We start from the raw sequence: 57,671 nt of genomic DNA, 5'->3' as shown, positions 1-57,671 counted from the left end.
GACATCAGCTTATCAAATTTCTGAGGCTCAATAAATCCTTCCGAGAAGATCATTGCTGGAATTCTGTATTTGTCCATTGGAAGTTCTGTTTTCCCTGCGCTGGATGCGCAATGATCAGCAATGATTACGAAGACTGTATTTTTGTACCAATCCTGTTTTTTAGCCATTTCAAAGAACAGTTTCAGTGAATAATCGGTGTATTTTACACCTCCATCACGGGATTTTGCGGTTCCAGGGATATCAATCCTTCCATCAGGATACGTAAAAGGTCTGTGGTTGGAAACTGTCATCCAATGATTGAAAAACGGTTTCCCGGATTTGGCTTCAGCATTCATCGTCTGAATTGCCTTTTTAGCCATATCTTCGTCAGCAACACCCCAAACATTGGCGAATGTGATTTCTTCAGGCTTGAAATTATTTCTGTCGACAATTCCGTAGCCGTTTCCAGCAAAAAAGTCCTGCATATTATCGAAATAGCTGTAGCCTCCGTACAGGAATTTTACATCGTATCCTTTAGATTTGAATACGCTTCCGGTTGTGAATTTATTTTTATTGTCATCTCTTTTAATGATACTTTCTCCGGCAGTAGGGGGAATACAAAGGGTTAATGCCTCAAGTCCTCTTACGGTTCTGTTTCCGGTTGCATAAAGATTGGTGAACATCATGGAGCGCTCAGCAAGGCTGTCTAAGAAAGGAGTGATCTTTAAAGTACCGCCATAATGTGCCATGAAGTCTGCTGATAAACTTTCAATAGAGATCAGGACTACATTTTTCTTCAGTTCAGGCTGTTCTGAAACAACATTTCTTGATAGTGAAGGTTCAGAATACTGGCTTAAAAAGTTCTTTTCAGCGTCCTGCTGACCAATCTGCGGGTAAAACTGGAAATAATCCAGTTCGTTGTGGGTGAAAGCCCAGTAGAATTTAGGAAGTCCGTTGTTTTCAATCTCGTCAGCAAAGACATTGTCCGATCTGAGCTGCATTAATGAAGATAACCCGAAAAGACTGATGCCGGCAAGAACCACGAAAGATCCCAGAAGTATCATTTTCTGTTTGAAATTCGGAAGTTCTAAAAGCTCGTCTTTTGTTTTTTTATAGATAAACCATGTCACGGCTAAAGTAACGATGAGAATCGCTGAAAATAATGGAACAACAGGGTAACTTTCCATGATGTTTCCGATAACCTCATTGGTATAGATCAGATAATCTACAGCGATGAAGTTGTAGCGTACCCCAAATTCGTTATAAAAGAAATACTCACTTACCGCATTGAAAATGATCAGAAGAACATATAATAATAACGTAATGAAATAGAGTACATTCCTGATTTTTATCCTTTTTGAAGGGAGGAAAAGCATTAACCCAAAGAAAATAGTCTTGATTCCTACGAACGCAAGGGCCACTTCAGAAATGGATCCTCCGTACTGATTGAAAATATTATTGGGAATGAGCAGAATGTACAGGAAAAACAGCACTAATGCGCCAAAAATAATATATCCGTATGGCTTTTTGTATTTTGAATTCGATAGGAATAAAAAGTAGACCGCCAAAAGGGTACTGGCTAGCGTAAAAGCAAAAATATCATTCAAAAGACCAATAGACAGAACTTTGATGACTTCAAAAAATCCAAAGCTGGCCGTAGTGATCGGATGAAAAAAGAATACAATCCGTATGATCAGTGAGATAATCAGATAAAAAATCCCTAGATACAAGAATGGTTTTATTTTACTTGGAAACATGCACGTAATGTATAAGTTAATTTCCGCAAAGATAGTTTTTGTATATAACTTTCAGTGAAAAAAAACGGAAACATGACATTTCTTATCATTTTTTTGAATTATTGATGAAGGATTAACTTATTATATAGTTAAACGAATGCATAAAATGAATAGCAGGAAAAGAGTGTCCATAAAAAAAGGGCTATTAAAAAATAGCCCTGTATACTGTTAAGTTGAATTAAAATTAAGAGTGTCCGAAACCGATGTTTCCTTTTTTGTCAGAAAGATTCTTTTTAAAATCAATCATTCTCAAAGCGGTTACGGCAGCTTCTACACCTTTGTTTCCTAAATCTCCACCGCTTCTGGCGATAGACTGTTCCTTGGTGTCGTCTGTCAGAACGCAGAAAATAGTAGGGGTGTCCGTTAAAATATTACAGTCTTTGATTCCCTGTGCTACTGCTGAGCATACAAAGTCGAAGTGAGGAGTTTCGCCGCGGATGACACATCCGATAGCAATCACTGCATCATATTTTCTTTCTTTGCAAAGCTGCATGCTTGCGTAGTTCAGCTCAAAGGCACCCGGAACCGGGAATAGTCTGATGTTTTCTGCTTTTACCCCTTCTTTTTCAAGAATTTCCAGAGCTGCATCACGAAGATTGTAAGTTACAAAATCATTCCACTCAGAAAAAACAATGCCGATAGAAAAATCTTCGGCATTTGTTATATGAAGTGGCTTGTAATCGGATAGATTAACTGTTGCCATTTTTTAAAAATATTTAGTCATTTCAATATAAGAATCAGACATTCCGTTATCGTAGTCCTGATATTTCTCGTCAATTGCTGAGAAGTATTTCTTAGCTTCTGCATTTTTCTTTAATCCTAATGCTACAATACCTGCTTTTCTTGTGAAATAGTAAGTGGTATAAGCATCGTTGGAAGCAGTTGACGCTTTGTCTAATAAAGATAGCGCTTCGTCGTTTTTGTTAAGACCTGATTTTGCATCTGCCATAGCACCGAATTTCAATGCCATTAATGTTTTGTTGTCAGATGAAAATTTATCTAAAAGATCGTAAGCTTCCTGAAATTTTCCAGCTTTGAATTTCAGTAAACCAGCATTGTAAGCAGCCAATTCACCAATTTTTGTACCTGAATAGTCGTTATATGTTCCTACAAAACCTGGGTTAGCTGCAGAATTTCCACCTAGGGCTTCTTTATCTTTCCCAGAAGTTTGGTTTTTCTGAGCAGCAAGGAAACCTTTTACAGCTTCAACGTTCTTAGGAGCCACTACAAACTGTTTGTAAGCAAAGAATCCTAAAACACCCAAAACCAATACCCCGAATACAATACCCAATTGCTTTGAATATTTCTCAAGGAATCTCTCTGTGTTTAGAGCCTCTCTGTCAAGGTCTTTAAAGAACTCAACTGTTTCTTTACCTTCTTGCTCGTTCTGAGCATTCTTTCCCAATTTTGCCATAAATTCTTAAAAATTGAACTGCAAATTTAATTGTTTCTGAATGATTTACAAAATACTTTGAAGTATTATTGTGAAAATGTTGTGAATTGTCAGATGTTAATGGTCAAAACGCTTCGACTCCGCTCAGCGTGACATCTTTACAACCCATATTTTTGTTTTTATATGAATAGCTTAATATTCCAGGATGCTGTAGACTTCAGCCCCGAATTTACTAAGTTTTTCGGTTCCATTAAGATCTTTTAATCCGATCAGGAAACTGAACTGGGAAACGGTGGCACCTTGTTTTTCTACCAATTTAGCGGCTGCTTCTGTAGTTCCTCCTGTTGCCAGAAGATCGTCATGGATCAGAATTCTCTGTCCTTTTTTGATCTGTCCGTCACGGGTTTCTATGATGGCACTTCCGTATTCAAGATCATATTTTTCTGAAATGACAGGTGGAGGAAGTTTTCCTGCTTTTCTGATTAAAATAAACGGAACTTCCAAAGCAACCGCTATGGCAATACCGAAGAGATAGCCACGGCTTTCTATTCCGCATACAGCGTCTATTTTTCCTTTGCTGAAAGCAGCCAGCTCTGTGATGACATCTTCATAAAGCTTCGGGTCCAGGAAAATAGGTGAAATATCCTTGAATTGGATTCCCGGAATGGGAAAATCAGGAATATTTTCAATGGTTTGTTCCAGTCTTTTGATCAGTTCTTGTGAAGCCATTATGGGTTTATTTTATAGCTGGAAATTTTCCAGTCTCCATTTACATTTTTAAGTCCGAAAGTTACTTTTAAAGAAGTTGTTTTTCCGTTCTTATCCGTTACATCATAAGTCGCGTTCACGCTGGCACCGCTGGCGTTGGTCGCATTGGTAGTAATGTTTTTTACACTTACATTCTTCACTGAACCAAAACCTGAAGTAGGGTTAGAGAATGATTCATAACTTCCCCAGCTTGGGTTGCTAGAATTATCATATGCCGCTTTAAGGTTTTGAGAGCTTACACTGTTTAAAAACTTACTTACTGTATTTTTTGGATCTGCTGCCGGTTGCTTAGGTGCAGACGGAGTAGTTGTGGTTACGCCTGGATCTGTAGATGTAGTAGGTGCTACTGTAGGATTATTTGGATCGATGACAGCATTGGGGTCCTGAGTTACAGCCGTTGAATCATTTTTTGGCGGAGCAGGAACTTTCAGCGCTGATGGGTTTACATCGAGTCCGATTTTTGACATTTTGAATGTCTTAGCCGTCGTTTTTACTGAAACGGTAATGTCGATTTTGTTGTCTACTACTTTTGCCGCAGGAATAGAAGAGAATTTTAAATTGAATCCTTTAAAGTTATTATCCTGCATCAGGTTTTTTGCTGTAGAAAGCTTTACTCCGTTGCTGAAAACTTCCAAAGTAGCTTCTAAACCTGCACCGGTAAATGCAACAGGATTTCCTGCAGCATCTACAAGTCTCGGAACGATCTGAATAGAAGTAGGGGCTCCGTTTCCGTCATCTCCAGTAGGTCTGGTGATGATGCTTAATGAATTAGCTTTTACATCATTGTTATCGGTTTCCTTGGCTTTGTCATCTCCGAAGATATTCATTTCTCCAAGAGAAGGAGGAGATGTGCTGGCCCATTCGATTCCGTTTTTCTGCGCCACTTCATCAGCCATTGTAAGAATCTCCGGAACTTTTTTTCCGTTGATAAGCTTTCCAAGAGCTTTCAGTTCTTCTACATCACCTTCTGCATCCACACCGAAAGTCTTCAGGATATAAAGAGCTTCACTGAATTTGATCTGTTTAATGGTTGAAAGGCTGGAAGTCATATCATTGATACTGGACTGCAGCGTTTTAGTATTCGTAGCATCTACATGATCCTTCCTGCATGCCGTAAAAAGCAACAGACTGAGAACAAGTAGAAAAGAAAACTTTTTCATTTTATTTTGTTTACTGCAAATTTAGTAAAACCTATATAAATAGTGAGTTTTTATTTTTCATTTGTTCATTTCGGGGTGTTACTTGTTTTTCCTGAGTCTTTTTATACCTTAAAAAAAAAGCAAGTCCGGTAATATATCTATTCATGATGTTTTGTCATCAGAATTATATTATGGGACTCACTTTAATCGTGTTGTAAACAAGAAACGTAAACTATTGGATTTGAGAACCCAACTTATTTTTCATTGATTGCATCTTGAATTTTCTTTGTAGAACCGTCACTAATAAACTTGTGAGTAAACATTCCATTTTTAACTACATAGTGAGTAGGAAAGGCTGCAATGCCATATTGCCTCGAAATTTTGGATGCATCCGGTACAATGGCATAAGTGAATGGATGTTTAGTTAGAAATTTTTTTGTGATATTTGATTTATCTTCTGCAAAAGCGATAAAAATGACATCAGGATTAGCTTTAACTAACTCATTGAGCTCGGGAATTTCCTTTATGCACGGGCCACAGTTGGTATACCAAAAATTTAATACTACAGTTTTGTTTTTAAGTTTTGACAGCTGATATTTTTTTCCTTTCATATCGGTGACTGTAAAATCGATAGCTGGTTTTGGTTTGAAATCAAGAGTTTTAATCAGTTGTTTTATTGCTTCAGGAACTTTTTTTGCGATTAGTTCTGGGCCGATCAGTTTGAGTTTAGCCTCTGTCATTTTTGTTCCTTCCAGAATTGGATCAAAAATATATTTTGCCGTATATAATGAGTCTGAAAACTGAGCGTTGGTAAGGATATTACCTTTTTGATCTTTTTTTATGCTTTCCAGTGGTATGCCAAAGGCTTCCATGATAGTTTGTTGGGAAAAAAGAACTGAGTTCCCCATTAACAGCATGCAAAGTGCAATAAATTTGGATTTAAAGTTTGTTGATTTCATAAATGTGTTTTTAGATTAATATTATTTTATAAATTGATCTTAATGGGGAAGGGAAGAGTGATTTAAATATATACAAAAGTTCTACGTAATAGCCTTTTAAGCTTAAATTGCTATTATTAAAACACGATGATAAAAATGATTAGTTTAAATTATTGCAATTGGTGAATAATTTATTTTTTTATGTTGTGGATGGTTTATTTTTTATTTTCCTGCTCCTTCAGATCATCTTTAAAAAATGAACTGAAAATGGTCTGCATATTCGGAAATGAGGGATCCTGCCAGTATTTTGTGGTGTAGTTGCTGTTGTCTTTGTTGAATCTCACTTTTTCAAGATCATTGTCGTTGCTGAAATTAAATTCGGTAGCAATGAAGTTACTGTATGAAATAATCTGATTATAATCTGGTTCACTTTTATGTTTAAGCTTAGCATAAACCACCTCGTTGTATTCTAAGAAATCTTTAAGTCCTTTTTCCGAATCTTTTTCAAATGACATATTGAGAATAGTTCTGATATCAAAAAATCTGTATCCAAACATGGCAAATTCTTTTTCTTGTAGTGCTGCCCCTATGACTTCAATCTGGTCTTTCCGGTCTCCCTTTAATTCTTTGATCACATTCCACTTCTTTTTGTATTCTTCAGGATTACCCACATGTTTAAGTTTTGGAAGGTCCAGTGAACTGCTGGTATCCCATGAAGAGACTACTTTTTTTTCATTTTTGGCATCTACTAATTTAAACACACGATACTGTTCAATATTAGCACTTTTCAACTTTTTGGTTTTATTATCAAAAATGTAAGTGATTATTCCATCTGTGTAGCTGTTCAGTTTGTTGTTCAATGTTACATAAGCATTGAAGTTTCCTTTAATGAAAATATATTTTGCAGGCTTTGAGTTTTTTATGACCACCGTTTCTATTTCCTTTACCTGATCATTTATTTTAATCACGTTCTGGTCGAAGTCGGAGTAGGAGAGTGTAGCCACAGAAAAGTTATTGTAAATCAATTGAAATTTTTCCTGTGAAGGGTTGAGTGCCTGTTTATCTATTTTGCCATCAATATCAGAAAAGGCGAGGATACTTCCATCTTTTCCGAAAACGGAGACTTTAGGAAGGGGCTTGTTCGTGCGTTCAGAAATGAAAGTTACAGTTTGTGCCTGAATAAAGCTGAACAGAAAGATGAAGAGTGTGAAGAGCAGATAATTTCGTTTCATAATGATATTGGATTTGTTGGTTTATTTAAATGATACATCAATCTCACTATAAAGACGCGCAAAGTTCAAAATGGTTGCCTGAACAAAAAATGTTCAGTTGTCTGCATAAAAAAAGACTGATCATTACAATCAGTCTTTTTTATTTTATTTCTGTTACAAGTCCTTAGAAAGGATACTCATAAATTTCAGATTCGTGAAGGTAAGGGTTACCTGTAGGGATCAGTTTCAGTTTAGACAATGCTGTCAGTACTGTGAACATGAACAATCCAACTACAAAAAGAAGCGCACCTAATATCAAGATGAATACTTCAGGAGTTTTCCAGTATGGACCTACCGTTCCCGGCATTACCATATTGAAGTAGTCTAAGATGTGTCCTAAAATAACCACAACAGCCATAACGGTTACTACTTTGTAATTTCTCTTGATGCTGCTGCTCACTAATACCAATAGTGGTAATAAGAAGTTCACGATCAGCATTGGTAAGAAAGTAATTCCGTAGTGCTGGAATCTTCCGAAGAAGTAGTTCACCTCTTCCGGAACGTTCGCATACCAGTAAAGCATGAACTGAGCAAACCATGTATATGTCCAAAGCATACTTGTCGCGAAAAGGAATACTCCTAAATCGTGTAAGTGGTTGTCATTGAACTGAGGTAAGAATCCGTTTTTCTTCAGGTAAACACTTAGAAGGATAATCACAGCGATTCCACTTGAAAGGCAGCTTACCATTGAATACCAGATATACATTGTAGAATACCAGTGAGGGTCAATAGACATCAACCAGTCCCAAGCCCAAGCTGCAGAAGCAAATCCGAAGAATGCGATATATCCTACTGCCCATCTGTAAAGGAACTGATACTCAACCAAAGATTTTGTATCGTCCACTTTTTTAGACTGTGCTTTCAGTTTCCATGCAAAGAATGAAGCTCCGATTACATAGATTAGTGTTCTGATCGCATAGAAAGGGATGTTTAAGAATCTTTTCTTTTCGAATAGGATCACGTCGAAATGTGCAGAATTAGGATCTGTCAAATCCGGATCCATCCAGTGGAAAATATGACCCTGGTGGAAGATATTCAGTAACATTAAGATTACTAAAATAGCACCTCCATAAGGAATATAAGAAGCAATAGCTTCCATTACTCTTGTAATAATGATTGGCCATCCTGCATGAGCTGCATGCTGAATACAGTAGAAAAATAATACTGCACAACTTACTCCGAAGAAAAATACAGCTACGAAATGTATGGATGCTAAAGGCGAATTATGAATCTGCATTGTCGCATGCTCTAAATGAGAAGCTTCATCCTGAGGTCCTACCATTTCACTGGAGTGAGTAGGTGCTGTGTGACCTGCAGAGTGAACTGCCTCCATCATTTCTTTAATTCTCTCTGTACTGATTCCATGATTCATGAAATAACCAATACCAAACAGAACTAAACCTACAACAAGAAGTATTAGAGAAGTTGATTTTAATTTTGGTGAAAAACTATACATTTCTTTTCTTATTTTTTAGTTTCGGTAGTAGTCTCTGTTGCAGCTGCAGCTGGTGTAGCTGTAGCCGTTGTAGCTGCTGCGGGTGCTGCTGCTCCTTTTTTGAAGGCGCTCATCACGTACATGGCCACTCTCCATCTGTCTCCAGCGTTAAGCTGACCAGCATAAGATCCCATTGCATTTCTACCGTTAGTTAATACATAATGAACAGATCCTACAGTAAGCTCTCTGTCAGCATAGTTTGGTACACCAGAGAAAGCTCCGCTTTGTACAATTGGACCTTGTCCATCACCACCAGTTCCGTGACATGCAGCACAAGTATGATCGAACAGCATTTTTCCTCTTTCAATATCCTTAGCTGCGTTAGCCGGGTTAAGAGGAGATCCTGTCATCTTTTTGGATGCATCGTAACCTGCGTTATATTCATCTACATTTTTAGGAAGAAGACTTTCTTCGAAAATTCCGTCTTTATTCTGAGCAACTGAACCTTCTACAGGAGCAAGACCTGTTGCAAAGCTATTTTTAACGAAAGCAGGGATTTCATTTTCATGATCTGAATAGGCATCCTGAGCTTTCATCAATGGATCGTAAGCTACCGGAAAATACATATCCGGGAAATATACCAATGGTGTATTTTCTTTTGGTCCGCAAGAATTAAGTAAAACCGTTGCTAAACCTAAAATAGCTGTAATTTTTAATACATTCTTTTTCATTTTAAGCGTCTTTAACAGTTATTTCTTCAACTCCAGTTTCAATAAGTAACTGCTTTACAGACTCTACGTCTTCAGTTACAAACTCCATAAGGAATTTATCATCAGTAGTTCTTGGATCTGGGTTCTGAGCCGGAGCTCCCGGATACATTTTGTTTCTAACCAGGAAAGTTAAAGACATCATGTGAGCGGCACAGAATACCATTAATTCAAACATAGGTACCACGAATGCAGGCATGTTGTGTGCCCAGTCAAAAGCTGGTTTACCACCAATATTTTGAGGCCAGTCATGATTCATCACATACCACGTTACCGTAGCACCGATGGTCACTCCATAAAGAGCATAGAAGAATGCAGCATCAGAAATTCTGGTTTTCTTTAAACCTAGAGCTTTGTCAAGTCCGTGAACCGGAAACGGAGTATACACTTCGTTGATCGCAATTCCTTTATCGTTGAATGCCTTAACGCCGTTCATTAAATCGTCGTCATCGGCATAAAGTCCGTATACAATTTTAGTGGTGCTCATCTCCTTCTTTTGCTTTATAAGTTTCACCTGAAATTTTCAGAATCGATTTTAATTCAGCCTGTGCAATTACAGGGAACGTTCTTGCGTATAGTAAGAATAATACAGAGAAGAATCCGATTGTTCCTAAATATACACCCACATCAATGATCGTTGGCTTAAACATAGTCCAAGATCCTGGTAAGTAATCTCTCGAAAGGTTGATAACGATAATATCAAAACGCTCAAACCACATACCGATGTTAATAATTAACGCGATAATAAATGTAGCGATAATGTTTGTTCTTACTCTCTTGAACCAGAATAATGCAGGAACAATCAAGTTACAAGTAATCAGCGCCCAGAATGCCCACCAGTAAGGTCCTACTGCAGCACCAGGTGAAAGGTATGTAAAGTCTTCAAATCTTGATCCGGAATACCATCCGATAAAATATTCAGTAGCATAAGCCACCGTTACCATACCACCTGTAAGAACGATTACGATGTTCATAATTTCAATATGATACATTGTGATGTATTCTTCTAAGTGACATACTTTTCTGGCAATCAACAATAGCGTCTGTACCATCGCGAATCCTGAGAAGATCGCACCGGCTACGAAGTAAGGAGGGTAGATTGTAGAGTGCCATCCTTTAATAACCGACGTTGCGAAGTCAAATGATACCGTGGTGTGTACCGAGAATACAAGTGGAGTTGCTAAACCTGCAAGAACCAAAGAAAGTTCTTCGAATCTCTGCCAGTGTTTTGCTTTACCACCCCATCCAAACGCCAGGAATGTATAAATTTTCTTAGTCCAAGGAGTTTTAGCTCTATCTCTGATCATTGCAAAGTCAGGGATTAGTCCCATGAACCAGAATACAGTTGATACTGAGAAATACGTTGAGATTGCAAATACGTCCCAAAGTAGAGGAGAGTTAAAGTTCCCCCAAAGAGAACCGAACTGGTTAGGCAATGGGAATACCCAGTATCCTACCCAAACTCTACCCATGTGGATCACAGGGAAGATCGCTGCCTGTACAACCGCAAAGATCGTCATCGCCTCTGCAGATCTGTTTACAGACATTCTCCAACGCTGTCTAAATAATAATAATACTGCGGAGATAAGTGTTCCGGCGTGACCGATACCTACCCACCATACGAAGTTGGTAATATCCCAACCCCAGTTAATAGTTCTGTTAAGCCCCCATGCTCCAATACCTGTCCCGATAGTGTACGCGATACAGCCGAATCCGTATAGAAATAGAACTAAGGCTGCGTATAGTGAGATCCACCATAATTTACCTGCTCTTTCTTCGATAGGTCGTGCGATATCTTCCGTAATATCGTGATAAGTTTTGTGACCAATAATTAGAGGTTCCCTTATCGGAGCTTCGTAATGTCCTGACATTTTTTACCTATTTATTATTTAAACTTTATTTTTCTACTCTGTTTCTTACTTTAGTGTGATAGAACACGTTTGGTTTTGTGCCGATCTCCTCTAGTAAATAATATCTTCTGTTGCTAGAATACAATTCTCTCACTTCAGATTCTTTGTCATTCATGTCTCCGAACGTCATTGCTCCGGTAGAACAAGCAGCAGCACAAGCACAAGAATTCTTGAATTCGTGGTCTGTTACTTTTCTGTTCTCTCTCTTAGCTGCTAAAATAGTAGCCTGAGTTTCCTGGATACACATTGAACATTTCTCCATAACCCCTCTGGTTCTTACGACTACGTCAGGGTTTAGTACCATTCTTCCAAGGTCGTTGTTCATGTTGAAGTCGAACTTGTCGTTTAGGTTATATGTGAACCAGTTGAAACGTCTTACTTTGTACGGACAGTTGTTTGCACAATATCTGGTACCGATACATCTGTTGTAAGCCATATGGTTCTGACCTTGCTTACCGTGTGAAGTAGCCGCTACCGGACATACAGTTTCACAAGGAGCGTGGTTACAGTGCTGACACATAACCGGCTGGAAGATCACATCTGGATTGTCTGCAGGGTGGTTTAATGCACCTCCGTCTCCGAACGCTGTACCGTACAATTCAGGCACTGCCATTCCTTCTTTCAATCCTTCGTATACTTCTACTTTCTGTCTTGAAGAATAGTAACGGTCAATTCTTAACCAATACATATCTCTAGACATTCTGATCTCTTCTTTACCTACTACAGGAACGTTGTTTTCTGCCTGACAAGCAATGATACATGCTCCACAACCAGTACAAGAGTTCAAGTCGATTGATAAGTTGAAGTGAGGTCCGTCCGTATCATCGAAAGCATCCCAAAGGTCAATCTTTCTTGCCGGAAGAGCTCCACTGATCGTGTGATATTCCAAAGGCTTGTTCCATCCTTTATGTTCGTCATCGAAAGCTACGTTGATGAATTCAGCTAAAGGAACTTCCTTAGCGATTTCGTAACGTCCCATTAGTGTATTCTGAAGCTGGATACCTGCGAATTCGTGATCTTCTCCTGTTTTTTCGATCTTAACTCCTGAAACAGTCAGGTTAGTACCGTCAAATAATGGATAAGCGTTTACACCAGTATCAGCAGTCGTTCCGGAATCTTTTTTACCGTATCCAAGCGCAAGACCTACTGATCCTTCTGCCTGTCCCGGTTGAACGAATACAGGAACGTCTTTTATTGTTACTCCGTTTACAGTAAGGTTTACGATAGAACCATCCAGCTGCATTCTTGCATTAAGATCGTTGTCAATCGCAAATTTTTCTGCGTCTTTCGGAGAAATAGTCAGATAGTTATCCCAAGACATTCTTGTGATAGGATCCGGTAATTCCTGAAGCCAAGGGTTGTTGGCCTGAGTACCGTCACCCATTGAAGGCTTGGTGTATAATACTAGTTCTAATTCAGAAGCTTTGAAGTTTCCTAATTCAGCAATAGCCTGAGCAGCATTTCCTCCTGAATAAGATAATGCAGTTGCATTATTGGAAGTAGTGATACCGTTATATAAAGCTTTGTTGAATGAAGTTGCGCCTAAGATAGATGCTGCACTTCCTTTCAGATAGTCGTAGTAATTGTTTGCAGCGTTGTTTTTACCGTTTTTCCAAACCAATAGAGATTCTTCAATCTGTCTTGATTTGTAGATCTTTTGGATCGTAGGCTGCATTAATGAGTATACGCCGGTCTGAGGTTCGATATCACCCCAAGACTCCAGCCAGTTAGCTACCGGGATTACAGCTTTCGCTGCTTTGTACATTTCATTTTTCTTATCTGCTACTGCTACTACACAAGCAACTTTAGCTAAAGATTTTTTGAAATCTTCTCCTTTTGGATGAGAGTAGATAGGGTCTACATTGTTTGCGATCAATACGCCAACCTGACCTGCATTTACCCATCCTAAGAATTCCTGGTATCTTGCTTTATCAAATTCTTTCAGGAAGTTTGCTTTACCTGTGAAAGCTACTGAACCTAATTTTTGGTTGATTAAGTGTGCTAAAACCTGTGCTCCTTTAGAACCATCAGCTAAAACAACAGCTTTGCTGCCTTTCGCTTTAAGTTCAGTTGCAATTTCAGTAGCAGTCTTATCTGAAGTACCACCACCTACGATTGCATTGTAAACTTCAACTAAAGTTTTGTTTACTGCACTTGGCTTTAATCTGTATCTTGAGTCAGCATTAGCACCAGTTAATGACATGTTTGATTCCACCTGAATGTGTCTCAACATGTTTGGTCCTGGCTTTCTTGCTGCTGCGAAAGATGTTTCTAAACTTGCTCCGTTGTAATCTCCTAAGAAATCAGCCTGGAAAGAAACTACCAATTCTGAACCTTTAAGGTCATAAACAGGTAATGCTCTCTGTCCGAATACTTCCTGAGCTGCATCTAAAGCTGCAGAGTGAGGATACGCATCATACGTTACCAGTTCAGCAGTTGGATATTTAGCTTTGAATTCAGCAAATAGCTTTTTGAAAGTAGGAGAAGGGAAAGAGTGTGACAAAAGCACGATCTTTTTACCTGCTGCACTTGCATCTGCCAGACCTTTAAGGATAAAACTGTCTACTTTATCGAAAGTTTCATCTTTACCGTCTAGTTTAGGCTGCTTTACTTTATCGTTATCATAAAGAGAAAGTACACTTGCCTGAGCTCTTGCATTAGTTGTTCCTAAATCACCTGCTGCCGGGTTTGGATCTATTTTGATAGGTCTTCCTTCACGGGTCTTTACTAAAACACTGGCGAAGTCGAATCCGTCAAAATATGTTGAAGCGTAATAATTCGGAACCCCTGGAATAATGTCATGTGGCTTTACCACATAAGGAATCGTTTTGATCACCGGTGCTTCACAGGCAGCCAATGTTACGGCTGCTGTAGAGAATCCTAAGATTTTTAAGAAATCTCTTCTTGAAGTACTGGATCCGTTCTGTTCAGCATCTCCAAGGAAATCTTCTACCGGAATTTCTTCCTGAAACTCTTTCTGAGCCAGCTTATTATTCAAAGCTGGGTCTTTAAGTTCATGAATACTTCTAAATTGTATTTTGTTTGAAGCCATTTATACTTCTAATTTTTTAGTTATTAATAATGACATTTACCACACTCAAGACCTCCAATTGCATCTACAGTGATCTTACCGCCATCCTGAGGATATTGTTTTTTCAACTTGTCATGTAGATTCTTGAAGTACTCTTTATTATAACCGTTGTTCATATCAACCTCAGTCGTTCTGTGGCACTCGATACACCATCCCATAGTGAAGTCGTTAGCCATTTGAACAACATTCATTGTATCAATTTTTCCGTGACAAGCTTTACATACAACATCAATTTTGTTGTTAGGATTCTTTTTGTTGAAAGAATTGATGATCGCTTGTTCACCTGCTACTACGTGTTGAGAGTGGTTGAAGTACACGAAGTCTGGCATGTTGTGGATTCTGGTCCATTCAACCGGCTGTGTTTTTCCAGTGTATACCTGTTTTGCAGGATCCCAGCCTGTAGCGGCATAGATCTTCTGGATTTCACCGTCGTAGAATGCTTTATCTTTTCCTGGCTCCATGTAGTGGTCTGCGTTGTACTCAGAGATTGTTCTGTGACAGTTCATACAAACGTTCATAGATGGAATCTCAGATACTTTACCATACTTGGCACTGGAGTGACATAACTGACAGTCGATTTTTTGCTCTCCCGCGTGAATTTTGTGAGAGAAGTAGATAGGCTGTTCAGGCTTGTACCCTTTGTAAACACCGATCCACATGATCCAGTTCCAAACTCCGTAAGCGGCAAGAAGGGCAAGGATACCCAATACTGCTTTTCCTACGTAGTGGTACTTCTCATAAATTTCGCTGAAAGATTTAACTCTTGTTGCGTTAAGTCCTGCTAAGTCTTCGGATTGACCTAATTTAACCAATTGTCTCAGTTTAATTAAGATCCAAACCAATAAAGCTGCAATGGCAAGAAGCGAGATAATAACAACACTTGAAGTGGTCTTATCTGCTGGTGCAGCTGCTGCTCCGTCTGTAGCGGTAGTCTTATCTGCTTTTGGCGGTTCTGGCGCCGGCGGATTAGTTGTGTACGCTAAAATGTCATCAATGTCCTTCTCTGTAAGATTAGGAAACTGCAACATTTCAGTCTTATTAAATTTTTCGAAAATCTCATTGGCGTATTTATCCCCAGAAGCTCTCAGAGCTTTGTTGTCTTTGATCCACTTGTGAAGCCAATCTTTGTCTACACCACCCTCTGTCTTTACACGTTCTACGACACCCTTTAGAGGTGGCCCTATTACCTGTTTGTCCAGTGCGTGACATGCAGTACAATTTGCTTTGAAAAGTTTCTCTCCGTTTTTAGGATCGCCGTCTTGCCCGTAAATTGAAGCACTTGTCGATAGCAATAAGCCTATTGCGATCAACGTTTGTTTATAATGCTTTCTCCAACTAATCATTTAAATTATCTTATGTTAGTAAAATATTGAACCAATCAATTCCGCAAAAATAATATTTTTAACAGGAATTTAACGGTATATGGAAAAGGGAAAATATCATTTACGTTTAATTTGTATTGATTCTAAATAGTGTTGTTTGGTATAATTTTTTAATTTTAATAGATTTGCAGAAACAAGTTTAAATGAGAAATTTAATCAAAATATTTTCAATAATATCTTTATTTGGGTTTTATAGTATTGAAGCCCAACAGGTTGTTCAAAAAGACACACTGTCCGGAACAGAGCTAATTATGACCATGGATTCCAAAGTAAGTGCTGCTTTGGGAGGAATTGAAGATAAATGTTCCAGGACTGCCGGAGGTCCTTCGGGTTCTTCCGTTAGAGAAAATAATACCGATAGTGGAATGGTGAATACCACAAAACCACCCAAAATCTATATTCCGAGCAGAGAATTGAGCAATGCAGAGATTTGTAGAAAAAATCCGAGGATTCTAGGATTCAAAATTCAGATCACTACGGTTAAGAGTAATGAAGAGGCCAACGAGGTGAAATCGTATTTCAGAAAAAGGTTCCCGAACCTGAAAGTGGAAACGGATGCTTCTTTGAGACCTAACTATAAAATTTTAGCAGGAAGTTATTTCACAAAACAAAGTGCAGCATCTGATCTGTCGAAGATAAGAGAATACTTTAAATCGGCGATTGCAGTACAGTACAGAATTTTCTGTTCAGAAGCGAGATAAGTCGTCAAAAAATATAAAAGTAAAGCCGGGAATTGTCCCGGCTTTTTTATTGATAGTAAGTTTCTAAAAAGAGAAAAAAATCTGACATTCTGTACAGGTTATTGGCCAGCAGGAAAACGAATAGAATGACCAGAGTTATCATCAGAAAGGATAAGATCTTCGGTTGTGATTTATAAGCGTAAAACAGCCAGCCTAAAAGCAATGGATACACGAAAACAAAGTGTCCTCCGTAGATGTAAGACGTGTGGAGACCAAACCGCATGATGCAGTGAATGACAATGTCAACTAAAAAAGAAATGATGATCATCTGGACCAGTTTATTTCTGAAGTTTTTAATATAACTCCACAAAATAAGCCCTAATAATATGATGATAAAAGCATAGCAAAATGAAGACGAATAGGGCTCCATTAAAAGACCTTTAAAATCGAAACCTTTCATATTATGTTTGTCCGTCGTCATGAAACTCGGGAACAGAATACTGCCGCCAAAAAAGTAGGAAAGCATCATATCCCAATCCGGAATAGATTCTACATTGGAGAATTTTTCATACTGCTGGTTGGTTTTTGAGAAGATGTTTTCATATTTAAAATCAATCCTTAATAGATAAAGAAATACAAAACTTGCTATGGTAAGAATCACTCGAAAAGCTGCATTTCCAAATTTTTTCCAGCTTCGAAATAGATTTTTTTCAAAGAGTACCGGAATAAAAACCTTAACAAGGTTGGTAATGGTAAGGCCGCCGATGGTAATTCCGGCAAGCGTAAGTGCTGATCCGGGTATTTTCTCCTCTTTTCTGAGTTTTACAGCTGCATAATAATTGTAAATACTTAGCAGCAGTAGAGTATAGGTGAAATTTTCAGGGGTAAAAGATAGAATGATGCTGGTAGAAAATAAGCCGAAGAACAGGATGATAAGTAAGCTGATCATTAATGGTAGTCTGATGATATTCTTCAGGTATTTGAAAATCTGTACCATGCACAGGCTGATGGCCGTATTGCTGAGCCAGGCAAGGGTAAGTCTGAAGGTAGCATCCATTTTTCCTCCTGAGATCAATAGGGAGAACTCTCTGACCCAGTTGAAAAAGTAATAGGCCAGTGGGTGTCTTTCAAAACTTCCACCGGTCATCACGATTGCTTTATTGTCAAAACTGAAATAAGCATCCCACGGAATTCTGCTGTCAAAAATGATCCGGTAATGAAGCGCAATATAAGTGCCCAACGCTCCGTAACAGGTCAGGAAGAATATAAATACCGCCAATTCTGTATAAGAAGAAGGGAAGACCTGTTTTAAGAGGTGGATGAGTTTTGTTTTAATAAAAGACACGTGTCAGTTTTTTGCAAAAATAAAATAAAAAAACTCACCATGGTTGGTGAGTTTTAATCTTTATGATGATGTTGATTAGTGCTTGATCACTTTTCTTGTAGAAGTACTTCCGTCAGCAAAACTGATTTTAACTAAATAAGTTCCTTTTGGAAGTGAAGAGATATCTGCTTTTTCAGTATCGTTCTGAAGAAGTGACTTACCTGTCATATCGAAAACTGTAGTAGATTTGATTTTTTGCTCAGCTTTGATATTGATTTCTCCTTTTGTAGGATTAGGATAAAGGGCTACCGCGTCTTTAGCCTTAGAAGAAGCTTCCTGAGTGCCTAAAGTAGCGTTTCCTAAAACCAGAATGTCGTCTATAGAAATGGCATCTGCATCATTAGCGATGTACTGAAATCTGATTTTAACGTTAGCCTGCCCAGCATAAGCGGTAAGCGCTTTCTGTACGGATACAGTGTTGTAAAGGTCTGTCGCCGGATTGTTGTCGCCGTCATCTGTAAATCCTGCTTCTGTATCTTCATCCCAAAGAGTAGTCCATGCTGTACCTCCATCGGTTGAAATTTGAGCGGTAAGATTTCCAAGATTTTGGCCGATCATATAATTCCAGCCTACCTTTACCTTGAATCTTAAAACGGGTGTTGTTGTACCTGCAAGTGAAAACGCAGGACTTACCAATGTAGCATTATTACTTTGATTGATGTAATCTACACCAGCAGATTTTGTTCCTGAAATAAGGAATCCGGAGGTACTTGTAGGAAATGCGCTGGTAAGCTGCCAGGGTCTGCCGGCTACTGTTTGGGTTCTGGTCCATCCTGCAGAAGGAAACGTTGCACCTTCAAAGTCTTCCGATAGAATTGTCTGTGCATTAGAGGTTGTTATTGCAAGCAATAAACCTAGAGAAAAGAGAGCTTTCTTCATGATAATATTTTTTTCTAAAATTAGTGAAAAATAATAATATAATATATAAAATTTAACAAAAATGATAAATTGTTGCAATTTATAAAGAAATAATTGCAAGCAGATGTAAAACGTACAGGCTGTATTGAAAAGCGAGCATCTTTTTCAAGAATAGGAGTGTTCGGAATGCGAAATTGGTCAAGAATTTCTTAATTTCTATTTTTAGAATAAAAAAACTCACCGGAAGAGGTGAGTTTTAAATATGCTTTAAAGTAAGATCATTATTGTTTGATCACTTTTTCAGTTATCGATGTACCGTTGCTCAGTTCTGCTTTCACCATATAGGTCCCTTTTGGCAGTGAAGATAGATCGGTTTTGCCGGAATCGGTCTTGATGACTGTTTTTCCGGACATATCTACGACAGAAATCATTTTTATTTTTTCTTCCGTTTTAATATTGATTTCCCCTTTTGTAGGATTAGGGTAAACTGATATTTGTTTTGCCTTGCTCACTGCTTCAGATGTAGCAAGTACCTGTGTAGACTTAAACATTCCTCCAACAGTGGCAGATGTGTTGAATCCTCCAGAATAACAAGTGCTTGCGTTGAAGCATTTTACACTTAAATGCTGTACTGCGTCTATAGCAGTCCATGTAGTTCCGTTGTTGCTTTTCCAGGAACCTCCGCTGGTGCTTGCTGAACTTGTTGCTACCAAAATACTAGTGCCTGGTACATAGGTGATATCGCTGATGTTATTGGCTGCGGTAATTCCAGTGAAAGTAACTTGTGACCACGTGGCGCCTCCATCTGTTGTTCTGTGGAGCTGTAGTCCGGTAGGGGTTTGACCTGTGAACGTTTTTCTTACGATTATTCCCGTGTTTGCATCACTCCATGCCATATCTCCGCTTACAGTAGCGCCTCCAAAATCACTTATGATAGAGTTGGTGGCTAATACGGTCCAGGTTAAACCTTTATCTGTTGATTTGTAAATTCTTCCTTTTCCTGTATAGAAGAATATATTGTTGCCTACAGAATAATATCCGCCATTATAGCCGTATTCATCTGTCAGAGGATCTGGAATGTTTGCCCCAGGAACTCTGGTCCATGTTGTTCCTCCGTTGGCTGTTGTATAAATTTCAAACTCACCACTCTCCGGATCACCACCAATAATACCATTATTAGCATCAAAAAAATGGACGTAGTTGGTCCAGGATTGTCCTGCGGTAGTTAGCATATGTTGGTTGGTCCAGGTAGCGCCTCCATCCGAAGTTTTCCAGATACCTCCCAATCCGTTTGTATTGTCAAAAGCTCCCACCCATGCTGTTGTAGCGCTTACGCCTGAGATGTTGGTGATTTTTAAAGCGGAATTGCCGACGTTGATACTTCCGGCTGTCCAGGTAGCACCTCCGTTAGATGTTTTTGTAAACTCCTGAACGTTGGCAGTTGTCGTTACTCCATTATAGGCAAAAGCCCAAACCGTATTGGCATCAAAGACTTCCATGCTGGTGATTCCTCTTGAAGCGGCTGCAAATCCTGAGTTTTGAGTGGTCCAATATTGAGAGAATGCAGCAGAGCTGATCAATAATGCTGTAACAGAAAGTAGAATTCTTTTCATGATGATATTTTTTTCTAAAAATAATAAAAAAAACATCAATATGGTGGAAATAATCTATCTAAATAGCAGAAATGGTGTATTTTATATATTACGAACTGCAGGAAAGTGTAGAACATCCGGTAGTATCATCATAGGCAGATGGCCTCTTTACAGAATATTCGGGGTATAATTCTTCATAAGGATTTTTTAAGGCCTTCGTCAATCTTTCAAGTATTTCAGTGCTTCCGTTATTGATTTCCTCAATGCATTCGTAAAGAAGATAATTTCTAAGGGTAAATTTTGGATTTGAATATTTCATCAGCGATAAAGATTCTTCTCTTGAAATGGTATTTGATGAAAGTCTTTCTTCATACTTTTTAGCGAAATCTTCCAGTTTTCTTACCCTCTGGTCAGATAAAACGACATAGGAAACCTTTTCAAAAAGTGATTTCATATCACTTTCAGGATTTAATTTTTCAAGCTGGTTAAAAAATAGAGTATAGTCCAGCTGAAGTTCCTGCATCAGTCCCTGCCAATTGGTGAAAAACTCCTCATCACTCTCTCTAAGCTCGTCGAAACCGAATTTTTTGCACAACATCTGGTCGTGAGCTCTCCAGAAATAGGTTCCATAATGATTTAAAGTATCCTCCAGAAACTTTTCATCTTTAATTAACGGATGAAGGGAGTTGGCCAGCTGCCAAAGATTCCACTGCGAAATCTGACCCTGTTTTCCGAAAGCATATCTTCTTCCCGGAAGATCGGTCGTATTTGGCGTGAAATTAAGATCATACTCATCCATCATGGAATAAGGACCGTAATCTATCGTTAATCCTAAAACAGACATATTATCCGTGTTCATTACCCCGTGAACAAATCCTACGCGGAACCATTCCGTCATAAGGTCTGCAGTTCTGGTGCATATATTTTCAAAGAACTCTTTGTATTTCTGAATGCCTTCTGCTTTGATTTCCGGATAATAATGGTCAATTGTAAAATCAACCAGATCCTGCAAAGTGTCATATTCTCTTTGTGCAGACATCAGTTCAAAATGCCCGAAACGGAGGAAACTTTCAGCAGTTCTTACGACTACAGCTCCTTTTTCCAGCTGAGGATTTCCGTTGTACATCATATCTCTTACGACATCCTCTCCGGTAAAGGCCAGGCTTAATGCTCTGGTTGTAGGTACGCCAAGATGGTACATTGCCTCACTCATCAGGTATTCACGTACGGAAGACCTCAGTACGGCTCTTCCGTCTGCATGTCTCGAGTAAGGAGTGGCACCAGCTCCTTTCCATTGAATTTCCGTCTTTTTTCCGTCTTTATTGATGATTTCCCCGGCAAGTATCGCTCTTCCGTCTCCAAGCTGTCCCGCCCAGTTTCCGAACTGATGTCCTGCATAAGCTGTGGCGTAGGTTTTTACATTTTCAGGGAGATGGTTTCCCACAAGAAAATCCAGATCTTTTTCTTCATAGAGGCCAAGACCTATTTCTTCTGACAGTGTTTGATTAAAAGCAATAAGCTCTGGCCTATCAAAACCGGCAGGCTTTACAGTGGCAAATAGAACTTTTGGAGTGTTTCGTTGCATCGGGTTATCAGAAAGATCCCCTGGAAATATATCGGTGAAAGGTTGTTTGATCTGTTCAATATTCATAGATCAAAGGTATTAATTATAAAAGAAAAGACCTTCCAAATTATTGAAAGGTCTTATGTATTTCTAAAAGAGAATTTATTTATTGAAATCTACCTCATCGGTGGAGTGAAGATTGTCATTGATGTTTTCCTCTTTTTTATCTGTATTGCTTTTTGGAGCAGGATCAGCAGGTCTTGGGTTTTTGATCTCGTCAATTGTCTGAAGTCCTCCGTCATCTCCATATCCTTCACCTAATCCTTTCAGGTTCGAACATCCGTCCTTCCAGTCGGATGGTCTGGTGAATTTATCATCAGGGGTAATTCCCAATGATTTGTCGGCCCAGACTTTCTTCATAAAGATCGCCCAGATCGGTAATGCCATTTTAGCACCCTGACCTTCACCGGTTCCAAAGAAGTGGGTCGCTCTGTCTTCCCAGCCTACCCAGGCTCCTGTTGCCAGTTTAGGAGTGATTCCCATAAACCAACCATCAGAGTTGTTCTGTGTAGTACCTGTTTTAGCAGCAATTTCCACACCTTTTGAGATTCCTCTTCTTCCCAGTTCTCCGGAAGCTGTACCATATTGAGCAACACCTTTCATCAATTCGATCATGGTGTATGCGTACATTGGGTTCATGACTTCTTTTGGCTCTACATTTACTTCTTTGATTACCCTTCCGTTGGCATCTTCAATTCTCCAGATCATCTCCGGTTTGTTGTAGTTTCCATAGTTGGCGAAAGTACTGTAGGCACCTAGCATTTCATAGATGGTAATATCTGATGAACCTAAGGCAATGGTATTATTTCTCGGAATATCTTCTGTTACTCCCAAATCTCTTGCAGTCTGGATAACGGCATCAACACCTGTCATTTCAATAAGACGTGCAGCTACGGGGTTTTGTGAGTGGGCTAATGCATCTTTCAAGGTAAGCATTCCTCCTCTTCCCGGAACGTGCCATCCTTTGTGATCATAAGTTCCGTTAGAAACCGTTGAACATGGAGTCATGCCCAGTTTCATAATCGCGGTAGCATAAACGAAAGGCTTGAAGGTAGATCCTACTTGTCTTTTCCCCTGTTTGATGTGGTCATACTGGAAATGCTGCCAGTCGATACCTCCTACCCACGCTTTTATCTCTCCACTTCCAGGAACCATAGACATTAAACCTGCCTGTGCAATCTGTTTGTGGTATCTGATAGAATCCCATGGTGACATTTCCACCTCTTCCTCTCCGCTCCACGTAAAACGGGAAGTTTTGATAGGTTTGTGGAATTCCATTAAAATAGAATCTTCAGGAACTCCTGCAGCTTTCAGTTGCTTGTAACGGCCGGTTCTCTTCATGGCCTGGTTCATCACACTCGTTACCTGCTTATCTGTAAGGTAGTAGAACGGTCTGTTTTTTCTGCCTCTCTGTTCTGCATCAAATCTTTTTTGAAGGTCTGTTAAATGCTCCTTGATAGCCTGTTCTGCATATTTTTGCATTTTTGAGTCAAGAGTTACATATATTTTTAAACCGTCCTTATAAAGATTAAGTTTCTTGCCGGTTTCTTTCTCATAACCTTCAAGATATTTGTCGATTTCTTTTCTTAAATAAAACTTATAATAAGCAGAGTAGTCATCACTGATGTTTTTGATTGGGTGATAATCTGTCTCAACCGGTGTTCGCACTGCTTTGTCATAAGTCGTCTGATCTATATACCCTGTTTCAAACATTTGCTGTAAAACAACATCCCTTCTTCGTTTTGCACGTTCAGGATTTCTCATAGGGTTATTGGCAATCGGAGCTTCTAACATCGCTACGAAAACTGCTGTTTCCGGAAGTGTAAGTTCTGAAGTGGTTTTATTGAAATAGATCTTGGAAGCCATTTCAATACCGTTCGCATTGTATGTAAAGTCGAACTTGTTGAAATAAAGCGTAATGATTTCTTCTTTGGTATATCGCTTTTCTAAACTTACCGCAACAGACCATTCCTTTAATTTCTGGATAACCCTTTTGATCGGGTTTTTAGAAGGCTCTTTGGTAAATAACAGTTTAGCTAGCTGCTGAGTGATCGTAGAGCCCCCACCTCTGTCTCCTCCATATCGTACAGCTCTCAGAATGGACTTTAAATCAATTCCTGAGTGCTCTTTGAAACGCTCATCTTCCTTTGCCTGTAAAGCATAGATAAGATAAGGCGGAAGCTGTTTATAGGTGATAGGCTGCGTTTTTTCTTTCTCAAATTTTCCAAGCAAAACTCCGTCTGATGAAATGATTTCAGAAGCCACATAGATATCGGGGTTTTCCAGTTCTTTTACATCCGGCATTTCTCCAAGAAAGCCCTGGGAAACGGCAAAGAAAAGTCCTGAAATACCTAAAACGACCGCAATGAGTCCAATCCAAATAAATTTAACCCATCTTTTCCAAGAGGTATTTTTGTTCTTTTTGGGAGGAAGAGGGAAGGTTTTTCCCTTATTTCCTGCGTTTTTTCTGTTGTCTTCCATTGATGGTTACGGTTTAGCCGTTTCTAGTTTTACTCCAACATCTTCAATTCCCGGAAGGTTGTCATTCCTCATCGCCTGTTTCAGGCTGATTTCATACTTGCCCTTTCCCGGAAATTTATAGTTCAATTTATACTGAAATAATGCTTCCTTCGTATCACCAAAACCTGTACCAAGCCATTCGCCGTTTGGTTTTGCCAGAACGTAATTCAGGGTGTCTGTTTCCTTCTTTTTGTTCTGCAGATTGGTGAAGTTTACAATAAATCTTATATTGCTGTAAGGATACGTATTGTTATTTCTTACGACAAATATAATATTTTTAGGATTCTGCGGATCTGAAACTTCAAGATTAAATTTTTGCTCACTTTTCTTATTCCATTTGTTATTAACGGAATTCATGATGACGTTTTCTTCCGAGGAAGATTGGCAGCTAAAGAAAAGGATAAGAGGTAATAATCCTAAAATTTTACGCATTTTTATCTTTTTTTGGAGGATATTTCTTTTTAAAATTTTTCTTGTTCGGGTTTTGCTGTTTTTTCTCAGGATCAGAAGGGGTATCTGTCTTTTCTACCTGTGCTTTTGGCTGTTGCGGTTTAGGCTGCGGCTTCTGTTGTGGCCTTGGCTGATTTCCGGAGTTGGCATTAGCATTAGGATTTTCAGCTCTTTCTGGTCTTTCAGGTCTCTCTGTTCTTTCAGTCCTTTCCGGTCTGTTTTTCTTTGGTCCCTGGCTTTGTCCCTGCTGTGCTCCCTGGTTTTGTCCGTTGTTATTCGGTCTGTTTTGGTTTCTGTTCCTGTTGTTTCCTCTGTTCTTCTTTTCGAATCTGTCCACGTTGTTTTCCTGGATCAGGTCGATGCTTTGAACAGGCGTATCAGGTTGTTTCAGATCTTCCAGAGGAGGGGTTCTTTCGCCCTTCTTATTTTTTGCGATTAATTTCTTAACAAGGTCAATGTCAAAGTCATACCAGGCCATTGAGCTGTCTACATAAGCAAACCACATTTTCTTTTTGAAAACGTCGATTTTGATACAGAAGGCTCTTCCTTTTTCCGTATCCAATGTGGTGGATGAAGAAGGGAAGTGGCTTAATGCATCAAGGTAGCTGTCCAGTTCGTAATTAAGACAACATTTCAGCTTACCACACTGTCCTGCAAGCTTTTGCGGGTTAATGCTCAGTTGCTGATATCTGGCGACATTGGTATTCACAGATCTGAAATCGGTCAGCCATGTTGAACAGCAAAGTTCTCTTCCACATGATCCGATACCTCCTACTTTTGCGGCTTCCTGTCTGAAACCGATCTGTTTCATGTCGATTTTTGTTCTGAAAGCGCCTGCGTACTCTTTGATCAACTGTCTGAAATCCACTCTGTTATCAGCCGTGTAATAAAAGGTGATCTTTGAAGAATCTCCCTGATATTCTACATCAGTAACTTTCATTTCAAGGCCGATTCTATGGGCGATCTTTCTGGCTTCAAGCTTTACACCATCTTCTTTTTTTCTGGCTTCCTGCCAAACCTCAAGGTCCTTCTGGTTAGCCTGTCTGTATATTTTGAGTATCGATTCTTCAGGAAATTTTTTCTTTTTCATCTGAATCTTTACTAATTCTCCGGTGAGGCTTACAACGCCTACATCGTGTCCGGGACTCGATTCTACTGTTACTACGCTACCTATATGTAAAGGAATATTATTTACATTTTTATAAAACGATTTTCTGTCATTTTTAAATCTAACTTCTACAAGGTCGCACCTGTTCGATGCGGGGTTGTTGATGTTAGAAAGCCAATCGAAAACACTTAATTTATAACTATTACCACAGGTATTTACACTTTCACAACCATTCGCGGTTTTCTTGGGTCCGCAAGAATGGGCAGAATCGCCGGATGTTTTGCATCCACAACTCATATAACTATTTTTTATAATCTTGCAAATTTATGTAAATTTATCTTTATGCAATTCTAAAATACTTAAATATTCAATATCGCTGTTGTTTAACATTAAACGTGAAAAATATGCGATCCTTAAAAAGTTGATAAGTTACTATACAGTATGCGTTTAAGTGAATGTATTTCTAAAGTGCTATTTTAAACATAATTTTCTTTTAGGATATTGTTTAAAATATTAAGAAATATTAACAGGCGTATTCAAAATAATTTTATATTTGGGTTATATAATAACAGTCTATGAAAAAAATATTAGTATCAACTGCTTTATTGGCGGGTGTTTTATCTTATGCGGGAGGCTTCAGGGTATCTCTGCAGGGAGTGAAACAATTGGCAATGGCGCATACTAGTGCTCATGCCGAAGATGCAAGTGTGGCATTCTTTAACCCAGCGGGTATGTCATTCATTCCTTCTAAACTGAGTATAGTGGCAGGAGGGTTTGGTGCAAGTAATAAAGTTACTTTTCAAAACTTGAATACACTACAGAGTACATCCACAGATAATCCTATAGGGACTCCGTTATACGCTGCAGTGGCTTATAGACCGATAGAGAACCTTTCTGTTGGTTTCAGTTTCAGTACACCTTTTGGGAGTACGATCGAGTGGCCAAGCGACTGGGAAGGAAGAGAATTGGTGCAGAAGCTGGAACTGAAAAGTTTCTATTTCCAACCGATGGTATCTGTAAAACTGGCTCCTTGGGTATCTTTTGGAGCAAGCTATATTTATGCTAAAGGTAAAGTAGACTGGGACAAAGCCGTAACACAGTTTGGCGGCGAACTAAACATTAAAGACGAAAAAGCCAGCGGAAGCGGGTATGGATTCGGGTTTTATTTCAGACCAGATCCTAAATTAGATGTAAGTATCGCTTACCGTTCCCCTATAGATATGAAGGCGAAAAAAGGAACCGCTACGTTTCAGTTCCCTTCAGCAGCTATCTATCCTCTGTTAGGACTTGATCCAAGTACAGGACAGGATAAATTTACAGCAACACTTCCTTTGGTAGAAGAATATACCATTGGTTTAACCTATAAAGTGACCCCAAAATGGTTGATTTCAGCTGACTTTAACTACCACGGATGGGAGAGATACAGCAAGCTTACTTTAGATTTTGCTAATGCTCCAGTGGGGAATCAGCCGGATCCTACCGTATTGGTTGCTCCTAAAAACTTCAGAAATTCCAAAACATTCAGATTGGGTACTCAGTATGCATTCACTGATATGATCTTCGGACGTCTGGGTGCTTATTATGATGAGTCTCCTTATACGGATGATCACTTTATTCCGGAAACTCCTTCATTCAATACCTATGTTATTACAGGGGGTGTTGGGTTTAAATTAAAGCAGTTTGGAGTGGATGTAGCGGGAGGATATGCATTGCCTCAGGCCAGAGATGTAAGAAATGCAGCCATTGGCTTTAACGGACAGGCAAAAGCTCAGGCATTCTACTTTGGTTTAGGTTTATCGTACAACCCTTTTTAATTGAAAGACTATGAAAAAAATTATAATATCAACACTTGCCGTTTCCGCACTTCTTTTGACAACAAGCTGTGAGAATGATTTTGATACTGATGTAAAAGATATCCAGGTGACAAGCGGAGAAGCCAACTTTTCCAATTATGTTGCTTTGGGGAACTCTTTAACTTCCGGTTACAGAGATGGAGCACTTTACAGCAGTGGACAAAATGAATCCTATCCAAGTATTATCGCTATGCAGATGAAACTGGCTGGCGGTGGTGCATTTAAGCAACCTTTGATGCCTAATGATGTGGGTGGATTTATTGGACTGCCAGGTTTTCCTGGTAAACTGAATCTTACGGTGACTTCCAGCGGAAGCTTAAGTCCGGTTCCAAGCAGCCCTGCTGCAGCGTTGGATGATGTGAGCGCCGGTAGACCATACCAGAATATGGGAGTTCCCGGAGCGAAGTCTTTTCACTTGGTTGCACCAGGTTACGGAAGTTTAGCTAACCTTGCCTTAGGAGCTGCCAATCCATATTTTGTAAGATTTGCTTCTTCTGCAACAACTTCTGTTTTACAGGATGCAATGCTTCAGAAGCCTACATTCTTCTCTCTTTGGATTGGAAATAATGATGTATTATCTTATGCTACGAACGGAGGAACGAATTCTCAGACTGTAGGAACCGTTACGACTTATACACCGGCGGTAGTGCAGACTGGAAATGTAAATCCATTAACTTATAAATCAAATGATATTTCTGATCCTAATCTTGTAGCGGGATCTATTAAAGGTGTGTTGGATGGTCTTAAAAGTGTAGGAACCACAAAAGGAGTGATTGGAAATATTCCTTACGTTACTTCTATTCCTTTCTTTACGACTGTGCCTTACAATCCTTTAACTCCTACAACATTGGGAGCGAATTTAGCAACGCTTAATGCAAGTTTATACGGGCCATTGAAGCAGGCGCTTACTGCTTTCGGAGCTGGAGACAGAATTAATTTACTTTCTTCTACTTCTTCCAACCCTGTTTTAATCAAGGATGTTGCACTTACAGATCTGGGACCACAGCTTACTGCTGCTTTGACACCTTCTTTAGGAGCACTTACAGCAGCTGCGTTTGGGCAAATCTTCGGACAGGCCAGACAGGCTACGGCAGATGATTATGTCCTTCTTACAACAAGTTCTCTAATCGGAACTGTTGCACCGGGAGCACCAGCCCCTGCCAATGTGTATGGGATTTCTTATCCACTGCAAAACCAGCATGTACTAACAAAAATAGAAGCTTCTTATGTGAAAACCGCAGTAGATGCTTATAACGCATCTATCAAATCACTGGCTGATTCTTATGGACTGGCTTTTGTAGACGGTAATGCTAAAATGATTGAGCTTAATGGAAAGTCTGGAATTACCTTCGATGGGGTGAAGTATACGGCTAAATTTGTAACCGGAGGAGCTTTCTCTCTTGATGGAGTTCACCTTACAGGAAGAGGCTACGCAGTGATTGCGAATGAATTTATCAAATCGATCAACGCGAAGTATAAATCTACTTTACCACAGGTAGATCCTAATAAATATTCAGGAGTGAAATTCCCGTAATAATACAGGAAAATAAAAAGTTAGAAACCACAAGAGTAATTCTTGTGGTTTTTTTTTAAATTTGCAAAATCTTTAAAAAGTAAAAATGGCCGATCAGTTAAGTTATCTATTTTGTACAAGAACCAGCAGGGACTTGGCAGAAAAAATTTCCCAGCATTATGGGAAAGAGTTAGGGAAAATCAACTTTCAGGAGTTCAGCGACGGGGAATTCGAACCTGTTCTGGATGAATCTGTAAGAGGAGGAAGAGTTTTCCTAATCGGATCTACCTTCCCGCCAGCAGACAATCTTTTAGAACTTCTATTAATGATTGATGCAGCGAAAAGAGCTTCCGCAAAAAGTATTACTGTTGTAATCCCTTATTTCGGACTTGCAAGACAGGACAGAAAGGACAAGCCAAGAGCTCCGATAGGTGCCAAACTGGTAGCTAATCTATTGACAGCAGCTGGAGCAACAAGAATCATGACGATGGATCTTCATGCAGATCAGATTCAGGGATTCTTTGAAATTCCGGTAGATCATCTTTATGCTTCAAGTGTTTTTGTAGACTATATCAGAGCATTGAACCTGGATAATCTTACGATAGCTTCTCCGGATATGGGAGGTGCGAAAAGAGCGAAAAACTATGCAGGTCACTTAGGGGCTGAAGTAGTAATTGCTTACAAGGAAAGAAAAAAAGCAAACGTTGTAGAAGAGATGTTCCTTATCGGAGATGTAGAAGGGAAGAATGTAATCCTTATCGATGACATGATCGATACGGCAGGTACACTTTGCAAAGCTGCAGATATTTTAGTAGAAAAAGGAGCAAAATCAGTAAGAGCGATGGCAACTCACGGAGTACTTTCCGGAAAAGCATACGAGAATATTGAGAACTCTAAATTGTTGGAAGTTATTGTAACTGACTCAATTCCTGTTAAAAATAATTTGTCATCTAAAATAAAAGTGCTATCTTGCGCCCCATTATTTGCGGACGTTATGAAGATGGTTCATGAGCACCAATCAATCAGTAGTAAGTTTATTATCTAATTGGTTTTTAGCGGATTGCAAAATTAAACTGAACAAATTTTTAAATTTTTTATAAAATGAAATCTATTACAATTCAAGGTACAAAAAGAGAAAGCGTGGGCAAAAAGTCTACAAAAGCTTTACGTGATGCTGAATTAGTTCCTTGTGTTGTTTATGGAGGTGAAGCGCCATTGAACTTCTCTGCTGAAGAGAGAGCATTCAAAGGTTTAGTATACACTCCTGAAGCACACACGGTATCTATTGAACTAGACGGAAAAACTATTCCGGCAGTTCTTCAGGATATTCAGTTCCACCCGATTACGGACAAAATTTTACACGCAGACTTCTACCAGTTATCTGATGATAAGCCAGTAGTTATGGAAGTTCCTGTAAGAATTACCGGACGTTCTAAAGGTGTTGTGGCTGGTGGTGTTTTACGTCAGTCTTTCAGAAAATTGAAAGTGAAAGCTATTCCTGCTAACTTACCAGACGAGATCGTTGTGGATGTAACTCCATTAAGAATTGGTAACAAACTTTATGTAGGAGGAATCAAAACTGAAGGATATTCTTTTGTACACCCTGACAATGCAGTTGTAGTAGCTGTTAAGATGTCTAGAAATGCAATGAAAGGTGGTGCAGTAGTAGAAGATGATGAAGATGAAGAAGGTGCAACTGAAGAAGGTGCAGCTCCGGCAGCAGAAGAAGCTACAGCAGAATAATATTTGCTTATTCAACAAACCATATAAAACCTGTCAATTTATTGGCAGGTTTTTTTATGCATAGGATAAAAGATAAATCATCTATCGAATCTTTCTATCACCTGACAAGTATCACCCGCTCATCCGATACTTCCTTTCAGAAAAAAAGCCGTAAATTTGAAGTGTTCTAAATAAGAGCCATCTAATTTAAAATTTTAATAAATGTTTGACATTCAGGAAATAAGAAGTCAGTTTACGATATTAAACCGCGAAGTGAATGGTAAGCCTTTGGTTTACTTAGATAATGCAGCAACATCTCAGAAGCCGGATTCTGTTTTGAAGATATGGAATGAATATTATACGCAGCTTAATGCCAATGTTCACAGAGGAATCCATACATTAAGTCAGCTGGCTACTGAAGAAATGGAGCTTTCCAGAAGAAAGATTCAGAAGTTCATCAATGCTAAGCATGATTTTGAAGTTATTTTTACAAAAGGAACTACAGAAGGTCTGAACCTCATCGCCTATATTTTAACACAGAAGCTTAAAAAAGACGACGAGATCATTATCTCTTATCTTGAACACCACTCTAACATCGTTCCATGGCAGCTGCTTTGTGAAAGAACCGGAGCAAAACTGAGAGTGATTCCAATTGATGAAAACGGTATCCTTCAACTAAACTATCTGGATGAGTTTTTAAGCGAGAAAACCAAAGTGGTTGCTGTAAACCAGGTTTCCAATGCTTTGGGAATTGTAAATCCTATTGAAGAAATCATCGCGAAAACAAGAAAAAATTCTGATGCTTATGTTGTGATCGATGGAGCGCAGTCTGCTCCTCACTTTGAGATCGATGTACAGAAGATGGATTGTGATTTCTTTGTGTTTTCAGGTCATAAAATGTATGCACCAATGGGAACCGGTATTCTTTACGGAAAACAGGAGCTTCTTGAAGAACTTCCGCCTTTCCATGGAGGAGGAGAGATGATTGCAACCTGTTCTTTCGATGGAACTACTTACGCAGGACTTCCTTTTAAATACGAAGCCGGAACCCCAAATGTAGGAGGAAATATTGCACTGGGCGCTGCCGTAGATTTTATTGAGAAAATCGGAAGACAGAATATTCAGAACCATGAAAATGCTTTGCTTGAATATGCTCAGAGACAACTTTTAGAACTGGAAAACATAAAGATCTATGGTGAAAAAGCCAAAAGAGTAGGCGTTGTTTCCTTTAATTTAGAAGGAACCGGTATTTCTTCCGATGTAGGAATGATCCTCGATAAAATGGGTATTGCTGTAAGAACCGGACATCACTGTACACAGCCGATCATGGATTTCTTTAATATAGCCGGAACCGTAAGAGCAAGTTTTGCCGTTTATAATACGTTTGATGAAATTGATAAGCTTGTGGAAGGCGTCAAAAAAGCCCAGAAAATGTTGGGATAAAAAACATAAAAAGCAGTTAATCAACTGCTTTTTTTAATTTAATATAGTGCTTGATAGTAAATATTATGTTAAATGTTTATTTTGTGATGACTATTAATTAGTAATTTTACCGAAACTAATAATTGTTATATCATGAAAAAACAAATACTCTTTTTTCTGATCGCCTGTGGATTTTATCATGCACAGGTATTTTCTGAGAACTTTAACGGAGCGGGATTGCCTCCGGGATGGACGACAAATAACCCGGATACGACATACAATTGGAGTGTAGGGACAACAAGCGGTTTTGCTGCATTTCCCAATGGGGCCGCTTTTTTTGATGACGATGATGCTGGGCCGAGCGGAGTCAACAGCAATGCGAGATTGGTATCTCCTGTTATTAATCTTTCCGGCGTTTCAAACCCCAGACTATCATTTAAATATGCCAATAAGATTTATACCCTTAATACGACGTTAAAGGTTGAAGTTTTTAATGGTACTTCATGGATACAGGTATTTACAGCTTCGGGAGAAGCCGGAACCTGGACGATTGACTTAAATACCCTGACATACATTATTACAGGGTACAATGTAGCAACCAGTATCAACCTGACTCCTTATGCCAATGCCAACTTTCAGATGAGATTTGTATACGATGATCTAGGAGATTATTCATTTGGAGTGGTCGTGGATGATATTGCCATTACAGCAGGAGTGTTGGGAACTTCCGAAGTTTCTCTGGCAGATACAATGCAGGTCTATCCAAATCCCGTAAAAGATGATTTGTATATTCCATCGGATCTAATGAAATCTGATGCTGAAGTCACCGTACTTGATATGTCCGGCAGAAAAGTCAAAAGCTTCACTGGAAAGTATGAAAAATACGATCTCTCTGATCTGCCGAAAGGAAACTATCTCATTCAGATCAATAACAAAAAGGAAATCATCAGTAAAAAGATCAGAAAAGAATAACCCCTGCTGTAAATTTTATTAGTGTTCACTAGTAACTTCCAGCCTCCCTCTCCCAGCTTCCTTTCTTAATTCTATAGATTCTGCCAATTGCGCAAATAGCAATTTTTGTGTACCTGCGTCTTGCTTCTTGAAGTAATTTTGTCTGGTCTAAATTTAACGTAATGGAATTAATAGAAAAATTGAACTGGAGATTTGCGACCAAAGCAATGAACGGTCAGAAAGTGCCACAGGAAAAAGTGGATAAAATATTAGAAGCTGCAAGACTGGCACCTACATCCAGCGGTCTTCAGCCTTTTGAGATCATTGTAATCACGAACCAGGAGGTAAAGGAGCAGATCAAGCCTCATGCATGGAATCAGCCGCAGATCACAGACTGTTCACATCTTTTGGTGTTTGCAGCATGGGATAATTACACGGAGGAAAGAATCAATGCAATGTTTGATCTGACCAACAAAATCAGAGGTTTTGAAAACGAAGGCTGGGAAAACTACAGACAGATGCTGTTGGGAACCTACCCTCAGAGATCTGCTGAAGAAAACTTTACGCATGCCGCAAAACAGGCTTATATTTCATTCGGTGCAGCCATCATCGCAGCAGCGTTTGAAGAAGTGGATTCTACCCCAATGGAAGGTTTTTCTCCTGAAGCGGTAGATGAAGTTTTAAACTTAAAAGAAAAAGGCTTAAAGAGCGTCTTGCTTCTGCCTATCGGTTACAGAAACTCTGAATCAGACTGGTTGGTGAATCTTACGAAGGTGAGAAAATCTAAAGAAGATTTTATTACTGAAGTGAATTAATGACTCAGTTTTTTCTTATAAAAAATCCCTTTCAAAACAATTGAAAGGGATTTTGTTTTTTTGACTAATTACTTAATCATATGTCTGTCTAAACCTCATAGGTTTCAAAAACCTATGAGGTTTGAAGTTCTATTTGTCTGTTGTAATGAAGCAATAAAAACTTTTGCTCCTTTTGTGGTCAGAAAACTAGTTGTTCGGTTTCCAGTCCACAACCGCTCTGATGAACGCCTCCGCATTTTCCACAGGAATATTCGGTAAGATTCCATGGCCAAGATTCGCGATATATCTGTCTTTTCCGAAACGGTTGATCATTTCAGTCACCATCTTCTTGATGGTTTCCGGTGTAGAATGTAGTCTTGCAGGATCAAAATTCCCCTGAAGCGTCATGGTATGATTCGTTAATGTTCTTGCGAATTCAGGTGTAATGGTCCAGTCCACACCCAAAGCAGATGCCTTAGACATCGTCATATCTTCCAGCGCAAACCAGCATCCTTTCCCGAATACCACAACATGGGTAAGAGGGCTCAAAGCTTCAACGATCTGGTTGATATACTGCCATGAGAATTCCTGATAATCCGTAGGAGACAGCATTCCACCCCATGAATCAAAAACCTGTACTGCAGAAACTCCTTTTTCCACTTTTCTTTTTAAATAAGCGATCGTAGTGTCCGTGATCTTCTGAAGCAGTAAATGAGCCGCTTCAGGCTGCTGGAAACAGAATGATTTTGCGATATCAAAAGCTTTGCTTCCTTTTCCTTCAATACAGTAACATAGGATCGTCCATGGAGAACCTGCAAAACCGATTAACGGAATTTCGTTGTCCAATTTAATTAAGGTAAGCTCAATAGCATCAAAAACGTATCCTAAAGTATCATCCACATCAGGAACAATCACATTCTGAACCTGTTCCATTGTTCTGATCGGATTGTCCAGCCAAGGGCCTACATTTTCTTTCATTTTAAAATCAATTCCCATGGCTTGAGGAACCACTAAAATGTCAGAAAACAGGATGGCTGCATCCAAAGGAAACCTACGGATAGGCTGTACAGTAATCTCAGAAGCCAGTTCAGGCGTCTGACATCTTGTAAAGAAGTCATATTTATCCCGAAGAGCAATGAATTCCGGCAGATATCTTCCGGCCTGTCTCATCATCCACACCGGTGGTCTTTCTACCGTTTCTCCGCGGAGTGCTTTTAAATATAAGTCGTTTTTAATCATAATTTATTTAAACTAATATGTCCGTTTCCGGCACTTATTATTTTTACCAGCCAAACTAGCAGCTGCTTCAAAGTTCTTTTTTTATCAGCTCAAAGATCGAAGCCAGATTATTTTCTTCTGAAGTGAATATTTCCGCTGTGGTGTGCTTTCGCAGTTCATTGGACGTGGTTTCACCAATGGAAAAAATCTTCATTTCTTCTAAAGAGTTGAGTTTTGCAAAACTACGAACTCCGCTTGGACTAAAAAAAACTGTAGCATGATATTTTTCAGGTACCAAAGGATAGAGTTCTTCAGTGTTGTAAACCGTGATCTTTTTGTAGCGGATATTCTGCAGCGGAAGATCCTTATCCAGAACATCGATGGCCAGATTGCCACAGAAGTGAAGGAACTGTTCGTGCTGGCAGTTTCCGATGATAAACCTTGAAAGGGTTTCTGCATTTTTCAAAACCTTGAAGGTCCCGAAACCGTATTTTCTGAGTTCACGTTTCGTTTTTTCACCGACACAATATATTTTGTTATAATTTTTTGCGGTAAAATCTTCGTTAGGTCTAAACTGATTGGTGAAGAAGGACCTCACTCCATTCACACTGGTGAAAATCAATGAGTAGTTCTTTAAATCGAATACGGAAATTCTTATAGGTTCTGTTCTGATCACCTCAATACATTCAGCCGAAATATCCGATCCTAATTCTTTGGATAACAATGCGGCATCTATGGTTTTGGTGAATAGAATGTTCATTAGGGTTTATCTTTTAAATGTAAATCATCAACAAGCAATCGTACTTTCTTCATAAAATCCTTACCCGGATCTTCTTTTGCTGTGAAATAATTCGGGTCGGTTTCCTTCCAGAGTTTCGATCCTCTAAAGATACCATATTCTGAATGACCTATCAGATATTCTATATTGTATTTTTTAGTTAAGTACTTAATTAATTGTGCGTTCGCTAAAGCCTGCTTTTCTGTCAGTGGCTGTTTTTTGCTTCCTATGTTTTCAATACCGATGGCGCAGTAATTAAGTCCGATGGTATGTCTTGCAAACATATTAGGCTCCATAAGCTGATAAATCGTACCGTCTCTGTCTACAATAAACTGGGAAGAAACATTCAGTGTGCTTTGTTTCTTTAAAACATTTCTGGCAGACTCCAGATGGGTCTTGTTGAAATATTTATAATTCGTTTCTACAGTTCCGCCTGCAGTATAGTGAAGAACAATGATTTTAGGTGAAATGACCGGTGAATTCTGAGTGATGTTATAATGACTTTTAAGATACTCAAGGCTTAGTTTTACTCTTTCAGGAGAATAATCAATATGTTTGTTAATGATTCTAAATTCTCCGGTCTGCGCTTTCGTATAGCATGCGATCAATACAAAAAAAGCATAAATAAGGTTTTTCATAAAAAGTTATTTATTTCTGGTATTGATAATGTCCTGTAATGGTGTATTTAAAAAGGACATCTTCCACCACCTGTCCGCCTCCTATATTATGTACGATCAGAAACCTTTTTCCATCAGCAGATTTTTTATTGACAACAATTCCGATGTGTGTTAAATTTCCAGGCAGAAGCCACGTAACAATATCTCCCGGAACATACAATGCAGGATTGGTCTCAATAGATTTTGCTTTCCCGAATTTAGAAAAGAACACAGCAAGGTTTGGAACCCTGCGGTGGTCAATATTCGTATCAGGTTTTTTCAAACCCCAGATTTTCGGATATTTTGAGAAATTTTTCGCCATATCTTCATGAACTTCTTTTTGGAGATCGATCCCCATTTTTCTGTAAGCTCTTATCACGACATCAGTGCAGACGCCTTTATCTGCCGGGACATCTCCATTAGGGTATTTAAGGACAAAGTAAGTGGGGTCATAGGTAACTGTTTTATCAACCAATCCCAAAGCGGAATCGGATAGCTGAAGTGCAAATTTATTCTGTGCACTTACAGTACACATAAAATAGATGAATGCTAATAAAAACAGATACTTTTTCATAGTTCCGCACTTAATAGAAATGTAAAAATAGAAAGGCTGTTTGAAAACGTTTAGTAAGAATTCTTGATTTCTGTCATCAGCTCTTTTCCTCCGTTTTCAAGAACGATCTTAGCGAATTTTTCTCCAAAATTCTCCGTTTCGTTGTACTCGAAGTTTTCGTCGGTAGCGATGCAGTTTTTACCATCAAGAGAACATAAAGCCGCTTTGAAACGAACCTGGTTTTCGATGATCTCCGCATAAGCACCGATTGGAGCGGTACATCCGCCTTCCAGTGTGCTCAGGAAATTTCTTTCGATCTCTACACAGATCTGGGTTTTCTTATGGTTGATCTGGCTCAGGATTTCGTTGATCTCCGGTTTGTCAGAATGTCCGGCCACGGCGATTACTCCCTGGGAAGCTGCCGGGATCATTAATGGAAGCATCTCATAATCGATGTCCATTTTCATTCTTTTAATTCCTGCCAGAGATAAAATCGTAGCATCAAAATCTCCGTCCTCCAGTTTCTGAAGACGAGTCTGGATATTTCCACGGATGTCAGAAAATTCAGCGTGAGGATAATTCTTCAGCCAGAATGCTCTTCTTCTCAGACTGCTGGTTGCCAGTTTCAGTTCGTGGAATTCTTTATTTCTCGAAGATTCTTTTCTGATCAGTACGTCCTGCGGGAAATCTCTTTCCAGATAAGCAATGATCTTAATGTTTTGAGGAAGCTGTGTAGGGACGTCTTTTAAAGAATGTACGGCGATATCAATCTCATCATTCAATAAAGCCACATCAAGGTCTCTTGTGAAAACCCCGGTGATCCCTAAAGAATAAAGCGGTTGATTTAAGTTCTTATCGCCCGAAGATACGATAGGAACGATTTCCGTTAAATAATTACGGTTTTGAAGGTGCCTCGCAACCTCTCTTGCCTGCCAAAGTGCAAGTGCGGAATTTCTTGTTCCGATTCTAATGCTTTTCATTGAATTCGTTGTTTGGTTGTTCAACTAATATTTCGTGCATTAATTTACTAATTTCTTCGGCTTTTAAAGGATTGTCGATGATAAATTTTGCAAAACGGTTGGTGATTTTCTGGATCATTTTGTCAGAAAGCTCCATGTCCGTGATGTTTATGTATTTATTTTTTCTGTAAAAATTATGCATTTCATTGCGTTCCATATTCTTCAGGACTGCTTTGAAATGGTGAATATTGGGTGCCAGCTTTCTCTTTTTTTCCCATTCCAGAAACTCTTTCATCAGTTCTTTGATGATTTTTTCAGCTTTTGGGATCTCTTTTTCCCGCTGCTGAATCGTTTCCTGGATCTGTTTTGAAAGTTCATCCACGTCGATCAGTGTTACGTTTTCGTTCTCGGTAACATTCTTTTCAACGTTATGCGGAATGGAAAGGTCAATAACTAGTGTTTCTTTTCCGTTTGGAAAGTGAGACTTGTTGATGATGGGATGTTTTGCTCCGGTGGCAACAATCAGGATGTCTGTATTTTTTATTTCCTTGTCAAAATCAGAATAATCAACATGAGGAATATTATATTTCTCGGAAATTTTTTCAGCTTTCTCCTGAGTTCTGTTTGCGATTTTAATTTTAGGCTGGTAAACGTGCTTCACCAGATTTTCAACCGTATTCTGCCCGATTTCACCTACACCCAAAAGAAGAATGTTTTTCTCCGTTATTTTTTTCTGGCTGTTTAAGATGTAATGTACGGCAGCGTAAGATACAGAAGCGGCCCCGTTTGAAATTCCGGTTTCGTTTTTAATTCTTTTCGAAATCTGGATTGCTGCGTTGATTGCTCTTTCCAGATAAGGATTTGAATTCTGTCTTTCTTTTTTGAAACGGCTGTATGCTTTTTTGATCTGTCCGATGATCTCGAAATCCCCGATAATCTGGCTTTCCAGTCCTGCTGCTACTCTGAACAGATGGATCAGCGCTTCTTCTTTGGTCAGGATATTCGCAAACTGAAGGAAATCCGTAAGATGTACCCCGATGGTTTTGCAATATTCCTCTGCAACCAGAAGATAATTCGGTGAAGTGGTATAGATCTCGGTTCTGTTACATGTGGAAACCACAAATGCATCCCCTAAATCCACGTTATGGATCCGGGTGACAAAGTTCTTGATGTTGTCATCAAAGAATGCAAATTTCCCTCTCGTTTCTACATCAGCCTTCTCGTAGCTGATGGAAAGTACAGCAAAATTCGATGTTTGATGGATGTTGGAATACTGTAACATAAGCACGGCAAATTTACGGTTTTTTTAATTAATCAACCTCTGATAATGTATATGATAATTATCGTGAAAAACTATGGTGAGGAAGGAGTGAGATAGACGCCGAAAGAAGGAAGTTGGAAGTTGGGTGATCATACGGTTGATGAGAAAATAATTTATAATCAGCATTTTATCGTTTTTTAAGAGAGAGATTTCTTTGTATTTGGCTCAAAGATTTGTATCTTACGTCTTCAAGCCCCATTGCCATTAATTTTAGTTTAAATCAGACTCCGTAAATGATTAAAGCAAAAGTTAATATAAGATTATAAATTTTAATAAAATTTTAACCAAATTATATGCAGGTTAAATTTCTTTAGTAGTGTTAAATTTATATCTTTGTAAACTTAAAATCAGAAGAAAAATATGAGTTTATTCGATATGTTTACGCAAGAAATTGCGATAGACCTTGGTACTGCCAATACCCTTATCATCCATAATAATAAAATTGTTATAGATCAGCCGTCAATTGTTGCAATTGAACGTTCTACGGGTAGGCCCATTGCGGTCGGCGAGCAGGCCAAGCATATGCAGGGTAAAACTCACGAGGATATCAAGACCATCCGTCCTTTGAAAGATGGGGTGATTGCAGATTTCCACGCTTCTGAACACATGATCAAAGAATTTATCAAAAAAATTCCTGGAATTAAAGGTAGATTCATACAGCCGGCACTGAGAATCGTGATCTGTATCCCTTCTGGCATTACTGAAGTTGAAAAAAGAGCGGTAAGAGATTCTGCTCAGAAAGTAAACGCGAAAGAAGTAAGACTGATTTACGAACCAATGGCTGCTGCAATAGGGGTGGGTATAGACGTACAGAAACCTGAAGGAAATATGATCATCGACATAGGTGGTGGTACTACGGAAATTGCAGTGGTAGCTTTAGGAGGTATTGTATGTGATAAATCTGTGAAAATTGCAGGGGACGTATTTACCAACGATATCGCTTATTACTTAAGAACTCACCATAACCTTTACATCGGAGAGAGAACGGCTGAAAGAATCAAAATTGAAGTAGGTTCTGCAGTGGAAGATCTTGATGTAGACATTGAAGATATCCCGGTACAGGGTAGAGACCTTATTACAGGGAAGCCGAAAGAAATCATGGTTGGCTACAAAGAAATTGCGCGTGCATTAGACAAATCCATCATCAGAATTGAAGATGCGGTAATGGAAACGCTTTCTCTTACGCCACCGGAACTGGCTGCTGATATTTATAAAACAGGTATCTATCTTGCTGGAGGAGGTGCTTTATTAAGAGGTCTTGCCGACAGATTGCATAAAAAGACCGGTCTTCCTGTATTTGTAGCAGAAGATCCGTTGAGAGCTGTTGTTCGCGGAACCGGTATTGCCCTTAAGAATATGGATAAATTCAATTTCTTAATTAAATAATTTTAACTTTTTACGACAATACATCTGAATGGGATTTTTGCTGAGACTATTTTCGAAGAACGCTCTTTTTGTCTTCTTTATATTCCTGCAGATTGTTGCTCTGGTTCTTATATTCTCTAAAAACGCCATGCAGAAATCATGGGTAGCTGGCCAGTCGGCTGCGCTGAATTCATGGATTTCGGGGTATATAGATGAAGGGGTTTCATATCTGAAACTGAAACAGATCAATGAAGATCTTGTGGCTCAGAATAAATCTCTGATGCTCCAGCTTTATGGAAAAGAGGGAGCCAAGAATCCTGTATTCAAAAAAGTACATGATACTTTAGGCGGTGGACAGATCTATACTTTTGTAGACGGTGAAATCGTGTTTAACAGTATCAACAGAAGAAATAACTATTTTACGATCAACCGTGGCCGCAGAGACGGTGTTTTTCCTCAGATGGGCGTTATGGCTCCCAAAGGAATCGCGGGGATCGTTATCAATTCTACAGACAGCTATGCTTTGGTGCAGTCTGTTCTTAGTGTCAATAAAATCAGAATCAACGCATCGTTGAAAAATTCCGGATATTTTGGAACTTTAACGTGGAATGGTGATAATTCCAGAGTAATGCACCTTGCCGATATTCCTAAATATGTAGCCTTAAAAGTGGGAGATACTGTTGTTACAGACGGTAAATCTGCTATTTTCCCTAAAGGCGTCATGATCGGAACCATCGCAGGATATTCTGTAGATAATAAAACCGGTTTCTGGGATATCTCAGTGGAGCTGAGTGAAAAAATGGGTGCTTTGAGTAAAGTATTCGTTGTGAAAAATCTTAAGAAAGCCGAAGTACAGAGAATTCAGGATACATTGCAGACCGTAATAAAAAAAGAAAATGATTAGCAGGACTTTATTTACCGATATATTGATCATGATCTTCCTGGTTGCATTACAGATTTTTGTACTCAACAGGATCACTCTTTTCGGAAAGTATACACCGGTTCTTTATCCGGTTTTCGTCATGTTTTATCCCTTCTTCAGAAATAAATATCAGTTTTTAGCTTTAAGCTTTTTAATAGGACTTTCTGTAGATGCATTTCTCTATTCATGGGGAATCAATGCATTTGCAACCACGTTGATTGCGTATTTTAGAACGTTGATCTTCAGAACTTCCACAGATACTTCCACAGACTTTTTCTCTTTTCAGTCCCTCCAGTGGGCGCAGTTTTTGCTGTTTCTGTTCTCGAGTATCTTCCTGCATCAGCTTTTAGTGCAGTATATAGAATTTTTTAAATTTAGCCGTTTTTTTGAAATATTACTTAATGTAGTGATCACAAGTATAATTTCCTTTATATTTATCGTTGTTTACGCATTAATATTTAAAATCAAACAAAAAGTTTGAACACACGTTATTTAAAAATCTTTTCTGCCTTAGTCGTAATCGCCCTTATTTTTGTGGCGAGGCTTGCGTATTTGCAGATGTTTACAGACCGTTATGCCTTAAATGCGGCTAATACCTCCATTAAAATTGAGTACGTCATTCCACAAAGGGGTGTCGTTTTCGACAGAAACGGAAAGATCCTGGTAGGAAACCAGCCTGCTTACGAAATATCTTTTACACAGGCGCTCATGAAGCCTGATTTTGATACATTAGGATTCTGTAATCTGATGCAGATCAGCAAACCCGATTTTATCAAAAGAATTGACATCATTAAAAAAGAAAAATACTATTCCAAGCTGACCCCGATGACCTTTCTGAAGGACCTCAGCAGAGAAGATATTGCCAGAGTACAGGAAATTATTTTCAAATATCCTGCATTCAGTATTGTGTCCAGACCTCAGCGTCAGTATGAAGTGGGAACTTCCGGAAACCTTTTGGGATACACCAGTGAAGTGAATGAAAGAGAAATCAAGAAAGACTCAGTTTACTATCTTCCGGGAGATTTTATCGGAAAAACCGGTGTTGAGAAATCTTACGAAAAAGAACTTCGCGGTGTAAAAGGGATGAAGTATATCCAGAAAGATATTAAACTTCGGAATATTGGTTCTTACAAAAACGGAACCCTAGATAAAGACGTTATTACCGGAAAAGATATCACGCTGACCATTGATTATGATCTTCAGAGAATGGCAGAAGAAATGCTGGTGGGAAAACACGGAGCTATTGTAGCCATTGATCCTAATAACGGAGAAATTCTGACTATGGCAACCGGCCCGGACATTGATCCTAATTTATTCACAGGTCCTTACAAATCAAAAAATCTTTACGCATTATCGAAAGATACATTATACGAAAATAAACCTACGTTTGACCGATCTGTTCAGGCGGCTTATCCTCCGGGATCTACCTTCAAATTGCTGACTGCTTTGGCAGGAATGCAGATGGGTGTAATGGATGAAAATACCGTTTTTCCATGTGGTGGCGGATTTTTCTACAGAGGTTTGAGAATTAAAGGACACGGAGGCGCAGATCCTTTGATTCCGTCTATTCAGGTGTCCAGTAACTGTTATTTCTCGCATGCCTTTATTGCCATCATGAATAAATATCCGAAAGATCCTTCCAGAGGAGTGGATGAGTGGAAAAAGATCATGAGTAGCTTTGGGGTAGGAGAATATCTGAATAATGATATTGCCGTTGGTTCACCGGGAAGAATTCCTACCGGGAAGTTTTACGAAAAGAGAAGCGGTAAAAAAGACTGGACAGGTGATTATACGATGAATGGTTCTATTTTCAATGGAATGGGGCAGGGAGATGTCTTGGTGACACCTCTTCAGTTAGCCAACTATGTAGCTGCCATTGCCAATAAAGGCTGGTTCTACACCCCTCATATCGTTAAATCTATTGACGGAAAACCTAATCCGGATAAAAGATTTAAAACAAAACATCAGACCCTTGTAGACCCAAAACACTTCGAGCCTGTACTGAAAGGTATGGAAGCCGTAGTATTGAGAGGTACCGCAAGAAGTTTGAAATCCAACGACTTCACCCAGCTTGCCAAAACAGGTACAGCACAGGTGCCTCAGGGAAAAGATAACTCAATTTTCGTTTTAATTGCTCCTGCGGATAAACCAAGAATTGTGGTAGCAGCAGTAATGGAACATGCCGGATTTGGTGCGACATGGGCAGGTCCAGCCTGTACGGTGATCGCTGAAAAATATATTACGGGAGACCTGAAAAGAGAAAACCTGTACAAGAAGATGACCGGTGCTACCTTCATGCCTGAGTACAAAAGACAATGGGTGGCAGATCTGAAACGTAAAGGCCTGTACAAAGATCCTAAAGAAGACTCTGTTAAGGTGAAAAGAAAACTGGACAGTCTGAATTTTATCAAGGAGCAGAAAATAAAACTGCAGAAAAAAATAGACGAAGAAACAAAGAACAACGCTAAAAAAGTAAAGCAATGAAGTGGGCAGAAGGAATAGATAAACTAGGACTGGGGCTGTATTTCCTGCTTTGCATTTTTGCCATAGCTAATATTTACAGTGTTGACCAGAAATTAGGAGAAAAACAGTTGGTATTCTTCTGTATCTCATTGTTTGTTGGTTTAATTATATTCGTGGGAAGAAGCAAGTTCTTCGAGAATATGTCAGGTATTATTTATATCGGAGGAGTCTTACTTTTGATAGGACTTTTCCCGTTCGGTAAAGAAATCCTGGGCCAGAAAAACTGGTACAAATTCGGAAGCTTTACCATGCAGCCTGTTGAATTTGCAAAAATAGGAACGGCACTTATGCTGGCGAACTACGTTTCCGGGCCTGATTTTAATCTAAAGGTTAAAAAATCGCTCTGGACTGTTTTAGCCATTATCGGTATTCCCGCAGCGGTGGTTCTGATGATTCCCGATGTGGGTTCCATGCTTGTATTTATTGCATTTTTTATCGCTTTATACCGAGAAGGACTGAACGGTCTTCTGTTTGGGGTAGGATTTATATTTGCAGGAGTCTTTTTGATTTCTCTTGCTGTCCCTCCTTTGTATGTGGCATTGGCTGTGGTTATCATTGCCGGAGTGCTGATCGCTATGAATTACCATAGAATGTCCTGGGACGTGATCTCTATTTCAGGGATTGCAGGATCAATTATATTACTGTGCGGACTTGCTTTCGGATCGCCATACATTTTAGAAAAACTACCAAAACACCAGAGAGAAAGAATTGAGGTTCTTTATAAAGGAGAAAAAGCATTTAGAGATACCTCCGGGTACAACTTATTATATTCAAAAACTGCCATCGGATCCGGTGGACTTTTAGGAAAGGGATACCGTGAAGGATCTGTAACCCAGGGGAAATTCGTTCCGGAACAGGAAACCGATTATATTTTCTGTACAGTAGGCGAGGAATGGGGCTTTGTAGGAAGTGCCGTTCTGGTCTTGTGTTATATGGTATACATCGGACGGATTTACTATCTTGCGGAACAGCAGAAGTCAGCCTTTAACCGGGTATTTGGATATTGTTTTGCTTCCATCCTGATGATGCACTTTACTATCAATTTAGGGATGGTTATGGGGCTTTTCCCGACTGTGGGTATTCCGCTCCCTTATTTCAGCTACGGAGGAAGCTCGCTGCTTGCTTTTTCTATGATGACTTTTATTTTCTTTAAACTTAATTATTCGGATAAGAACAGCTTGGTGTAAAGTATAAGCTTTACCCTTTCTTAAATCTGTATCAATTAGTTGGAAAGATTAATAAGCACTACTTATGAATTAATACCAGAATGAAACAGGCATATATCTCCGATCAGGATTTCCAAAATATAATCTTTTCCGATCAACGCCTACAAACAGGCGAATATGAAAACTGTATCTTCAGAAATTGCAGCTTTGAATACGCGGATCTTTCAGATTTCAGTTTCACAGACTGTGAGTTTATCGGTTGCAATCTGAGTATGGCAAAACTGGTTAAAACAGCGTTCCGTACCGTTACTTTTAAAGAATGTAAAATGTTAGGGCTCCAGTTCAGTGAGTGCAACGGCTTTGGACTTTCATTTACTTTTGATGGATGCGCTCTCAACAATGCGGTATTTTATAATACTTCGGTTAAAAAGACCCTATTCAGAAATTCCAAATTAATAGAAACCGATTTTGCTGAATGTGATCTGTCTCATTCAGTATTCAAAAACTGTGACCTGTCCGGTGCTATTTTCGACCGTACAAACCTTGAAAAAGCAGATTTCAGAACCTCCTTCAATTATTCCATAGATCCTGCCGTAAACAGGCTTAAAAAGGCTAAGTTTTCACTTTCCGAAGTACACGGGCTTCTTTATAAACTGGATATTGAAATCGATAGGGAGTAGAAGCTAGAGATTAGAAGTTAGATGGTTGAGGTCGGAAAATCTCTTCCGGTTATTTCATTAAAAACTCAATGGAGGTGGGCTTTAGCCCGCCTTCTGTATTAATGCAGTTCGTTTAGAAGAAGAATAGTATTTCATTAATTCACATGTTTTGAAACCTATGCTCAAATTATTCAATAGCGACGGGTTTTAACCCGTCGTCATATGTAGAGGATTACAATAAAGGCTTTAGCCAAAGCCTATAATTCATACAGACCCTCATCTGAAAAATTAAGCAACCCTTCTTACAGGCTCGAAAATTCACTTCCCGCCCACCACTATTCCCCTTCTGAAAGGGTGGATTTTTGCAACGCAAAAAGACGGGGTTAGTCATAAAAATAAAAAAGCCATCAGAAATCTGATGGCTTCATTATTTAAATCAATTATTTAAAATTAAAAACTTGTCGCTGTGGATGGAGTAGAAGAAGCTAAGTTGTTATAAGCATCTCCGTTCTCGTTGATCACTCTTTTTGCAAACCTGAATTTGGGTCCCCAGTAAGAATCATTCAGCGATGAGATCATTACCCCTTTAGAAGTGGCTGCGTGGATGAATTTGATTTCTCCTTCTTCAGTTACACTTTCTACGATACCTACGTGAGAAATTCTTCTTCCGTGTGAAAAGAAGATTAAGTCTCCTTTCTGAAGGTCTCCTTTTTCAATACTTTCCCCTTCCTGAGCCTGAGAAGCTGCTACTCTTGGTAAGCTAAGCCCCGCTGCTGCTCCGAATACAGAAAGAACGAAAGCTGAACAATCAATACCTCTTCTTGTCATTCCTCCGTATCTGTATGGAGTTCCAAGGTATGTTTCAGCTTCTGTTAGGATATTATCGATCGTTTTATTGTATTTGACTGCTTTTGCAATCTCAGAATTCTTAATGGCTTTTTTCGCGTTGGCGATAGATGCGGCCTTTTCGGCTAGAAAAGAATCGATAAGTCTTTGCTTATCCTGCTCCATTTTCTTGTTATCGATAGAAGCTAGTTTGGCATCTGTTTTGTATTCTTTAGCGTAAGTTGCTGGCTGTGAAACTACATAATTTGTAGCGCAAGATTGAACTGATACTGTAGACACTAAAGCAACTAAATAAAACAAAACTCTTTTCTTCATATATATTTGATTATCCGTGTTAAAAGGAATATTTATTTTCACAAAGCATTACAAAAGTAGAGATTCCGAGCAAAAGAGCCCTGATATGATTATTGTCAGGTTCTTTATTTAACACATTTTAACATATTATTTAAGTATGTTAAAGAAAAACAAACCGCAACCGCCTGTTTTTGGCGAGTCTGCGGTTTTTTTTATTATGATTCTTTAACAAAATAATTCTACTTTCCTTTAAATATGCAGGTTTTGTGAAATTTAGGGAGAAAAGGCGATCAAATATTCTTTAACAATAAGAGCTTATTTTGAGAGCTTTATTTTGATGCTTTGCCCGTCTCTGATCTCCTCTGAGGCACTTTTAACAATTATATCATCCGGAGTGACAGGACCTATGATGGTAGTCGTGTCACCATTTGAAATTCCTGACGTTACCGGAACCCAGTGAGCTGTATTTTTTTCAACCCGGATCACAAAGACACCTAAAGAGGAATTTAAAACCGCAGAAGTAGGAACAGATAATGTCTTATTATTTTCGCTTAAAGGAAGGATCACATTAGCTACCATTCCCGGAAGCAGTCTTTTATCTTTATTGTACACATCCATCTCTACAGACTGTGAGCGTAAACGGCTGTCAAGAGCACCTGCCGATCTGGATATCTTTGCGGTAAACGTTTCGCCCGGAAGAGACTGTACAGAGAATTTGATGTCCCCTTCTTTATTAAGGCTGCCGGTATAAAATTCAGGAACATTGACGATAAGACGCAGCCTGTCTTGTTGTACCAGATTGAACATAGGAAGTTCAGATCCTTTTCCTGAAGGGCCTACATAAGCTCCTGCACTTACATTTCTCACCGCAATATTCCCACTGAAAGGGGCTCTGATCTGTAGATAATTTTTAACATCAATCACCTCTCTGTAAGAAGCTTTTGCTGATTCCAGCTGGGCGATGTCTGATCTTTGTGCCGCCAGAGCCTGTTCCAGATCGAGGGCGGAAATCGTTCCCGGAGTCTTACTGGTTTCTTTTAAACGGTCGTACTTGGCTTTACTGGCAATATAAATCGCTTCTTTAGATTTTAAAGCAGAGGCAGCAGCACTTTGCTGGGCATTAAGTTCCGGAGCTTCCAGAGTCGCGAGAAGCTGTCCGGCTTTTACTTCATTGCCGACATCTACATACAATTTCTTTACAAAGCTGCTTATTTTAGCATAAACGTCAACCTTCTGGTAAGGCTGAAGCTCACCGGGAATAGTTCTGGAAGATGCAAAATCTCCCTGTTTGGGATTAATGGCTTCAATTTCCGGAGTTGCTGAAACAGCCGTCTTTTTTTGCTCGGGTTTGTCACTGTGCCCGCAGCTTTGGAGGCTTAAAAACAGGACTGCGGGAATTAAATATTTAGAAAATGAGTTCATAATGTTAAGGTTTAATAACGGTTGATCAATCTATTTTGTCAGTTCAGGGATAAAATGAATACTTTCTTCATCTTCAGGATCCAGGGAAACACTTTGAGTCGTTATTTTACCCTGTCCCCATGCAAACGCAAGCGGAAGAATAAACAGGGCTGCAAAGGTGGAAGCTGCCAGTCCGCCAATCACGGCGCGTCCCAGAGGAGAAACCTGATCTCCGGCTTCTCCCAGCCCTAAAGCCATTGGCACCATTCCTACGACCATGGCTAAGGCAGTCATCACAATAGGTCTGAGTCTTAAAGCAGCAGCTTCTCTGGCAGACAGTAAAGCATCACCGTTATGTTTTCTAAGCTGCTCGGCATTTGTAATCAACAGGACCGCATTGGAAATGGAAACGCCCACAGACATGATGATTCCCATATAAGACTGAAGATTAAGAGTGGAACCACTTACAATTAACAAGGCCAATGCTCCTAAAAGTACGGCTGGTACAGTTACCAAAACTACACCGGACACTTTAAACGACTGGAAATTGGCTGCCAGCATAAGAAAAATGACCATAATTGCGATGACAAGGCTGCTCTGTAAACTGCTCAGGGTTTCGTTAAGCGTTTCACTCAATCCGATAAGTTTAATATTCAGTCCTCTTGGCAAGTCATCAAGATGATCAATTACTTTCTGTACGTCTTTTGTAGCCGTTCCAAGGTCTGTGTGATTCAGGTTTGCAGTGACAGTAAGCATTGGCATTGCTCCCAGGTTATCAGTTTCTCCGTACGTGAAGCCGTCTTTGATGGTGGCTACATCTCCCAGATTCGGTCTGTTGGAGTTTTTCTGTAATGGAATAGCTGCGATTTCCGCTTTGCTGTTCATCTTATTTTCCGGAATCTGAACCTGTACGTTATAGCTGTATCCGGCCTTTTCATCAGTCCATATATTTTTTTCGGTATACCTTGAAGAAGATGTGGAAGCCACAAGTGAACGTGAAATTTCTGAAACATCTACTCCTAGCTGAGCGGCACGGATCCTGTCTATGGTAATATCTACGGTAGGATATTTGATAGACTGACCGATCTGTACATCACGCAGGTATGGAATTTTTTTAAGCTCGGCTTCTATTTTCTTAGCGTAAGCTTCATTAACTCCTTTATCTCTACCCGAAAGTCTGACTTCAATCGGAGTAGGAGAGCCTTGGCTGAGGATTTTCTCCGTCAGTTCAATAGGTTCGAATGAAAGTTTCATTTCAGGGTTAATGCTTTTTGCTTTTTCTCTGATCTTATCTTTAAGGTCATCCATATTGGTATGGAAGCCTTCTTTTAACGCAACCTGAACTACCGTTTCATGAGATCCGGCCATCCAAAGATAAATGGGACTTACTGAAAATAGGTTTGGGTGGTTTCCTACATACGCTGAGGTAATGGAAATATTGTCTTTTCCCACAATACCTTCTATCCCTTTTAGCAGTTGTAAGGCTTGCAGTTCTGTTTTTTCAATCCGGGTCCCGTCTGGAATTCTCATTCGTAATTGGAATTGAGATCCATTGACTTGGGGAAGAACATCTCGGCCAATATTGTTAAGAAGCAGAGCGACCAATCCTATACTTAAAATCATATAGCCCAGCACAACTGTTTTCCGGTACGGCATAATCCTGTCCAGGAATTTCAGGTATCGGAATCTTACTTTTTCAAACAGACTGACTTTTCCATCCCGGTTGCTGTCTTCCTGTTGCAGAAGAATTTCTTTCTGGCTCCAGGTGTCATTTTCATTGCTTAAACCGGCGGCCTGAAACTCTTCTGCTTCAGTCATCGTATGTCCGTCTTTTGCTTTGTGATGTTTCACTTTCATGATCCAGTTGGCCATAACTGGAACAAAGGTCTGAGCAAGGAAATAGGAAATAATCATACTGAATCCAATGGATAATGCTAATGGAAGGAAAAGAGATCCAGGAATACCGCTCATCGTAAACGCCGGCGCAAAAACGGCCAGAATACAGAACAGGATCAGTAGTTTTGGGAATGCTATTTCTTTACAAGCATCCCATATGGCCAGGGCTTTTGGTTTGCCCATATCAAAATGCTGATGTATGTTTTCTATGGTTACCGTACTTTCATCCACGAGAATTCCGATCGCCAAGGCAAGTCCGCTCAACGTCATAATATTAATGGTCTGACCAAACAGGTTGAGAAATAAGACCGCTGAAATAATGGAAATCGGGATGGTGAGGATCACAATAATCGCTCCCCGGATATCTCCGAGAAAGAGTATAACCATTAATCCTGTGAGAAGGGCGCCGATCGTTCCTTCACTAAGTAAGCTTTTGACGGAATTAATTACATACGTAGATTGATCAAATTCAAAACTTACCTTTACATCATCCGGAAGGTTAGACTGGATCTGTGGAAGCTGTTTTTTAAGATTTTGAACAACATCCCATGTAGAGGCATCGGCGCTTTTAGCAATACTTAAATAGACGGAACGGCGGCCGTTTACCAATGCATAGCCGGAAGTGACATCTGCACCATCGCTCACCGTTGCCACATCTCTTAAATAAAGATTCTGTACACCACCTTTGAATAAAGGAATGTTCTCAAAATCTTTTACATTCTTGATCATTGTATTGGTTGGAGTAATGTAGTATTTATCCCCGATCCGAACGTTTCCTGAAGGAGCCGTCTGGTTATTGAGACGAAGGGCTTCCACCAATTGATCCGGTGTCAGATTATGCTGGCGGAGAAGATCCGGATTTGCATTAATCACCACCGTACGGATATTTCCTCCAAATGGCGGTGAAGAAACAATACCCGGAATAGAAGTGAATGTAGACCGCACATATACATTGGCTAAATCCAAAAGTTCATTGTTGGTTCTTTTGTCACTGCTTAAAACCAGCTGGCCTACCGGAAGGGTAGAAGCATCAAAACGGATGATAAACGGCGGGTTGGATCCCGGTGGAAAGGCAGCCTGAATTCTGGTAGAGAATGAATTCAACTCTGCGGCGGCTTGAGCCATATCGGTTCCCGGATAAAAGTTGATCTTCATCAGCGTAAGGCCCTGAATGTTTTTGGTCTCAATGCTTTTAATTCCGTTGACGAAAAGGAAAATATTGATATACTGCTTGGCAAAAAAGGCTTCCATCTGCTGGGGAGTATAGCCGCTGAAAGGGTGAGAAACATAGATGACAGGCAGTTCCAGTTTAGGGAAAATGTCGACCTTGACAGAATCTACAGAACGCAGTCCGAAGAAAAAAAGTCCTGCTACAATCACCAGGATCGTAATGGGTTTTCTTAATGCAAATCTTATTAAGTTCATTTATATAATATTGATATCGTTTATAGGTATTTTACAGTTTGCTTTCAAACACGGAGAAATCTCCGGAGGCAGCTGCTTTCAGTAGTAAGGCATTCCAGACGTTGCTTACCGCAATATCCCGGTCTGTTTCTGCTCTGATCAAAGCGTAAATGGCCTGGGATAAATCAACCAGATCTGTAAGCCCGTTTTTGTACAGAACAGATCTTTGGATGTAAGCATCATTGGCGGATTTTAACTGAACCGGAACCTGATCGTAAACGGTCAGGGAGTTTTTCCATTTGGTTTCGGACAGGTCCATTTGAGCTTTAAGCTGTTGTTCGGCGAGATCGTATTCGTGTTTCAGTCCCTGGCTGGTATAGTCCTGAGCGCTGATTTCTTTTGAAAGCCTGAAGGTCTGAGTAAGATTCCAGGAGATTCCGACACCGATCAGATAGTTGGTTCGGGTGGGATTAATTCCATCCCAGTAAGACGTGGTGAAATCATTTTGATTCTGCGCATAGCCGTTGCCAAATCCTGAAGCCCGCGTCTGAATGATACCAACCATTGAAAAAGACGGATAATACTGGGTTTTGAGCAATTGCTTTTCCTGCTCACTGACTTCGATCCGGCTTTTGTAAAGGGAGAGAAGCGGATGGTTTTCAAGTGAAATGTCAGCCCCTACAGGTAAATCGGTAGGAATTCTTTGAAGTAACGTATTATCCAGAACAAATTCCTGAGATGGAGTTCCCATAAGCTGAGCCAGTTTATTTTCCTGTTCCTGCTCATTGTCTTTTGCTTTGGTATAAGTGATCATCGCATTGGCGTAATCAGCTTTTGCCAGAGAAAGGTCAACGCCGGGGACGAGACCGTTTCTTTCTTTGACCTCAACGATTCTTCTGATGGTATCTGTTCTGTTGAGATTTTTTTCGTACGAAAGTTTTAGTTCTTTAGCCGCGAGTACGTTGATGTAGGCTGCGGCTACTTTTACTTTATGCTGGAAAACCTCATCGGAAAGGTCTCTGGTGTCGCGCTGTGTTTTGGATTCTGCTACTTTTATCCTCTGCTTGGCTTTTCCAAATGAGAAAAATTCCCAGTTTGCATTCGCCAGATACAGGGATCCAAAGGCGGCATTCCAGTTTTGTTCGGGTAAAGGAAGTCCGGAAGACGCTGTTCCATATCCACCGAATCCGTACAATGGACCATTCTGTCCGTTTACGGTTCCGAAATCCTGCTGAATACTGAAATTAAGATTGGGTAAACTCTGTCGCCTGGCCAATTCTACAGATTCCTGAGAAGAAAGTCTGTAAGATTCTTTGGCTTTAATGGATCCGTAATTGTGGACGGCAGTTTCCAGTGCGGACTGCAGGGAAAGGACTTCCTGCGCATGAGCGGTACTGTAAAATACTACAGAAAATACTGCTGCAATAAAAGCTCTTGAAAGCATCGGTTATATATTTTTTCTTTGGTCAAAGTAAAAAATACAATTTGTAGCAATCTTGAAGTTTGAATGAAAAACGGATAAATTTTAAACCGGAGAATTCATGATCTGTTCTACGTTTTCGAACGCAGAGTCAAGGGTTTCAGGATTCTGCTCCGGAACAAACGGCTGGTGATGGTGGTCTTTGTCAAAATAAACGGTAATGGTATGCCATCCTTTTGAAAAATCATAATAGACAGGGAATTCATTCACCTCGCAAATCTGTTTTACAATGGACAGTCCGAGTCCGATGCTGTCCTGTGACTGATTGCTTTTTTTGAAACGTTTGAAAAGCTCTTGTGTAGGAACATCAGGTTCCTGGCCGGTATTGCTGATCTGATAGAAATGACGGGTAAGATTGACTTCTATCCTGCCTTCTTCAAGATTATGGCGGATTGCATTGGATAAAAGGTTGCTGAGGAGGATTTCTGTAAGCGCAGGATGTATTTTTACATATACTCCTTTCTCGCACTGGCGGTTCAGGGTAATGCTTTTCAAGGCCAGATGATCTGAGTATGTAAAGAGGGTCTCCTTTTCAACAGTGCAGAACTTAACCTTTTGGTGCGTTGAAAATTCGTGATTATTAAGTTTGGTTAAAAGCATGAGTGAACGGTTGATTCGGCTCAGTTTATCAATAGAATTCTGAATGTCGTTGAGAAGGGCAGCCTGTGTTCCGTTGATGTCGGTTTCAGCAAGCAGCTCTATTTTGCTTTGAATAACGGCCAGCGGCGTCTGAACTTCATGTGATGCGTTTTCACTGAACTCTTTGACTGAGGCATAATCTTCAAGCGCCTTGTCTGTCATATTCTGAAGGAATTCATTCAGTTTTTTGAATTCTTTGGTGCTGGTAGGAATCAGTTGAAGACGTTCTTTCTTTTGAATGCTGAACTGTTGCAATCCGTCTATCGCATGGTGGAATGGTTTGAGGATAAATTTAGATAGAATTCTTGCTGTGATCAGGACTAATGCTGTGATCAGAATCATTTTAAAGAAGAGTGCATTCAGCATGCCGCCGATGATTTCTTCTGTTGCTGTCACATAAGTATAAGAGGAAATTCTGTATACTTTCTGATCGAGCGCCATATAGGTATTAATCCGGATTTTACATTCATTCAGTGAAAATCCATTGTTTTTAAGGCAGGTGTGGATAACCTCAGGGTTTTTGGAAGGCAGTGTATTGCCTTTGAGTAAGGTGACGGAAATGGGAAGTCCCTGTGTTTTCTTTTCGGGCGCTTCGCCTACTCTTAACTGATAGGTAACATGTTGATTTACTGATTTTAATCGCTCAATTTCTACATCATCCAGTCTTTTTTTTGTGCTGTTGTAGGAAATATACATACTCACTGGCGTAACCAATAAGACAATAGCAATGAACCAGAGCGATATTTTATTTAATAAATTCATGAACCCTTATACTTTAATGCATTGAACTTATATCCCAGGCCATAAATGGTTTCGATATAGTCGTTGCCCTTTGCCGTTCCTATCTTTTTTCTGAGGTTTTTAACGTGCTGATAAACAAAGTCAAAATTAGCTAAATTATCGGTATAATCGCCCCAAAGATGATTGGCGATGGATTGTTTGGATAATACCCGGTTTTTGTTGACCAGAAAATAAAGGAGCAGTTCAAATTCTTTCTGGGTGACTTCCAGTCTCGCTTCCCCTACAGAAACTTCGTAAGTGTCCGTATTTAAAATAATCTCATTGAACCTTACTTCATTGTAGCCATCCATTTTTTTTCTGCGGAAAACGGCTCTCAATCTGGCATGGAGTTCAGGAAGATGAAAAGGTTTGGTGATATAGTCATCAGCTCCTTTTTCCAGTCCGTGGATCTTGTCATCTAAGGCATCTTTAGCTGAAATAATCAGAACGCCGCTGTTGATCTTTTCCTTTTTGAGGTGATTCAGCAGCTGCAGACCGTTACCGTCCGGAAGCATAATGTCCAGGAGTATACAGTCATAAGAGTTAAAGCTCAGCCGTTCCAGTGCTTCGTGATACTGGTACACGCATTCGCAGATATAGTGCTCCCGCTCCAGATAGCACGACATGCTTTGGGCTAAATCTTTGTTATCTTCAATGATCAGAATTTTCATAACGCAACAAAATTAAAACTAAATCTTATACCAATTTTGAAGTTGACTAAAATATTGATGCTGAGGTTGATATTTAAGAATGAAGGAGGAGAGGTGGATGTCTGAAGATGGCCACCGGAAAAGGTTTTAGATCAAAAAAATTCCCCGGAAAAACCGGGGAACTTAACTAATATGGAACTTTACAGATGTTATTTTGTAAATAACATTTCTCTATATTTAGTCATTGGCCAAAGCTCGTCATCCACCATCATTTCAAGATCATCAGAAGCTTCTCTGATCACATCAAATAAAGGAATTACTTTGGTGCAGTATGTTTCTGCCTGCTTTTGACTATTAGATACAGCCTTCGCTGCTTCTCTTGCTTTAATAAGATCTTCAACGCCCAGTTTAATTTTGGAAACGTTTTCAGAGATATTGGTGATTAAGCTCATTTGCTCTTTCGCCAGTGTTTTGAATTCTTTGTCCGGGAATATTTCCTTAAGACCTTTTACGTTCTCGATCAGTCTGTTCTGATAATTTAAAGCTGAAGGAATGATGTGGTTTCTTGCGATATCACTTAAAACTCTTGCTTCAATATCAATAACAGTAGAATATTTTTCTAATTTAATTTCGTTTCTTGCCTCAACTTCTCTGTGAGTAAATACTCCGATTTCTTCGTAAAGAGCAACGAATTTTTTATCCATTTCCTGCTTAAGCGCTTCAGGAGTGGTTTTTAAGTTATTCAAACCTCTCTTTTTAGCTTCTTTAGCCCAGTCATCAGAATATCCGTCACCTTCAAACATAATGCTCTTGCACTGCTTGATGTATTCTCTCAATACGTTGAAGATCGCTTCGTCTTTCTTAAGACCTGTTTCAATAAGAGCATCAACTTCTTTTTTGAAATCGATCAATTGTTTTGCAGCGATGGTGTTCATTACCGTCATAGATTCTGCACAGTTTGCAGAAGATCCTACTGCTCTGATCTCGAATTTATTTCCTGTAAATGCAAATGGAGAAGTTCTGTTTCTATCTGTGTTATCCAGAAGAATTTCAGGGATTTTTCCAACTACATTTAATTTAAGATCTGTTTTTTCGTCCGGAGAAAGTTTTCCTTCTGTTACTTTTTCCAGTTCTTCCAATACTCTGAACAACTGGCTTCCGATGAATACGGAAATAATTGCCGGCGGAGCTTCGTTGGCACCTAATCTGTGGTCGTTACTTGCAGAAGCGATACTTGCTCTTAAAAGGTCAGCGTATTCGTAAACTGCTTTGATGGTATTAACGAAGAATGTTAAGAACTGTAAGTTTTTCTTAGGGTTTTTTCCCGGGCTTAAAAGGTTTTCACCTGTATCCGTTGCTAAAGACCAGTTGTTGTGCTTCCCGCTTCCGTTTACTCCTGCAAATGGTTTTTCATGGAATAAAATATGGAAATGGTGCTTGTGAGCAATTCTTGCCATGATGTCCATCAACAGAGAGTTGTGGTCTACGGCAACGTTTACTTCTTCAAACATTGGAGCCAGCTCGAATTGGTTTGGAGCCACCTCGTTATGTCTTGTTGTTACAGGAATTCCCAGCTTCATACATTCGATCTCCAACTCTTTCATGAAGTTCATGACCCTTGTCGGGATAGAACCGAAATAGTGGTCATCCAGCTGCTGTCCTTTAGCAGGAGAGTGACCTAATAAAGTCTTACCTGTTAAAACAAGATCCGGACGCGATTGGTATAATGCGGAGTCAACTAAGAAATATTCCTGCTCCCAACCTAAGGTAGGAGTTACTTTTGTTACGTTTTTGTCAAAATACTGCATTACGTTGGTTGCA

The 57,671-nt window shown here is 39.4% G+C and carries 47 protein-coding genes (2 of these 47 cut by a window edge); 14 read left to right on the top strand and 33 right to left on the bottom strand.

Features of this window, described 5'->3' with window-relative positions; genetic code table 11:
- From BM143_RS17925 to BM143_RS17865, 13 genes are all read right to left on the bottom strand, one after another.
- On the bottom strand, window positions 1-1,736 hold the 5' portion of the coding sequence (locus BM143_RS17925; RefSeq protein WP_090026047.1) for an LTA synthase family protein. 343 nt of this gene lie to the left of the window's left edge; the window shows 1,736 of its 2,079 coding nt (coding positions 1-1,736); it begins with the start codon at window positions 1,734-1,736; its stop codon lies beyond the left edge, outside the window.
- Window positions 1,737-1,959: 223 nt separating this feature from the next.
- A complete protein-coding gene (gene ribH, locus BM143_RS17920) occupies window positions 1,960-2,478 on the bottom strand; it encodes a 6,7-dimethyl-8-ribityllumazine synthase (RefSeq protein ID WP_047450992.1) in 519 nt (172 codons plus the stop codon).
- A gap of 3 nt (window positions 2,479-2,481) precedes the next feature.
- Window positions 2,482-3,189: a YfgM family protein gene (locus BM143_RS17915; RefSeq protein WP_090026045.1), complete on the bottom strand. Its 708-nt coding sequence runs from the start codon at window positions 3,187-3,189 to the stop codon at window positions 2,482-2,484.
- A 171-nt stretch (window positions 3,190-3,360) separates the two neighbouring features.
- The gene (locus tag BM143_RS17910; RefSeq protein ID WP_090026043.1) at window positions 3,361-3,897 is read right to left on the bottom strand and encodes an adenine phosphoribosyltransferase; all 537 of its coding nucleotides are present in this window, start codon (window positions 3,895-3,897) and stop codon (window positions 3,361-3,363) included.
- The gene (locus BM143_RS17905; RefSeq protein WP_090026041.1) at window positions 3,897-5,096 is read right to left on the bottom strand and encodes a hypothetical protein; all 1,200 of its coding nucleotides are present in this window, start codon (window positions 5,094-5,096) and stop codon (window positions 3,897-3,899) included. The genes BM143_RS17910 and BM143_RS17905 overlap by 1 nt, the downstream gene beginning before the upstream one ends.
- A gap of 233 nt (window positions 5,097-5,329) precedes the next feature.
- Window positions 5,330-6,034, bottom strand: coding sequence for a TlpA family protein disulfide reductase (locus BM143_RS17900; RefSeq protein ID WP_090026039.1), 705 nt, complete (start codon window positions 6,032-6,034; stop codon window positions 5,330-5,332).
- 194 nt (window positions 6,035-6,228) lie between these two features.
- On the bottom strand, window positions 6,229-7,245 hold the full coding sequence (locus BM143_RS17895) for a hypothetical protein (RefSeq protein WP_090026037.1): 1,017 nt from the start codon (window positions 7,243-7,245) through the stop codon (window positions 6,229-6,231).
- Window positions 7,246-7,408: 163 nt separating this feature from the next.
- Window positions 7,409-8,740, bottom strand: a complete 1,332-nt coding sequence (locus BM143_RS17890) for a hypothetical protein (RefSeq protein WP_034724192.1) — start codon at window positions 8,738-8,740, stop codon at window positions 7,409-7,411.
- An 8-nt stretch (window positions 8,741-8,748) separates the two neighbouring features.
- Window positions 8,749-9,450: a c-type cytochrome gene (locus tag BM143_RS17885; RefSeq protein WP_034724190.1), complete on the bottom strand. Its 702-nt coding sequence runs from the start codon at window positions 9,448-9,450 to the stop codon at window positions 8,749-8,751.
- A gap of 1 nt (window position 9,451) precedes the next feature.
- Entirely contained in the window at window positions 9,452-9,973 is a 522-nt protein-coding gene (locus tag BM143_RS17880; protein ID WP_034724188.1) for a DUF3341 domain-containing protein, read from the bottom strand.
- On the bottom strand, window positions 9,960-11,357 hold the full coding sequence (gene nrfD / locus BM143_RS17875) for an NrfD/PsrC family molybdoenzyme membrane anchor subunit (RefSeq protein WP_034724187.1): 1,398 nt from the start codon (window positions 11,355-11,357) through the stop codon (window positions 9,960-9,962). Before nrfD ends, BM143_RS17880 begins: the two co-directional genes overlap by 14 nt.
- A gap of 25 nt (window positions 11,358-11,382) precedes the next feature.
- Window positions 11,383-14,448, bottom strand: a complete 3,066-nt coding sequence (locus BM143_RS17870; protein WP_034724186.1) for a TAT-variant-translocated molybdopterin oxidoreductase — start codon at window positions 14,446-14,448, stop codon at window positions 11,383-11,385.
- A 23-nt stretch (window positions 14,449-14,471) separates the two neighbouring features.
- Complete coding sequence (locus BM143_RS17865) at window positions 14,472-15,830, bottom strand: c-type cytochrome (protein ID WP_090026034.1); 1,359 nt, start codon at window positions 15,828-15,830, stop codon at window positions 14,472-14,474.
- Window positions 15,831-16,012: 182 nt separating this feature from the next.
- Between BM143_RS17865 and BM143_RS17860 the strand changes: the two genes are divergently transcribed.
- Window positions 16,013-16,570: a sporulation protein gene (locus tag BM143_RS17860; protein ID WP_090026032.1), complete on the top strand. Its 558-nt coding sequence runs from the start codon at window positions 16,013-16,015 to the stop codon at window positions 16,568-16,570.
- Window positions 16,571-16,616: 46 nt separating this feature from the next.
- Here the strand turns inward: BM143_RS17860 and BM143_RS17855 are convergent, their stop codons facing one another.
- From BM143_RS17855 to BM143_RS17825, 7 genes are all read right to left on the bottom strand, one after another.
- A complete protein-coding gene (locus tag BM143_RS17855) occupies window positions 16,617-17,894 on the bottom strand; it encodes a DUF6080 domain-containing protein (protein WP_228430882.1) in 1,278 nt (425 codons plus the stop codon).
- 75 nt (window positions 17,895-17,969) lie between these two features.
- Window positions 17,970-18,812, bottom strand: a complete 843-nt coding sequence (locus BM143_RS17850) for a T9SS type A sorting domain-containing protein (protein WP_090026030.1) — start codon at window positions 18,810-18,812, stop codon at window positions 17,970-17,972.
- Between the two features lie 260 nt (window positions 18,813-19,072).
- Window positions 19,073-20,404, bottom strand: a complete 1,332-nt coding sequence (locus BM143_RS17845; RefSeq protein WP_167375312.1) for a T9SS type A sorting domain-containing protein — start codon at window positions 20,402-20,404, stop codon at window positions 19,073-19,075.
- 88 nt (window positions 20,405-20,492) lie between these two features.
- Entirely contained in the window at window positions 20,493-22,034 is a 1,542-nt protein-coding gene (locus BM143_RS17840) for a protein adenylyltransferase SelO (protein ID WP_090026026.1), read from the bottom strand.
- Window positions 22,035-22,109: 75 nt separating this feature from the next.
- Window positions 22,110-24,488 (bottom strand): penicillin-binding protein 1A, encoded by a 2,379-nt coding sequence (locus tag BM143_RS17835; protein ID WP_090026024.1) that lies wholly within the window; start codon window positions 24,486-24,488, stop codon window positions 22,110-22,112.
- Between the two features lie 6 nt (window positions 24,489-24,494).
- Window positions 24,495-24,959, bottom strand: a complete 465-nt coding sequence (locus tag BM143_RS17830; protein ID WP_090026022.1) for a gliding motility lipoprotein GldH — start codon at window positions 24,957-24,959, stop codon at window positions 24,495-24,497.
- Window positions 24,952-26,382 (bottom strand): PSP1 domain-containing protein, encoded by a 1,431-nt coding sequence (locus tag BM143_RS17825; RefSeq protein WP_090026020.1) that lies wholly within the window; start codon window positions 26,380-26,382, stop codon window positions 24,952-24,954. The genes BM143_RS17830 and BM143_RS17825 overlap by 8 nt, the downstream gene beginning before the upstream one ends.
- 278 nt (window positions 26,383-26,660) lie before the next feature.
- On the opposite strand from BM143_RS17825, the gene BM143_RS17820 reads away from it, so the two are divergent.
- The 7 genes from BM143_RS17820 to BM143_RS17790 all read left to right on the top strand — a co-directional run bounded on the left by BM143_RS17820 (window position 26,661) and on the right by BM143_RS17790 (window position 34,361).
- Window positions 26,661-27,899: an OmpP1/FadL family transporter gene (locus BM143_RS17820; protein ID WP_090026018.1), complete on the top strand. Its 1,239-nt coding sequence runs from the start codon at window positions 26,661-26,663 to the stop codon at window positions 27,897-27,899.
- 10 nt (window positions 27,900-27,909) lie between these two features.
- Window positions 27,910-29,472, top strand: coding sequence for an SGNH/GDSL hydrolase family protein (locus BM143_RS17815; protein ID WP_090026017.1), 1,563 nt, complete (start codon window positions 27,910-27,912; stop codon window positions 29,470-29,472).
- An 85-nt stretch (window positions 29,473-29,557) separates the two neighbouring features.
- The gene (locus BM143_RS17810) at window positions 29,558-30,496 is read left to right on the top strand and encodes a ribose-phosphate pyrophosphokinase (RefSeq protein ID WP_090026015.1); all 939 of its coding nucleotides are present in this window, start codon (window positions 29,558-29,560) and stop codon (window positions 30,494-30,496) included.
- Between the two features lie 56 nt (window positions 30,497-30,552).
- Complete coding sequence (locus BM143_RS17805; RefSeq protein WP_090026013.1) at window positions 30,553-31,194, top strand: 50S ribosomal protein L25/general stress protein Ctc; 642 nt, start codon at window positions 30,553-30,555, stop codon at window positions 31,192-31,194.
- A gap of 201 nt (window positions 31,195-31,395) precedes the next feature.
- On the top strand, window positions 31,396-32,616 hold the full coding sequence (locus BM143_RS17800) for a cysteine desulfurase (protein ID WP_090026011.1): 1,221 nt from the start codon (window positions 31,396-31,398) through the stop codon (window positions 32,614-32,616).
- A gap of 132 nt (window positions 32,617-32,748) precedes the next feature.
- Complete coding sequence (locus BM143_RS17795) at window positions 32,749-33,567, top strand: T9SS-dependent choice-of-anchor J family protein (RefSeq protein ID WP_090026008.1); 819 nt, start codon at window positions 32,749-32,751, stop codon at window positions 33,565-33,567.
- A gap of 161 nt (window positions 33,568-33,728) precedes the next feature.
- On the top strand, window positions 33,729-34,361 hold the full coding sequence (locus BM143_RS17790; RefSeq protein ID WP_090026006.1) for an NAD(P)H-dependent oxidoreductase: 633 nt from the start codon (window positions 33,729-33,731) through the stop codon (window positions 34,359-34,361).
- Between the two features lie 186 nt (window positions 34,362-34,547).
- Here BM143_RS17790 and hemE read toward each other — a convergent pair whose 3' ends face one another.
- The 6 genes from hemE to hemA all read right to left on the bottom strand — a co-directional run bounded on the left by hemE (window position 34,548) and on the right by hemA (window position 39,786).
- Window positions 34,548-35,579: a uroporphyrinogen decarboxylase gene (gene hemE, locus BM143_RS17785; RefSeq protein ID WP_034724166.1), complete on the bottom strand. Its 1,032-nt coding sequence runs from the start codon at window positions 35,577-35,579 to the stop codon at window positions 34,548-34,550.
- A gap of 67 nt (window positions 35,580-35,646) precedes the next feature.
- Window positions 35,647-36,318, bottom strand: a complete 672-nt coding sequence (locus tag BM143_RS17780) for a uroporphyrinogen-III synthase (RefSeq protein WP_090026004.1) — start codon at window positions 36,316-36,318, stop codon at window positions 35,647-35,649.
- Window positions 36,318-36,974 carry a peptidoglycan recognition protein family protein gene (locus BM143_RS17775; protein WP_090026002.1) on the bottom strand — a complete coding sequence of 219 codons (657 nt, stop codon included), beginning with the start codon at window positions 36,972-36,974 and terminating at the stop codon, window positions 36,318-36,320. Before BM143_RS17775 ends, BM143_RS17780 begins: the two co-directional genes overlap by 1 nt.
- 10 nt (window positions 36,975-36,984) lie before the next feature.
- Complete coding sequence (locus BM143_RS17770; RefSeq protein ID WP_090026000.1) at window positions 36,985-37,566, bottom strand: DUF1287 domain-containing protein; 582 nt, start codon at window positions 37,564-37,566, stop codon at window positions 36,985-36,987.
- Between the two features lie 50 nt (window positions 37,567-37,616).
- On the bottom strand, window positions 37,617-38,525 hold the full coding sequence (hemC, locus tag BM143_RS17765; protein WP_090025998.1) for a hydroxymethylbilane synthase: 909 nt from the start codon (window positions 38,523-38,525) through the stop codon (window positions 37,617-37,619).
- On the bottom strand, window positions 38,512-39,786 hold the full coding sequence (hemA, locus tag BM143_RS17760; protein ID WP_047450950.1) for a glutamyl-tRNA reductase: 1,275 nt from the start codon (window positions 39,784-39,786) through the stop codon (window positions 38,512-38,514). The genes hemC and hemA overlap by 14 nt, the downstream gene beginning before the upstream one ends.
- Window positions 39,787-40,185: 399 nt before the next feature.
- Here hemA and BM143_RS17755 point away from each other — a divergent pair, with 399 nt between their 5' ends.
- The 6 genes from BM143_RS17755 (at window position 40,186) to BM143_RS17730 (ending at window position 46,481) form a co-directional block, all read left to right on the top strand.
- The gene (locus tag BM143_RS17755; protein ID WP_034700899.1) at window positions 40,186-41,211 is read left to right on the top strand and encodes a rod shape-determining protein; all 1,026 of its coding nucleotides are present in this window, start codon (window positions 40,186-40,188) and stop codon (window positions 41,209-41,211) included.
- A gap of 28 nt (window positions 41,212-41,239) precedes the next feature.
- Complete coding sequence (gene mreC, locus BM143_RS17750) at window positions 41,240-42,094, top strand: rod shape-determining protein MreC (protein ID WP_034724154.1); 855 nt, start codon at window positions 41,240-41,242, stop codon at window positions 42,092-42,094.
- The gene (gene mreD, locus BM143_RS17745; RefSeq protein WP_090025996.1) at window positions 42,087-42,593 is read left to right on the top strand and encodes a rod shape-determining protein MreD; all 507 of its coding nucleotides are present in this window, start codon (window positions 42,087-42,089) and stop codon (window positions 42,591-42,593) included. The genes mreC and mreD overlap by 8 nt, the downstream gene beginning before the upstream one ends.
- On the top strand, window positions 42,590-44,596 hold the full coding sequence (locus BM143_RS17740) for a penicillin-binding transpeptidase domain-containing protein (RefSeq protein ID WP_090025994.1): 2,007 nt from the start codon (window positions 42,590-42,592) through the stop codon (window positions 44,594-44,596). Before mreD ends, BM143_RS17740 begins: the two co-directional genes overlap by 4 nt.
- Window positions 44,593-45,822, top strand: coding sequence for a rod shape-determining protein RodA (rodA, locus tag BM143_RS17735; protein WP_034724149.1), 1,230 nt, complete (start codon window positions 44,593-44,595; stop codon window positions 45,820-45,822). Before BM143_RS17740 ends, rodA begins: the two co-directional genes overlap by 4 nt.
- 80 nt (window positions 45,823-45,902) lie before the next feature.
- Complete coding sequence (locus BM143_RS17730; protein ID WP_090025992.1) at window positions 45,903-46,481, top strand: pentapeptide repeat-containing protein; 579 nt, start codon at window positions 45,903-45,905, stop codon at window positions 46,479-46,481.
- A gap of 429 nt (window positions 46,482-46,910) precedes the next feature.
- Here BM143_RS17730 and BM143_RS17725 read toward each other — a convergent pair whose 3' ends face one another.
- From BM143_RS17725 to BM143_RS17695, 7 genes are all read right to left on the bottom strand, one after another.
- Complete coding sequence (locus tag BM143_RS17725) at window positions 46,911-47,621, bottom strand: C40 family peptidase (protein WP_034724147.1); 711 nt, start codon at window positions 47,619-47,621, stop codon at window positions 46,911-46,913.
- A 294-nt stretch (window positions 47,622-47,915) separates the two neighbouring features.
- Entirely contained in the window at window positions 47,916-49,022 is a 1,107-nt protein-coding gene (locus BM143_RS17720; RefSeq protein WP_090025990.1) for an efflux RND transporter periplasmic adaptor subunit, read from the bottom strand.
- Window positions 49,023-49,052: 30 nt separating this feature from the next.
- Window positions 49,053-52,322: an efflux RND transporter permease subunit gene (locus BM143_RS17715; protein WP_090025988.1), complete on the bottom strand. Its 3,270-nt coding sequence runs from the start codon at window positions 52,320-52,322 to the stop codon at window positions 49,053-49,055.
- A gap of 31 nt (window positions 52,323-52,353) precedes the next feature.
- On the bottom strand, window positions 52,354-53,745 hold the full coding sequence (locus BM143_RS17710; protein ID WP_090025986.1) for a TolC family protein: 1,392 nt from the start codon (window positions 53,743-53,745) through the stop codon (window positions 52,354-52,356).
- Between the two features lie 81 nt (window positions 53,746-53,826).
- Window positions 53,827-55,182, bottom strand: coding sequence for a sensor histidine kinase (locus BM143_RS17705; RefSeq protein WP_090025984.1), 1,356 nt, complete (start codon window positions 55,180-55,182; stop codon window positions 53,827-53,829).
- Entirely contained in the window at window positions 55,179-55,871 is a 693-nt protein-coding gene (locus tag BM143_RS17700; protein ID WP_034724141.1) for a response regulator transcription factor, read from the bottom strand. Before BM143_RS17700 ends, BM143_RS17705 begins: the two co-directional genes overlap by 4 nt.
- Window positions 55,872-56,059: 188 nt before the next feature.
- Window positions 56,060-57,671: the 3' portion of a glutamine synthetase III family protein gene (locus BM143_RS17695; RefSeq protein WP_034724140.1), read on the bottom strand. Its footprint extends 584 nt past the window's final position; the window shows 1,612 of its 2,196 coding nt (coding positions 585-2,196); the start codon falls outside the window, past its right edge; it ends in the stop codon at window positions 56,060-56,062.

The organism is Chryseobacterium oleae (assembly GCF_900115055.1).
In the GTDB taxonomy this organism is placed as follows: domain Bacteria; phylum Bacteroidota; class Bacteroidia; order Flavobacteriales; family Weeksellaceae; genus Chryseobacterium; species Chryseobacterium oleae.
The sequence above is the reverse complement of the archived record's forward strand: the minus strand, read 5'-3'. Positions and strand labels throughout refer to the sequence as shown.

What these genes read in the sequence shown, in the direction of transcription:
- BM143_RS17720 (WP_090025990.1), bottom strand. Translation starts at nt 49,022, where the DNA reads ATGAACTCATTTTCTAAATATTTAATTCCCGCAGTCCTGTTTTTAAGC.
- BM143_RS17860 (WP_090026032.1), top strand. Translation starts at nt 16,013, where the DNA reads ATGAGAAATTTAATCAAAATATTTTCAATAATATCTTTATTTGGGTTT.
- BM143_RS17865 (WP_090026034.1), bottom strand. Translation starts at nt 15,830, where the DNA reads ATGATTAGTTGGAGAAAGCATTATAAACAAACGTTGATCGCAATAGGC.
- BM143_RS17775 (WP_090026002.1), bottom strand. Translation starts at nt 36,974, where the DNA reads ATGAAAAACCTTATTTATGCTTTTTTTGTATTGATCGCATGCTATACG.
- BM143_RS17800 (WP_090026011.1), top strand. Translation starts at nt 31,396, where the DNA reads ATGTTTGACATTCAGGAAATAAGAAGTCAGTTTACGATATTAAACCGC.
- ribH (WP_047450992.1), bottom strand. Translation starts at nt 2,478, where the DNA reads ATGGCAACAGTTAATCTATCCGATTACAAGCCACTTCATATAACAAAT.
- BM143_RS17825 (WP_090026020.1), bottom strand. Translation starts at nt 26,382, where the DNA reads ATGAGTTGTGGATGCAAAACATCCGGCGATTCTGCCCATTCTTGCGGA.
- BM143_RS17895 (WP_090026037.1), bottom strand. Translation starts at nt 7,245, where the DNA reads ATGAAACGAAATTATCTGCTCTTCACACTCTTCATCTTTCTGTTCAGC.
- mreC (WP_034724154.1), top strand. Translation starts at nt 41,240, where the DNA reads ATGGGATTTTTGCTGAGACTATTTTCGAAGAACGCTCTTTTTGTCTTC.
- BM143_RS17795 (WP_090026008.1), top strand. Translation starts at nt 32,749, where the DNA reads ATGAAAAAACAAATACTCTTTTTTCTGATCGCCTGTGGATTTTATCAT.
- BM143_RS17910 (WP_090026043.1), bottom strand. Translation starts at nt 3,897, where the DNA reads ATGGCTTCACAAGAACTGATCAAAAGACTGGAACAAACCATTGAAAAT.
- mreD (WP_090025996.1), top strand. Translation starts at nt 42,087, where the DNA reads ATGATTAGCAGGACTTTATTTACCGATATATTGATCATGATCTTCCTG.
- BM143_RS17805 (WP_090026013.1), top strand. Translation starts at nt 30,553, where the DNA reads ATGAAATCTATTACAATTCAAGGTACAAAAAGAGAAAGCGTGGGCAAA.
- BM143_RS17835 (WP_090026024.1), bottom strand. Translation starts at nt 24,488, where the DNA reads ATGGAAGACAACAGAAAAAACGCAGGAAATAAGGGAAAAACCTTCCCT.
- BM143_RS17820 (WP_090026018.1), top strand. Translation starts at nt 26,661, where the DNA reads ATGAAAAAAATATTAGTATCAACTGCTTTATTGGCGGGTGTTTTATCT.
- BM143_RS17870 (WP_034724186.1), bottom strand. Translation starts at nt 14,448, where the DNA reads ATGGCTTCAAACAAAATACAATTTAGAAGTATTCATGAACTTAAAGAC.
- BM143_RS17880 (WP_034724188.1), bottom strand. Translation starts at nt 9,973, where the DNA reads ATGAGCACCACTAAAATTGTATACGGACTTTATGCCGATGACGACGAT.
- BM143_RS17730 (WP_090025992.1), top strand. Translation starts at nt 45,903, where the DNA reads ATGAAACAGGCATATATCTCCGATCAGGATTTCCAAAATATAATCTTT.
- hemC (WP_090025998.1), bottom strand. Translation starts at nt 38,525, where the DNA reads ATGAAAAGCATTAGAATCGGAACAAGAAATTCCGCACTTGCACTTTGG.
- BM143_RS17700 (WP_034724141.1), bottom strand. Translation starts at nt 55,871, where the DNA reads ATGAAAATTCTGATCATTGAAGATAACAAAGATTTAGCCCAAAGCATG.
- BM143_RS17815 (WP_090026017.1), top strand. Translation starts at nt 27,910, where the DNA reads ATGAAAAAAATTATAATATCAACACTTGCCGTTTCCGCACTTCTTTTG.
- BM143_RS17715 (WP_090025988.1), bottom strand. Translation starts at nt 52,322, where the DNA reads ATGAACTTAATAAGATTTGCATTAAGAAAACCCATTACGATCCTGGTG.
- BM143_RS17710 (WP_090025986.1), bottom strand. Translation starts at nt 53,745, where the DNA reads ATGCTTTCAAGAGCTTTTATTGCAGCAGTATTTTCTGTAGTATTTTAC.
- BM143_RS17905 (WP_090026041.1), bottom strand. Translation starts at nt 5,096, where the DNA reads ATGAAAAAGTTTTCTTTTCTACTTGTTCTCAGTCTGTTGCTTTTTACG.
- BM143_RS17755 (WP_034700899.1), top strand. Translation starts at nt 40,186, where the DNA reads ATGAGTTTATTCGATATGTTTACGCAAGAAATTGCGATAGACCTTGGT.
- nrfD (WP_034724187.1), bottom strand. Translation starts at nt 11,357, where the DNA reads ATGTCAGGACATTACGAAGCTCCGATAAGGGAACCTCTAATTATTGGT.
- BM143_RS17780 (WP_090026004.1), bottom strand. Translation starts at nt 36,318, where the DNA reads ATGAACATTCTATTCACCAAAACCATAGATGCCGCATTGTTATCCAAA.
- hemE (WP_034724166.1), bottom strand. Translation starts at nt 35,579, where the DNA reads ATGATTAAAAACGACTTATATTTAAAAGCACTCCGCGGAGAAACGGTA.
- BM143_RS17840 (WP_090026026.1), bottom strand. Translation starts at nt 22,034, where the DNA reads ATGAATATTGAACAGATCAAACAACCTTTCACCGATATATTTCCAGGG.
- BM143_RS17705 (WP_090025984.1), bottom strand. Translation starts at nt 55,182, where the DNA reads ATGAATTTATTAAATAAAATATCGCTCTGGTTCATTGCTATTGTCTTA.
- BM143_RS17885 (WP_034724190.1), bottom strand. Translation starts at nt 9,450, where the DNA reads ATGAAAAAGAATGTATTAAAAATTACAGCTATTTTAGGTTTAGCAACG.
- BM143_RS17770 (WP_090026000.1), bottom strand. Translation starts at nt 37,566, where the DNA reads ATGAAAAAGTATCTGTTTTTATTAGCATTCATCTATTTTATGTGTACT.
- BM143_RS17850 (WP_090026030.1), bottom strand. Translation starts at nt 18,812, where the DNA reads ATGAAGAAAGCTCTCTTTTCTCTAGGTTTATTGCTTGCAATAACAACC.
- BM143_RS17900 (WP_090026039.1), bottom strand. Translation starts at nt 6,034, where the DNA reads ATGAAATCAACAAACTTTAAATCCAAATTTATTGCACTTTGCATGCTG.
- hemA (WP_047450950.1), bottom strand. Translation starts at nt 39,786, where the DNA reads ATGTTACAGTATTCCAACATCCATCAAACATCGAATTTTGCTGTACTT.
- BM143_RS17725 (WP_034724147.1), bottom strand. Translation starts at nt 47,621, where the DNA reads ATGAAGAAAAGAGTTTTGTTTTATTTAGTTGCTTTAGTGTCTACAGTA.
- BM143_RS17790 (WP_090026006.1), top strand. Translation starts at nt 33,729, where the DNA reads ATGGAATTAATAGAAAAATTGAACTGGAGATTTGCGACCAAAGCAATG.
- BM143_RS17830 (WP_090026022.1), bottom strand. Translation starts at nt 24,959, where the DNA reads ATGCGTAAAATTTTAGGATTATTACCTCTTATCCTTTTCTTTAGCTGC.
- BM143_RS17810 (WP_090026015.1), top strand. Translation starts at nt 29,558, where the DNA reads ATGGCCGATCAGTTAAGTTATCTATTTTGTACAAGAACCAGCAGGGAC.
- BM143_RS17845 (WP_167375312.1), bottom strand. Translation starts at nt 20,404, where the DNA reads ATGAAAAGAATTCTACTTTCTGTTACAGCATTATTGATCAGCTCTGCT.
- BM143_RS17915 (WP_090026045.1), bottom strand. Translation starts at nt 3,189, where the DNA reads ATGGCAAAATTGGGAAAGAATGCTCAGAACGAGCAAGAAGGTAAAGAA.
- BM143_RS17890 (WP_034724192.1), bottom strand. Translation starts at nt 8,740, where the DNA reads ATGTATAGTTTTTCACCAAAATTAAAATCAACTTCTCTAATACTTCTT.
- rodA (WP_034724149.1), top strand. Translation starts at nt 44,593, where the DNA reads ATGAAGTGGGCAGAAGGAATAGATAAACTAGGACTGGGGCTGTATTTC.